Below are 56160 nucleotides of genomic sequence, written 5' to 3'. Positions count from 1 at the left end.
CCGCCCCGCCCCTCACGGGCCGGGAGCCGCGGGGTCCGACCCGCCCACCGCCGCGGCCCGCGGCTTCCTCGGCCCCATCACCGAGAGCAGGAGGCCCACGGTCTGCTGCACGAGCGGGCGTGCCAGCAGCAGGATCGCGACGCCGTAGGTGGCGAGCCCGATCGCGATCGCGGAGGCGAGGAACGGGACCGGGTGGTGCGGCTGCGGGGCGAGCTGCCGCCAGGCCAGCACCGCCGCCGCCATGAGCGCGGTCGCGACCAGGATCGGGCAGGAGCGCGCGAGCGCCGGCCGCACGTCGACACCCGAGGCGCGCTGCACGAGCCAGAGCCGCAGCGGGAACACGAGGAAGAGGCGGCCGACGAAGGCGGTCGAGATCGCCATCAGGCTGCCGGGCCCGAGCAGCAGCAGCAGCAGGAGGAACAGCACGGCCGAGCCGACCGAGAGCAGCATCTGCAGCCCGGTCCGGCCGATGCCGTACATGAGCGAGGCGGTGACCTGCGTCATCGGCATGAGGAGACCCAAAAGGGCCAGCACCTGCACGACCGGCACGGTCTCCGCCCATTGCGGCCCGAACACGAGCGGAACGAGCTCGGGTGCCACGAGTGCCAGGCCGACATGCGCCGGGAACGCGACCAGGTTCGCGACCGCCGAGCCGAAGCTCAAGAGCTCGCGCATCCCGGCGGCATCCCCTCTGATCCCGGCAAAGCTCGGCAGCGCCACCCGGCTGATCGGGCGGATCAGGAGCTGCGAGAGCAGCTCTTGGATCTTGCGCGCCGTGGTGAAGTGGCCGAGCGGGGCGGCACCCAGCGCGTAGCCGACCACGAAGCGCGGGATCAGGAAGTCCAGCACGTTCATGACCCGATCGCCCAGGGCACCTCCGACATAGCGGACGATGCCGCTCAAGGCCGGCCGCGAGAAGCACCGGCCCGGCCGCCAGGGATGGGCGTGCCAGATCACGAGCGTCTCGGCCACGGGCTGGGCGAGCTGGTAGGCGACGAGGCTCCACACGCCGAAGCCCGTGAACGCCATCGGGATCGCGACCGCACCGGCGGCGAGGGTGGCGAGCTGCGAGCGCGCGGCCAGCGGGGCGAAGCGCAGCTCGCGGCGCAGGAGCGCTTCCGGTACCACGGGCAGGCTCGAGAGCGGCAGCATCGGCGCCAGGGCCATCAGCACGCCCACGAGCTCGGGCTGGCCGAAGAGCCGCGCCATCGGCACGGCCAGGGCCGCGACCAGGACCGCGAGCAGCGTGGAGCTAAGGAGAAGGAACCAGAACGTCGTGTCGAGATGGCGCTGGTCGAGGTCGCGCTCGTGGATCAGCGCGTCGCCCCAGCCGCCGTTCGTGATCGCCACGTCGCCGAGCGCGATGACGATGATCGCCATGCCGAGCAGGCCATAAGTTTCGGGCCCCAGAAGGCGGGTCAAGATCACGAACAGGAGCAGCTGGATGAGCTGCGTGCCCCAGGTCTCGACCGATACCCAGAGCGCTCCGGCGACGGCGCGCCGCTTGAAGTTCATGCGATGCTGCCTCAGGTCGTTGCACGCCGCTCGCGGAGCGCGGGCCTTTCGGGTCGGGTATAGCGCACCCGCAACCGCCCGCGCGACAAATCCATCGAAGAAGCCGCGGCGAAGAGGTCGAACTTTCCGGTCAGCCTATGCCAAAGCCTTGTGCTAGGATGCAAGCACAATATTGTTCGGCGAATGCGAGTCTTGTTCTTTCCACGAAAGATTGATGGACTCCTGTTTCACCGCACGACGAAACGACGAGGGACGATGAACGAGCACGCAGTCCATCCCGCCGTGCAGGCGAGCCCGACGGCAGCGACGCCCATGGCCGGAGGCCGCGCCGGCTCCCGCACGGTCCTCCTGGTCGGCAACTACCGCCCGTCGGTCTCGGTCGTGCGCTCGCTCGGCCGGGCCGGCTACCGGGTGATCGTCGGCCGCGACGAGTTCAGCTCGGCCGCGGAATATTCGCGCTGGGCCGCCGAGACCTGGACGCACCCCTCGCTGCGGCAGGACGGGGAAGGCTTCGTGCGCGCGATCGCCGACTTCCTCCGCCGGCGGCCGGACGTGGGCTTCCTCTTCCCGGTCCTGGGCCTCGCCATCATCCGCGTGTGCGAGCATCGGCATCTTCTGCCCGAGGACGTGGTGGTCGTGACCCCCGACCCCGCCCTCGTCGCCATGTGCGACCACAAGACCCGGCTCCTCGAACTCGCGGCCGAGCTCGGCGTGCCGCAGCCCGGCCGCGCCGTGGTCCGGGATCTGCCGGCGCTCGAGGCGGCGGTGCGGCAGACGGGTTATCCCTGCATCGTCAAGCCCGCCGTGGCGGAGCTGCGCCTCTACGGCGAGAAAGGGGTGATCTGCCGCAGCGCGCAGGAGTTCCGCGGGCGCTTCCCGACCTGGCCGGAAGGGCACGAATCGCTTCTGGTCCAGCGCTACGTCAAGGGCTTGCGGCACAATCTCCACTTCGCCGCGAAGGACGGCCGGCTCCTGCGCTGCCTCGACGCGGTGAGCCTCAGGACCATGCGCCCGGACGGGACCGGGCTCACGGTCGAAGGGATCTCGGTCGAGCTGCCTTTGGACATGCGCCGCTACTGCGAGCGCATGATCGCCGCCATGCGCTACACCGGCATCGGCTGCCTGCAGTTCCTGCGCGACGAGGCGAGCGGCGAGGCCGTGTTCCTCGAGGTCAATCCGCGCCTCGCCGCCGGCTACGCCATCAGCCAGCATTGCGGCCTCGATCTGCCGCAGCTCGCCCTTGACCTCGCGCGCGGCGCGCCGGTTCCCGAGCTCGCCGGCCCCTTCACCTACCCCGCGGGCCAGCGTTTCGCCTGGTTCGCGGGCGACCTCGAAGGCCTCAAGGAGGCGCTCTTGCACCGGGAGATCGGCCTCGGCGCCGCGGCCCGCTGGCTCGGAACGGCGGTCCGCTCGGCCCTGCGCGCCGACATGCACCTCACCTGGAGCCGCGAGGACCCGCGGCCGGCGCTGGTCCTCTACGGCCGGATGCTGCGCCGGTCACGCCGCCGGTAGGCGGCGGCCGCGCGCTTCGCTCTCCTGCGGCTGCGCCACCGGCAGCGGCAGCTCGCGGCCGGTGCTGCCGACGGCACGACGGAACAGGGCCTCGTACTGGCGCAGGATGCGCTCGGGCGCGAACCGCGCCGCCTGCTGCAGGCTCTTGCGGCCGAACAGGGCCATCGTCTCCTCGTCGGCGAGGAGCCGTGCGAGCGCGCGGCGCAGGCCCGCGACGTCGCCGGGCTCGACGAGCAGCGCCGCATCGCCCGCGACCTCGGCGCAGCCCGGCACGGTCGAGGTGACGACGGCGCAGCCGGCGCTCATCGCCTCGAGCAGCACCATCGGAAAGTTCTCCTGCATCGAGGGGAACACGAAGATCTTGGCCGAGCGGTAGAGGGCGGGGAGCTGGTCGCGGCCGACGAAGCCGAGGAAGGTCGCGGGCACCCCGAGATCCTGCGCCATCTGCCGGACCGTGGGCAGATAGGGCCCGTCGCCGGCGATGCACAGCTCGAAGCGGGTCTCGAGCCCCGCCATGGCCTGGATCAGATGCTGCACGCCCTTGCGCTCGACCATCCGGGTCACGACCAGGATCCGGTCGCGGCGCGGCAGATCGGGGGCGGGCGGCGCCTCGAAGCTGTTCGGGATCACGTCCACCGGCACGTCGATCTTGCGGCCGATCAGCTCCTGCAGGAAGCGCGAGGGCGCGGTGATCGCCGCGCTCGCCTCGATGATCCGCCGCCAGAACGGGGCGAGGAAATGGTGCATGAGCTCGAAGCGCTCGGGGTTGTAGCCCGGCACGTCCGAGCCGTGCGCCGTCAGCACGTAAGGCAGGCCCGTGCGCCGGTGCAGGAGCCAGGCCACCACACCGGACGGAATGACGAAATGGCAGTGGATCAGGTCGAAGGGCTCGCGGCGGGCGAGGGCGAGCGCCTTCTGATAGGAGGGCAGGATCTGGGTCGCGAGCTCGGCCGCGGTCGCATGGAAGCGGACCCGGCGCACGCAGGGAACCCGGTGGATCTTGACGCCCCTGTCCTCGGCGCAGGCCGGCAGATCGCGCATGCCCGAGGTGACCACGTGCACTTCGTGGCCGGCGCCGACGAGCGCCTGCGCCACGCCCTGACAGACCACGCCGCCGCCACCACCCACCGGCGGGTACTCGTAGCAGATCGTGAGGATCCTCATGACGCTTGACCCGTCGTTACAGGGGCGCGGGCGGTCGGCCCGCACCTTTGCGTTTCCGCGTTGGTCGATGTGGTGCTCACGGCAGGGAACATCGCTGCCCCAGCCTCGCGTTCCCTGCCGCCCCCCGGCCAGCCGCACGGACGGGGAGGCTCATCGGGCGAGCTCCCCGAACAGCGCGCGGTTGAGCGAGCGGATCGGCGCCGTCAGCGTCTCGATCCGCTCCCGCGGGGGGCCGGACCGCTCGCGCAAGGCACCGTCGAGCAGGGCCGAAAGCTCCTCCGCCCTGTCCTCGCGGACGAACCGGCCGACGTCGAGCACCCGGTCGGCAGCGCCGAGAAGCTCGAAGAAGCCCATGAACTTGGGATTGTAGGCGAGGCCCACCACCGGCGTGCCCATGGCGGCGGCGAGGATGGTGGGATGCATCCGCCCGCCCAGGAGCACGGCGAGCTCGCCCGCGACCGCCTTGTAGAGGGCGGCGTCGTCGAGGCGGAGCATGGCGCGTGCGCCGGCCGGTGCCGTCATCCTGGCCGCGACCGCCTCGCACACGCGATCGTCGCCCTCGTGGGCATAGGTGTAGGTCGGAAGGAACAGCACGAAGGCGCCGTGCTCGCGCACGAGCGCATCGAGCGCCCTGGCCAGGCCCGCCGTGAGCGCCTCGGCCTCGGGCTCGGGCGGCCGCTCGCGGCGCCAGGGCAGGCGATGCGCGATCTTGTTCGGGACGATGCGCGGCTTTGCCGGGAACCAGCGGCGCAGCGCCACGCCCACGAGCGGCCGGCCGTCGAGCGGAACACCGTGCCGCCGCAGCAGGTCCCGCGCGGCTTCCGGGTCGGCCGGCGGCAGGAGGAGTGCCGGGTCCGGAACCAGCCCCACCCTCTTTCCGGTCAAGGGCTGCGCCACCTCGAGCGCCTCGGGATCGCGCACCGTCACCTGCTCCATGCAGGCGAAGGCGAGCCGCGCCGCGAGCCGGCTGATGCCGGCGCGCAGCGGCCCGACCCCGAGCGCGTAGCCCACGACCCGGCGGCAGAACAGCCGCATCAACGCCACGCGCAGCGCCCAGTAGGGCATCTTCACGAGGCTGTCGTCGTCCTGGAACAGGCCGCCGCCGCCGATGAGGACGAGATCGCTCCGCGCCGCCGCCGCGCACAACGACAGAAAGCCGCGCGGGCCGGGTGCGATCGCGCGCGCGCCGTAGTCGCGGCTCGCCCGCGCCCCGTCGCCCGAGACCACCGCCACGGCAGCTTCCGGGGCCAGCTCCTGGATCTGACGGCACGTGGCCTGAAGAATGGCGCGATCGCCGAGATTGCCGTCGGCGTCGCCACCGAGCACGAGAATCCGCGGCCGGCTCCGCCGTCCGGCGCGAACCAGCGATTGATCGACGTATGGCACAGACAACGTGTGGTCCAAACCCGTTGAGGCGAATGCCATGGTGCCGCGCCCGCCAGCGCGGCCTTTACAGTTTAAAATACTAGGCTCTCCCTCTCCGACCGAACAACAAAAATCTGACGTACGACGCTATCCCTTAAAGGAATTTCAGGTTGTCCGGAATTGGCACATTAGAACTTCTGCTCCATCTATCTTTCGTATTAATACTTTGGATATTGAATTGACACTCTTATCGGTGGATGGAAGGGCCGCTATGATCATATTTCTGGACAAGAGGTCGTCACGGCTCGGCTCCGTGGCGGCGCGGCGCGGCCGGGAGCCGGCCGGGCGCGCGGCACCTTTGCGACTCCTGCAACCGGATGGCACGACCCTGAGCGAGAAACGAGGCGACCGGGCCGGCCTGATCGGCCCCCTGATCGAGCACCTGCCGCCGAGCGTCGATCCCTGGCTGCGCGCGGGCCAACGTTATCTCCTGCCGCTCCTGCGCCGGCGCGTGCCTTTGCTGCGGGCGCGCGGCCCGGTCCTCGCCGACGGCACGCCGGGAACGCTGCTGCTTGCCGGCGATTCCGCCACGGCGCGCTATCTCGCGAAGCGGTTCTTCGCCGAGGCGCCCGTGTTCGAGCGCATCGGCACGGCGAGCCCGTTCCGCCTGCCCGCCATGCTGCCGGCGCTGGCCGAGGGCGTGGACCTCGTGGTGGCGACCGTGCCGCGCTGGCTCGCCAGGCGCTCGGGCGACCGGCTCTGGCTGCGCGTGCCGGAATCGGTGGGCGCACGGCTCGAGGCCAAGGCGGACGGCTCGACCTTCGCCGGTGCCAGCAAGACGGCGCGGCGCAACATCGAGCTCGTGCGCAAGAGCGGGCTGACCTGGACCACCTCGCACGACCCCGCCGACTTCGAGCGCTTCTACGACGAGATGTACGTGCCGTTCGCCAAGGCGCGCTACGGCGAGCTCGCCTTCGTGCGCGACCGGCACGCGCTGCGGCGCCGCTTCCGCCAGGGCGGCCTGTTCTGGATCCGCCGCGACGGCGAGATCGTGGCCGGCCAGCTCTTCCAGATCGAAGGAGCGAGCCTCCACGTGCTGGGCCCCGGCACGCCGGGCGGCAGCAGCGAGCCCGTGAAGCTGGGCGCCCTCAGCGCCCTTTATCTCGCCGCCGCGGCGCACGCCGAGCGGAACGGCATCCGCTGGCTCGACATGGGCGGCAGCTCGCCCTCGCTGCGCGACGGCGTGCTCCTCCACAAGCGCGGCTGGGGTGCCATGCTCGCCGACCGGCCGGAAAGCCATGCCGACCTCCTCGTTCGCTGGCGCAGCATCACGCCGCCCGTGGCGCATTTCCTGGCCGAGACGCCGCTCGTCGTCCGCGACGGCGACGGTTTCGCGGCCGTCACCGTCTGGGACGGCCAGGGCGGCATCGCCGGCTCCGCCGCAGCGCTCCGGGACAAGCTCGCCATGCCGGGCCTGCGCCGGCTCCACGTCCTCGCCACCGGCGGCGGCGAGACCGGACGGTTGCCGCCGGCAGCGGGGCAGGACACCGAGCTTCTGGTGTCACCGCCCGGACCGCCCGAGAGCCTCGGCATGAGGCCGGAGGCTCCGGCCGGTCACACGCCTGACACCGTGGGCTCCTATTCGTAGCCGGGCAAGGTTCCGAACGGACGGGAAAAAACGCTCGATGACGAGAAGATCGATGCTGGCCGCGACGACGGCCATCGTGGGCACGCTCGGGCTCGTCGCCGCAGCCGGCGCGGAGCAGGCGGCACCGGAGCAGCCGCCGGCACCCTTGAAGGTGAAGCTGGTCGAGTTCACGCCGACGCCGGCACCCGCGAACGAGCTCGAGATGGCGAGCGCCTACACGCGCTCGTCGGCGGTGCTCACCCTCGCCGACGGCAGCACGCGCACCTTCCCCTTGAGCTACGTGATCCTCCACCGCTCCGGCGACTATGTCGGCGGCTGGTACTCCGGCCTCATCGTCGACAAGGACGGCAAACCGATCCAGCGCACCGCCCCCGACAAGGACGGCAACGTCGCGATCGGCCCCTTCATGTCGGCGGGCCAGGACGGCACCTCGCTCCTGAACGTCCCGGACGCCAGGGTCGAGGGCGTGAAGGGCCGGCCGCTCTTCCTCGTCAACCACCTCGAATACTCGACCGAAGCGCCCAACGCCGACCCCACGAAGCCGCCCGTCGAGCTCTACGGCCAGCTTCCGATGGCGATGAACGTCACCGTGCTGGACCAGGATCCCGCCACCGGCCGGCTCACGCCGGTCCGGCTCTCGACCGTCGACTTCGGCAAGGTCGAGGGCTTGTGGATTCCCTGCAACGGCTCGACCACGCCCTGGATGACCCATCTCGGCAGCGAGGAGTACGAGCCCGACGCGCGCGTCTACGAGAAGCAGCCGCTCGAGCCCATGAACCTCTACCGCGGCACGGTCGGCAAGACCTGGGACCAGGGCGGCGCCAACCCCTACATGTACGGCCACATCGTCGAGGTGACGGTGAAGCCCGACGGCTCCAGCGAGGCCGTGAAGCACCACGCCATGGGCCGGCTCGCCTTCGAGCTCGGCGACGTCATGGGCGACCGCAAGACCGTCTATTTCGGCGACGACGGCGACGACGTGATCCGCGCCATGTTCGTCGCCGATCGCCCGGGCGATCTCTCCGCCGGCACGCTCTATGCCGCGAAGTGGCGGCAGGAGACGGGCGAGGGCTTCGGCCGGGCCAGGCTCGAGTGGATCCGCCTCGGCCACGCCACCGACGCCGAGGTCGAGGCGATGATCCAGAGCGGCGTCAAATTCAGCGACATCTGGGACTACGCCACCGCCGGGCAGGTGAAGGCCGAGCCCGCGAAGTACCAGGGCTTCAAGCCGCTCTACGTCTATACCGGCACGGGCAGCAAGACGCAGCTCGAGTATTACCGCCTCAAGCCCGGCCGGGAGAAGGAGGCGGCGTTCCTCGAGACCCGCCGCTACGCCGCCTGGCTCGGTGCCACGACCGAGTTCACGAAGCTCGAAGGTGTCGCCCACGACAACCGCGACAAGAAGCTCTGGATCGTGGCGAGCACGATCCGCGCCGGCATGGGCAAGGTGAAGGACGATCCCCGGCCGCAGGACGACATCCGGCTCGACGCCGACGCCAAGGATCTCAACTGCGGCGCCGTCTACGAGAGCAACCTGAAGGGCGGGCAGAAGGACACGTCCGGCCGGCCCATCGACAGCGAGTGGGTGGCGGTCGACGCCTATGCGCCCGTCCATGGTGCCAGGCAGCCGGAAGGGGCTTCGGTCGGCAAGTACGACGCCTGCAGCACCGATCTGGTCGCGAACCCCGACAATCTCCGCTTCTCGGCGGCCATGCGCACCCTGTTCATCGGCGAGGATTCCGGCAACCACCTCAACAATTTCGTCTGGGCCTGGAACGTCGACACCAAGAGCCTGACGCGGATCTTCACCGCCCCTGCCGGGGCCGAGGACACCGGCCTCAACGTGTTCGACGACTATAACGGCCACGCCTACATCACCGCCAACGTGCAGCATCCGGGTGCCGCGGAGGACCTCGCCAGGTATCCCGACGCGATCAGGCTCGACCTGCGCCGCCGGATCGACCCGCGCGGCTATGTCGGCTACATCGCCGGCCTGCCGGCGCTGACGCGCAGCGAGTGACCCCCTCGGGAGCGGCGCCGTTCCGGCCCGCTCCCCTTGCCCGACGGCCCGAACGGCGCTTCAGCCCGCCGGCCGGCCCGCCAGGGTGCGACGCACGCCCCGGGCGAGCAGCCGGTCGAGCGCCGTCTCCACGGCCGCGCGAAAGCGCGGATCGCGGGGCAGATCCTCGCCGAACAGCTCGCGCACCCCGATCAGGACCGGCACGAGACGCGCGGCGACCGGCCCCGCCGCGGCGGCGAGGGCTCGCAGCCGCGGGGCGAGCGGGTCGTCGAGCACCACCGCCTGATGCGCACGATGGAAGGCGCCGCCGCCGAGATGGACGATGCCCGTGCGCACGGCGGCGCGATCGAAGGCCGGCCGCCGGATCCGTGCGGGCAGCATCGGCAGGGTGCTCGTCGAAAGGCGCATCGTCGGGGGCTCCCGCTCGAGCGATGGAACGCCGCTCCCGGCTTGCCACGAAACGCGCTCTCGCGAAAGCGGTGGTTGACGGAGGGGTGCCGGTTTTGCCATGCACGGGCTCCCACCGCCGCATCCGACCGAAAGAGGGAGGCAGAGACATGCGAAGACGCGACGGATTGGCCCTGGCGGCCGCCCTGGGCCTTGCGCTTCTGACCGGGCAGGCCGTGGCCGCCCCGACCAACCTGAAATGGGCCCACGTCTACGAGACCTCGGAACCGTTCCACACCGAATCGGTCTGGGCGGCGCAGGAGATCGAGAAGCGCACCGACGGACGCTACCACATCGACGTCTACCCCGCCTCGCAGCTCGGCAAGGAGAGCGACATCAACCAGGGCCTGTCGCTCGGCACGGTCGACATCATCATCTCGGGCCTGAGCTTCGCCGCGCGCAGCTATCCGCCGATCGGCATCGGCTACTTCCCCTACACCTTCCGCGGCCCGGAGCATCTCCTGGCCTTCGCGAAGAGCGACGTCTTCAAGGAGCTGGTCAAGGGCTACGAGGACAAGACCGGGCACCATATCGTGGCGCTCAGCTACTACGGCACGCGGCAGACGACCTCGAACAAGCCGATCAAGGGCTGCGCCGACATGAAAGGCCTCAAGATCCGCGTGCCCGACGCGCCGGCCTATCTCGCCATGCCGCGCGCCTGCGGCGCCAACACCACGCCCATCGCCTTCGCCGAGGTCTATCTGGCGCTCCAGAACGGTACGGTGGACGCGCAGGAGAACCCGCTCACCACGATCGAGGCCAAGAAGTTCTACGAGGTGCAGAAGCACATCGTGCTCACCGGCCACATCGTCGACCACCTCGCCACGATCGTCTCGAAGAGCCTCTGGGCCAGGCTGTCGGAGGAGGACCGGAAGGTCTTCGCCGACGTGGCGCAGGCAGCCGCGGCGCGCATCACGCAGAAGATCCAGGCGCGGGAAGCCGAGCTCATCCCGTTCTTCCAGTCGAAGGGGCTCACCGTCACCGAGGTGAGCAAGGACGAGTTCAAGGAAGCGGTGATGAAGAACGTGACCTTCGAGCAGTTCGGCTATCGCAAGGCCGACTGGGAGCGCATCCAAGCGCTCCAGTGATCCCGGCGACGCTTCGCCCCACCCGACGCTCCTCCCTCCCGGCCCACGGGGGGGAGCCCAGCCCTTCAAGCCCGGATGCCGCGCCCGTGCCCAAGGAGATCCATACCCCCGTCACCGGCGAGGAGCTCGCCCATGCCTTCGAGGAGGAGGCCGCACCCGTCGATCTCGGACGCTACGCCTTCGAGGACTGGGTGACGCTTCTCGTGTTCTGGCTGATGGCGGGCGCCGTCTTCCTCCAGTTCTTCACCCGCTACGTGCTCAACGACAGCTTCGCCTGGACCGAGGAGATCGCGATCTACTGCCTGATCGGAGTCGTGTTCCTGGGCTCGGCCATGTGCGTCCGGCTCTCGCGGCACATCCACGTCGATTTCCTCTACCGCTACCTGCCGCGGCGCCCAGCGCGGGTGCTGGCAACCCTGGTCGACCTCCTGCGCATCGCCTTCTTCGCCTACGGTGCCGTGCTGGTCTGGCGCTATGCCGCGATGATCCCCGACGAGAAGATGACCACCATCGACCTGCCGAAATCGATCGTCTTCCATGCCGTCATCCTGGGCTTCGTGCTCATGACGCTCCGCGCGGTCCAGGTCGCGATCACGGACTTCCGCCGCGGCTGGTCGACGCTCGAGCGGCCCGGTGCCTTCGACGGCTCGGAGGCCTGAGTCCATGTTGCTCCTGATCGGCGCCTTCCTCGGCCTCATGGTGCTGGGCGTCCCGGTCGCGGTCGCCATGGCCGTGGCCTCGATCGCCTATCTCCTCGCCTACGACGTGGCGCCCGACGTGATCGTCGCCCAGCGCATGATCGCCGGGGTCGAAAGCTTCCCGCTGCTTGCCGTGCCGTTCTTCATCCTCGCCGGCAACCTCATGAACATCGCCGGGGTCACGGGCCGGATCTACAGCTTCGCCGTGGCGCTCGTCGGTTGGATGAAGGGGGGCTTGGCACAGGTGAACATCGTGGGCTCGGTGATCTTCTCGGGCATGTCCGGCACCGCGATCGCCGATGCGGCCGGGATCGGCACGATCGAGATCAAGGCCATGAAGGACCACGGCTACTCGACCGAGGTGGCGGTGGGTGTGACGGCGGCCTCGGCGACGCTCGGGCCCATCATCCCGCCGTCCCTGCCCTTCGTCATCTACGGCATGATGGCCAACACCTCGATCGGCGCCCTGTTCTTGGGCGGCGTCGTTCCCGGTGCGGTGATGACGCTGTTCATGATGGCGACGGTGGCCGTGTTCGCCTACCGCCGCGGCTGGGGCTCGGACACGCCGTTCGATGCGCGCAAGCTGCTCGCGGCCGCGCTCGAGGTCGTGGTGGTGCTGGCCTTTCCGGTCGCGGCCTATGCCCTGGTCTGGGCCGGGCTCTCGCAGAACCTCGCCATCGCCATCGCCCTCGCGGCCCTCCTGGCGCTCGACTGGTGGCTCGACTTCTCGGCCGTCATGGCGCTGATGACGCCGGTGATCCTGATCGGCGGCATGACCCTGGGCTGGTTCACGCCGACCGAGGCGGCGGTCGCGGCCGTCTTGTGGTCGCTCTTCCTCGGCCTCGTCCGCTACCGCTCGATGACGCTCGCGACCCTCGCCAAAGCCACCTTCGACACGATCGAGACCACGGCCGCGGTGCTGTTCATCGTCACCGCCGCCTCGGTCTTCGCCTGGCTCCTGACGGTGAGCCAGGCCGCGCAGCTCCTCTCGGATGCGATCCTCAGTATCACGCAGAACAAGTGGGTGTTCCTGATCCTCGTCAATCTCCTCGTCCTCTTCGTCGGCTGCTTCCTCGACACCATCGCCGCGATCACGATCCTGGTGCCGATCCTCCTGCCCATCGTCCTGAAGCTCGGGATCGACCCGATCCATTTCGGGCTGGTCCTCACCTTGAACCTGATGATCGGGCTCCTGCACCCGCCCCTGGGCATGGTGCTGTTCGTGCTCTCGCGTGTGGCCGGGCTTTCGGTCGAGCGCACGACCATGGCGATCCTGCCCTGGCTCGTGCCCCTGTTCCTCGCCCTCATCGCGATCACCTTCGTCCCCGAGCTGACGCTCTGGCTGCCGCGGGCGGCGGGCATCGCGCGCTGAAGGCACGAGCCGCGGACCGCCGTTGACGCGGATCAAGGCGGACGGAGCGCGGCGCGGGCAGACTGCGCTCGGCAACCATCGTGCAGGGCCATGCCGCCATGAGCAGAACCGCGTTCGGCCGGGCGCTCACCCCGGACCGCCTGCTTCTCGCCGCGACGCTCGCGGCCCTCGCGGGCGGCGCTGCGACGTGGGTGCTGGGCGCTCCCGAGCCGGCCGGGTCGATCTGGGCCGCCGGCACGGCGCTCGTCCTCCTCGCCCTGCTCGTCGCGATCGCCCGCGATCTCTGGCACGGCCGCACCGGCGTCGATCTGCTGGCGGCGTTCTCGATGGCGGGCGCGCTCCTTCTGGGCGAGCACCTCGCCGGCATCATCATCGCTCTCATGTACGCAGGCGGCACCGCGCTCGAGGCCTTCGCCGAACGGCGCGCCGGCGCCGAGCTCGCGGCCCTGCTCGGCCGGGCGCCGCGCGAGGCGCACCGCGAGCGTGACGGTGTGCTCGAGGACGTGGACGTCGGGCAGGTGGCCGTGGGCGACCGGCTCCTGGTCAAGACCGGCGAGACGGTGCCCGTGGACGGAATCGTCCTCGAGAACCCCGCGATCCTCGACGAATCGGCGCTCACCGGCGAATCCCTGCCGGTCGAGCGCGGCACCGGCGAGCGCGTGCGCAGCGGCGCCCTCAATGCCGGCCAGCCCTTCTCCATACGCGCCACCGCCACGGCCGAGGCCAGCACCTATGCCGGGATCGTGCGGCTGGTCGAGGCGGCGCGCGAGCAGAAAGCGCCCTTCGTCCGGCTCGCCGACCGCTATTCCCTCCTCTTCCTGCCGGCGACCCTCCTGATCGCGGGCCTCGCCTGGCTCGCGACGGGCGATCCGACGCGAGCACTCGCCGTCCTCGTCGTCGCGACCCCCTGCCCTTTGATCCTCGCCGCCCCGGTGGCGATGGTGGCCGGGATCTCGGCCGCCGCAAGGCGCGGCGTGCTCGTCAAGGGCGGAGGTGCCCTCGAGACCTTGGCCGGGGCCGAGATCCTCGTCCTCGACAAGACCGGCACGCTCACCACCGGCATTCCGCACGTGGCCGCGATCGAGGCACGGGACGGGATCGACGAGGACGGCCTGTTACGGCTCGCGGCAGCGCTCGACCAGGTCTCGACCCATCCGCTCGCGGAAGCGCTCCTCGCCGCCGCCCGCACGCGCGGCCTCGCCCTGCCGATGCCGGAAGCCGTGTGCGAGACGCCCGGTGCCGGGATCGAGGGCCGGGTCGAAGGCCGCGAGGTCCGCCTCGGCCGGATCGGCTTCGTCCTCGGCGGAACCGCGCGCGACCCCTGGATCGGCGCCCTCGCCCAGCGCGCCGCGCGCGACGGCGCCACGACCGTCCTCGTCGCCGTGGACGGCAGGCCCATGGGCGCCATCCTGCTCGCCGACGAGATCCGCCGCGAGACGCCGCGCGCGCTGCGCGCGCTCCATCGGGCGGGCATCCGCCGCACCGTGCTCCTGAGCGGCGACCGGCTGGATGCCGCCGAGGCGGTGGCGACGGCACTCGGCATCGACGCCGTGCTCGCCGAGCGCACGCCCGAGGACAAGGTGGACGCGGTCCGCGCCGAGCGGCAGACCGGCATCACCGCCATGATCGGCGACGGCATCAACGACGCCCCCGCCCTGGCCGCCGCCGACATCGGCATCGCCATGGGTGCGCGTGGTGCGGCGGCGGCGAGCGAGGCGGCGGACGCCGTGCTCCTGGTCGACCGGCTCGACCGGCTGGCCGAGGCGATTCTGCTCGCGCGCCGCACCCGGCGGATCGCGCTCGAGAGCGTCCTTGCCGGCATGGCGCTCTCGGGCCTCGGCATGGTGGCGGCCGCCTTCGGCTTCCTGCCGCCGGTGGCGGGAGCGCTCGTGCAGGAGGCGATCGACGTCGCCGTGATCCTGAACGCGCTTCGCGCCCTCGCCCCGGCAGACGGCCGCTCGCGCGAGGCGCTGCCGCTCCCGGAGCTGCGCCGCCTGCACGAGGGGCACGCGACACTGGGTCCGATCCTCGACCGGCTGCGTACGCTCGCCGACCGGCTCGATCTCGGCGACGGTGCAGCGCTCCGCGCCGAGCTTCTGGCCGTCGACCGGCTGCTGCAGGAGGAGGTGCTGCCGCACGAGCGCGCCGACGAGGCCGACCTCCATCCGCGCATCGCCCGGCTGCTGGGCGGACAGGACCCGATGGCCTCGATCAGCCGCACGCACCGCGAGATCGCCTACCTCGCCCGCCGCCTGCACCGGCTGGTGGCGACCCTGCCGCCCACGGGCCCTTCGCACGAGGAGCTGATCGAGCTGCGCCGCATCCTCTACGGCCTCGAGGCGATCTTGCGCCTGCACTTCGCGCAGGAGGACGAGATCTACGACAGCGTGGCCGGCGACGTGCCGCCGGCGGCGCGGCCGAAAGCAAGGACCGTGGCCGAGGTTTCCTGAACGGAGCCACAGGCTCGGACTGGACCCGAACCGTCCGCTCGGACGTTCTGGCAGGCGATGCCGCGCCCGTACGAAAGGAGGCCTGCCGTCGATGGTGCGAGCGATCTTTCTCCTGACCCTGACCGCGACCTTCCTGGCGCCGCCGGTCCCGGCACGAGCGGCCTTCCTCACCGGCGCCGAGCTGCTCGGCGCCTGCACCGATCAGGACCCGAACGGCTACGGCCAGATCTATTGCCTCGCCTACGTCACCGGTATCGCCGACGTCCTCGAGCAGAACGCCGTCAACGGCCTTCGCGCCTGCATCCCCGAGGAGGCGACGGTGGCGACCCTCGCCGGGATCGTGCGCGAGAGCCTGGCCCGCCATCCGGAGCGCGGCGGCTACGGTGCCGCCGGTCTCGTCGCCGACGCGCTCGGCAGCACCTTTCCCTGCCGCTGACCGGAGCGGCGCGGGCTCATACCGAAATACTGCTGCCGCCCCGCCCCCGGCCGCGGAACACGGCTCCGGGTGTCGTGTTCCTTGCGCGGATGACGAGGCGTCCAGGGAGCGGTCATGTCCGGGTCGGTCGGCCGAGACGAGGATTCCGCGCAAGAGATCGGCCGGCCGGGACGGCAGCGCCGCACCGGCCAAGGCCATCTGCGCCGCGCGCACGCCATGCCGTTCGGCGCCGCCGTCCTGGCCGACGGCCGGGTCCGCTTCAACCTGTGGGCGCCGCTCCAGGAGCGGGTGACGCTGGAGCTGGACGGGAAGCTGGTGTCGATGCAGCCGCGCGAAGGCGGCTGGCACACGCTCGTGACCGACAGGGCCGGCCCCGGCAGCCGCTACCGCTTCGTCCTCGCCGACGGCGAGACCCGCGTGCCCGACCCCGCCTCGCGCTTCCAGCCCGAGGACGTGCACGGGGCGAGCGAGGTGATCGACCCCGGCGCTCACGTCTGGTCCGATGCGGGCTGGCGGGGCCGGCCCTGGCACGAGACTGTGCTCTACGAGCTCCATGTCGGCACCTTCACGCCCGAGGGCACGTTCCGGGCCGCGATCCAGAAGCTCGATCATCTGGCCGGGCTCGGCGTCACCGCGATCGAGCTCCTGCCGGTCGGCGACTTCGCCGGCAGGCGCAACTGGGGCTATGACGGGGTCTATCTCTACGCCCCCGATTCGGCCTATGGCCGGCCCGAGGACCTGAAGGCGCTGGTCGATGCCGCTCACGCGCGCGGGCTCATGGTGTTCCTCGACGTCGTCTACAACCATTTCGGACCCGAGGGGAACTACATGGGCACCTTGTGCCCGCTCTACACCGCGCGGCACAGGACGCCCTGGGGCGCTGCCGTCAACTACGACGGGACCGGCTCGCGCGAGGTGCGCGCGTTCGTCGTCCACAACGCGCTCTACTGGCTCGAGGAGTTCCACATCGACGGGCTGCGCCTCGATGCCGTCCACGCCATCGTCGACGACAGCGAGCCGCATCTCCTCGAGGAGCTGGCCGAGCGGGTGCGTGCCCACTTCCCGCAGGATCGCCACATCCACCTCGTCCTCGAGAACGAGCACAACGCCGCGAGCCGCCTCGCGCGCGCTCCCGACGGCCGGGCGCTCTGGTACGACGCGCAGTGGGCCGACGACGTGCACCACGGACTGCACGTGGCCGTGACCGGCGAGGCCGAGAGCTACTACGAGCCGTTCCACGGCGATCCCGCGAAGCTGGCCAGAGCACTCGCCGAGGGCTTTTCCTTCCAGGGCGAGCCCATGGCCGGCAAGCCGCGCGGCGAGCCCAGCGCGCACCTGCCGCCCACGGCCTTCGTCACCTTCCTCCAGAACCACGACCAGGTCGGCAACCGCGCCATGGGCGACCGGATCACGGCCCTGGCCCCGGAGCCGGCCGTCCGCGCCGCGGCCGCGGTCTATCTTCTCGCCCCCGAGATCCCGCTCCTGTTCATGGGCGAGGAATGGGGTACGAGGCAGCCCTTCGCCTTCTTCTGCGACTTCGGCCCCGAGCTCGCCGAGGCGGTGCGGCAGGGCCGGCGCGAGGAGTTCGCGAAGTTCTCGGCCTTCACGAGCGAGGCGGCGCGCGAGCGGATCCCGGACCCCACCGCCCCGAGCACGTTCGAGCGCTCGAAGCTGCCCTGGGACGAGACGAAGCGCCAGCCCCACGCCGGCTGGCTCGACTGGTACCGCCGGGTCTTGCGCACGCGCTTTGATCGCATCGTGCCGCTGCTCCCCGCGATCCGGGGCCATGCCGGCAGCTACGAGGTGCTCGGCGCCTTCGCGGTGCGGGTCGCGTGGCGGCTCGGCGAGGAGCGCGAGCTCGTGCTTCTCGCCAACCTCGCGGCCGAGCCGGTCGCGGGCGTGGAGCGGCCGCGGGGCGATCCGCTCTGGCACGAGAACGCGAGCGGCGCCGCCGACCGGCTCGGGCCCTGGGAGGTCGTGTGGACCATCGCCGGGCGCAGCGCCCTCGACCGGCTGGCCGAGCGGATGGGAATCGAGCCCGCCTACGGCAGTGCCACGGACGGCACGGTCCGGACCTCGCCCGCGACCAAGCGGGCGCTTCTCGCCGCCATGGGCCTCGACGCTGCGGACGAGGCGGCGGCGAGCGCCCGGCTCGCGGAGCTCGCGGCCCGCGACCGCGCCCGCCCGCTACCGCCCGTCCTCGTCGTCCGCGCGAGCCGGGGACCGGCGACCGTGACACTCACTCTCCCCGCCGGCACCGGCAGCGTGCGCTGGCGGATCGCGCTCGAGGACGGCGGCACCCGCGAGGGAACCGCCGGCTTCGCCGATCTCCCCCTCGTCCGCCGCTGGGAGGACGCGGCACCCGCGGTCGAGACCCGCGCCCTCCCGCTGCCCGAGGACATGGCACCGGGCTACCACCGGCTCGAGATCGAAGCCGGAGCCGCGGCCGCGATGCAGCTGATCGTGGCACCCGCGCGCTGCTGGCTGCCCGAGCCGATCGCGAGCGGCGGGCGGATCTGGGGCGTCGCGACCCAGCTCTACACGCTGCGCTCCGCCCCCGACTGGGGGATGGGCGACTTCGGCGATCTCCAGAACCTCGCCGCCCTCGCCGCCAGCCGCGGCGCCGGCGTGATCGGACTCAACCCGCTGCACGCTTCGTTCCTCGACCGGCCGGAGCACGCGAGCCCCTATTCCCCGGCGAGCCGGCTCTTCCTCAACGTGCTCTACATCGACGTCACCGCCGTCCCCGAGCTCATGGACTGCAAGGAAGCGCTGGCACGGCTGGCCTCCAAGGAATTCAAGGACGAGATCGAGCGCCTGCGCGCCGAGCCTCTCGTCGACTACCCGGCCGTGGCCGCCCTGAAGCTGCCGCTCCTCGAGACGATCCATGCCGCGTTCCAAGCGGGCGCCTCGCCCGAACGCCGGGCGGCCTTCGCCGCCTTCCGCCGCGAGCTCGGCGAGCCGCTCGAGCGGTTCTGCCTGTTCCAGGCCCTGCGCGAGCATTGCGCGCAGCAGGACCCGGCCATGGCCGACTGGCGGCGCTGGCCCGAGGATCACCGCCATCTCACGGCCGAGAGCCTGAAGCGGCTCCTGGCCGGGCATCGCGAGCGGGTCGAGTTCCTGACCTGGCTGCAATGGATCGCCGACACGCAGCTCGCGGCCGCGGCAGCGACGGCGGCCGAGCGCGGCATGGCCGTCGGCCTCTACCGCGATCTCGCCGTCGGCGCCGATGCTTCGGGCGCCGAGGCCTGGGCCAACCCCGAGGTCGTGATCGACACGGCCCGGGTCGGCGCCCCGCCCGACATCTTCAACCCGGCCGGCCAGGATTGGGGCCTGCCGCCCTTCCACCCCGAGCGCCTGCGCGAGGAGGGCTATCGCAGCTTCGTCGAGCTGCTGCGCGCCAACATGCGCCATGCCGGGGGCTTACGCATCGACCACGTCATGATGCTCCAGCATCTCTACTGGATCCCGGCGGGGAAGAGCCCGAGCGAGGGGGCCTACGTCGCCTACCCGCTCGAGGATCTTCTGGGCATCCTCGCCCTCGAGAGCCAGCGCCAGCGCTGCCTCGTCGTCGGCGAGGATCTCGGCACCGTGCCGCCGGGCTTTCGCGAGCGCATGGCCGAGAACGGCATCCTCGGCTACCGCGTCCTGTTCTTCGAGTGGGACGAGGCGGGCGGCTTCAAGGGCCCGGACGCCTACCCGCACCTGGCACTCGCCACGATCGGCAGCCACGACCTCGCGACCTTGCGCGGCTGGTGGGAGGGCCGGGACATCGACCTCAAGGAGCGGTGCGGGCTCTATCCCGATGCGGCAGAGGCGAGGGCGCAGCGCGAGCGCCGCCGCCGCGAGCGGCGCCGCTTCGTGGAAGCCCTGCGCGCCGCCGGCTTCTCGCTGCCGACGAGCTTCGATGCCGACCAGCCCTGGAACGCCGCCGTCGAGAGCGCCGCGCACGGCTTTCTCGCCCGCACGCGCTCGGCGATCGCCATGCTCCAGCTCGACGACCTCGCCGGCAACCCCGACCAGGTCAATCTGCCGGGCACGACCGACCAGTACCCGAACTGGCGCCGCAAGCTCGCCACGACACTGGAGGAGCTGGCCGACGACATCCGCGCCTGTGCCCTCATGAGCATCATGTCGGCCGCCCGCGGCTTCACACCGAGGAGCGCCCCGGCGGCCGGCAGCGGCGCTGCGGAGCCACACGTACCGCCCGCGGATGCGGCGGCCGCGCTCGCCGCGACCGGCTCCGGCGAGGGCCCCTCTCCTGCCACCGGATGAGGTCTCGGGCTCCGGCCGGCCGATCGCACGGCACGGGCGGCGCGCCCCTGCCATCTGCCCGCGCCCGCCGGAACCGGGCTCCTCCCGCTGCCGTTTCCTTCTCGACCCGTCTGTCGCGGGGGGTCGGAGGTCATCGATGCAGAACGCAGCAGCAGGATCCGGCTCGGGAACGAGCGAGAGCAGCCATCGCCTGATCGCCTCCAACAGGGTCGAGGGCACCGCCGTCTACAACCGCCAAGGCGAGCGGCTCGGCACCCTCAGCCACTTCATGGTCGACAAGCTCACGGGCCAGGTGGCCTACGCGGTGATGTCGTTCGGCGGCCTGCCCGGCAGCGGCGAGAAATGCCATCCCTTGCCCTGGCACGTGCTGACCTACGATACCGACAAGAACGGCTACGTGGTCGACCTCGACAAGGAGCGGCTCGAGAACGCACCCAGCTACGACCAGGGCGAGATCCCGAACTGGAGCGACCAGGGCTGGAGCAGTCGCATCGACGCCTACTATGCCGACCGCCCCGACCATCCGCGCGACGAGGCGGCGGTCGACGAGACGGTCGACGAGAGTTTCCCGGCGAGCGACCCGCCGTCCTGGGTCAGCTCCACCGGCGCCGGTCCCCCGCCGAAGGGCTGAGGCGCTTGCCGGGCGGAGAAAACGGCCAACGAACGTCCGTGGTACCAGGGCCTATCGACGAATCCCGACGGCGGCCGCGACGCGTCTGCGCACCCGCCAGCCAGAGCCGGCGATCGAACGCGAACGGACGCTGGCTGCGGATCGCCGTCCTGCCGGACGGCAGGTGATCCGGCCAGCTGCCGCTCGCGGATCGTCGCTTCATGGCCCCCGGCCTTGGGGGCATCCATGCGAATTCGGCCCGTCTGCTCGCCCCTGACTCCGTCCGGGCGGGCACGGCGCCTGCAGGGGCGAACGCCACGAAAAGGGTCGCTTCCTCATGGCGGCCCCGAAAGCTCGCGAGTTCCCGACACCACGCCGACAGGATGCCGCAGATTTTATCAATCAATAGTTGTATAGAAATGAACATCAATTCATTGGCACAACATGCATGGCGAATGTGTCGATTCGAAATGATGCCGCAAACCTCTCGGTCGCTCGATATGTGCATTGACCAAGGCAAGTCATGCATGTTACGATCCTTATTTATTTAGAATTTTATTGCAGACGGCACTGACGAGAAGATTCGGTCCCGCACGCTGCGGACATCGGAACTGAAAGATATACGCTCCGCACATAGAAGACATCATCACGGCAATGGATTGACCAGCCGAACGAATCTGCAGTCGAAGCCGTTCGATGGCCTCGGCCGGCACTCTGGCCGAGATCCGATCCGATTCAGGAGGTCCTATGAAGAAGCTCACCCTGGCATCTGCCGTTCTCCTCGCATTCACACTGCCGCCCACCATGTCCGACGCTGCCGGCAATGGTCCCAACACGCCGAAAGTGAATGGCAAGCCCATCAGGGAGGCGGCGACACGCGCCACCAACAACCAGACCGCCGTCGCCTGCAGCATCTGCTTCACCTGCGGCGGCGACTGGCCGGTATTTGCGGGCTCGATCCGCTCCGTGGGCGACTTTCCGACCGAGCGCGGTGCTGCGTGCGACGGCACCCTCCCGTCCTCCCCGCAGGGCCGCTCGGACGGCAGCCCGTTCCTCTGCTGCCGGTAGCATCCGACGCTCGCTGAACGGCTCGCGCGCATCCGCCCGATGCCCCGAGCCGTTCATCCTTCGACGGACCACCTTCTCGCCGCGACCATGATCCGGCCGCTCGGCTCCGCCCAATCCTCGAACAGCGTCGCCACCTCCAGCGCGAGGCCCGGAGGTTCCAGTGTCAGCGTGCCCGATCCGAGAATACGGGTCTCGATGCCGCCGTCCCGGCGCTCGTGGTGGGTCACGCAGCGCGCCTTCGTGTCGACGACGAGGTAGTCCCATGCTGGCGCGCGCGCACCTCAGCCCAGGACACCCGGCAACCCGCACGCCCTGGCATAAGCCGCGGCGACCTCGCGGACGCGGTGGCGGATCAGCGCGCGCGGCTCGTTCGCGAGCCGGCCGTCGCGGATCGCGGCGAAGGCCGTGGGCAGGTATTGGCTCACGAGCGGCAGCGGGATCGGCCGGGCGGCGAGGTTCGCGAGCAGCCGGTCGAGCGCGGCCTGGACCTCCGGCACCGGCCAGTAATAGCGGCTGCGGTCGCTGAGGCTGTAGGCGCGTGCCAGGCGCTGCTCGGCCTCGCTGCCGGGATAGTATTTCTGCCAGTGAACGGGGTTCGCGAGCATCGCCCGCTCGAGGGCGTCGCGCACCCCCGCCCGCTCCCCGGCCGGCAGCAGCTCCGCCTCGATGGCATCGAGCGCGAAGATCGCCTCCCGCAGGGCGAAGGTGAGGCCGGGACCGACCTTCAGGATCGCGAAGTGACCCTGTACCAAAGCGCGCAGGTTCGCCTCGGTCTGGTAGTCGGTCGAATGCGCCTCGTAGACGAGGCCGGGAAAGTGCCGGATCGCGGCCGAGAGCGCTGCCGCCTTCTCGGGCGCGAAGTCGACGATCTCGGCATGGCCGAACTCGACGCCGGGCTGGACCACGACCGCGATCACCCGCGCCCAGGCGGCTGCCAGGCCGGCGGCGGCGAAGGCGCGCGCGTGGACCGCGATCGTGCGCTCGAGATCGACGACGCGCGTGACGGCGAGATGATCCAGCGCTTCTTGCGCCCCACCCGGTATCGGCACCTCGGTGCCGATGACGTAGACCGGCGGGCGGTCCGCGGGCGCCGCCCGCTCGGCGGCGGCGCACAAGCGCGCGGCGCGCGCGGCGACGACCTCGGCGGCGAGCGACACGGGATCGCCGGCGCAGGCCATGCTGGCATCGAGATGGATCTTGCCGAAGCCGGCGGCGGCATAGGCCGCGACCATGGCCTCGGCCTTTGGCATCGCCTCGGTGGCGGGCGCGTGCTGCCAGGGATTGGGCCCGAGATGATCGCCGCCCAGGATGATCCGCTCGGGCGGAAAGCCCACAGCGGCGGCGATGGCGTGCACCTCGTCCCGGAACCCGGCCGGGGTCCTGCCGGTATAGCCGCCGTCCTGGTTGACCTGGTTCGAGGTCGCCTCGATCAGAAGCGGCGCGTCGTCGGCCAGCGCCTGCCGGAAGCAGGCCTCCAGCACCAAAGGATTCGCCGAGCAGACGGCGTAGATGCCCCGCCCCGCCCCGGCCCGGTTCGCATCCAGGATCGCGCGCAAGCCATCGGTATCGGTCATGGAACCTCCTGCCGCCGGGGCGGGTCGGTGGCGAGGAACGCTTCCAGCTCGGCCAGAGTCGCGTTGCCTTCCATCGGACCCTTCTTGCGGACGGCGAGCGCCCCCGCCGCGTTGGCGAGCTCGAGCGCGCGCGGGAGCGGAATGCCCAGCGCCAGGGAGGCCACGAACGTGCCGCCGAAGCAGTCGCCGGCCCCGGTGGGATCGACCTCCTCGGAAAGGAAGGCAGGTGTCCCGATCCGCTGCTCCCGGTCGTAATAGACGCTGCCGAGTGCACCGCGCTTCAGCAGCAGGCATTCGCGGCCGGCGGCGAGAAGGCTGCGGGCGGCCGTATCGGCATCCTGGCCGGGGCACAAATATTCGAGATCGGCGTCGCTCGGCAGCAGGATGTCGGTTTGGCCGAGGATCGCCCGGATCGTCGCCTCGACCTCGGGCAGCTTCAGGAGCTCCTTTCGGATGTTCGGGTCGAACGAGATCCTGGCCCCGGCCGCGCGCGCGAGTTCCACCCCGCACCGCGCGGCCTGCGCGAGCCCCGGGTTGATCAGCGACGAGCCCATGACGTGGAAGAAGCGGCAGCCCGCGAACAGATCGGGCGCAAGATCCGTCGCATCGAGCAGCCCCGCCGCCGAATGCGCGATGTTGAAGACGAAGTCGCGGCTGCCGTCCGCGCGGTAGGTGACGAAAGCGCTGCCGGTGGCGGCACCCGCCACGCGCCGGACGAAGCGCGTGTCCACCCCGCTCCGCCGCAGGCGCTCGATGTTGAGCGTCGCGAATTCGTCGTCGCCGACACAGGCCGCGATCGCGGCACCGGCCCCCATCCGCCCGGCCTGATCGATGAAGATCGCCGGCGCGCCGCTGGGGTAAGGTCCCATGAACAGGCCGGGCTCGGTGAAGCTCTGCCCGATCCGGGTCGCCATGATCTCGACCAGGATCTCGCCGATCGTGACGATCTGCGCCATCTGTTCCGTCGTCCGCTCGCTGCTTCGGGCACGCCGCGAAGGCCGCCTCCCTTGCCGCGCGCATTGAAGACGATTCCCTTGTGGCTGGCAATTGTTTATCGTCTGAGCATTCGCCCGACCACCAGCGCCAGGGAACGATAAGGTGGAGATGCACCGGTCACGGAGGCAGGACAGGAAGCTCGATCTCGCCGCGCGCGCCGCCTGGCTCTACTACGTCGCCGGCAACACCCAGGACCAGATCGCGGAGAAGCTGAACGTCTCGCGCCAAGCCGCCCAGCGCCTGATCTCGACCGCGGTCAGCAGCAAGCTCATCAAGTTCCGGCTCGATCATCCGCTCGCCGCGGGCATGGCGCTGGCCGAGGCGTTGCGCGCACGCTTCGACCTCTTCTACTGCGACGTGGTGCCGACCGATTCCGCCGCGGCCGACCCCACCCCCGCCATCGCCATCGCCGCGGCCGAGCTGCTCGAGCGGCTGCTGCTCCAGGAAGCGCCCACCGTGCTCGCCTTCTCGACCGGCCGCACGCTCCGCGCCATGGCGGGTGAGCTGCCACAGGTCGCAGCACCGCAGCACAAGCTCGCCTCGCTCATCGGCGCCATCACCCGCGACGGGCGCGCCGGCGGGTTCGAGGTGGTGATGCGCCTCGCCGAGCGCACCGGCGCGCAGTGCTTCCCGATGCCGACCCCCGTCGTGGCGAGCAGCCCGGCCGAGCGCGAGCTCTTGCAGATGCAGCACTCCTTCCAGGTGATCCTGGAACTGGCGCAGACCGCGCAGGCCGCCTTCCTGGGTATCGGCGAGATCGCCTGGAACGCCCCCATCCACCGCGACGGGTTCGTGACCGACCAGGAGATCACCGATCTCGTCGACCGCGGTGCCGTGGGCGAGCTCGCCGGCTGGGCGTTCGACAGCCACGGCCGGCTGATCGAGGGCGGCACCAACGCGCTCGTCGCCGGCATCCCGCTCTCGAAGCTCAAGGCCGAGCGGGCGATCGCGGTCGGCGGCGGCCCGCGCAAGGTGACGGCGATCCGCGCCGCCCTGCGCGGCCGGCTCGTCGCCGGCCTCATCACCGACGAGGCGACGGCGCGCGCCGTGCTCGCGGGCGGGTGACCCCGTCTCGTCCGCGAGCGTCGGCCAGGATGGTATTCCAGGTCCGGCCATGGGCTGGCCGCACGGCGGGAATCGCGCGCCTCGAACGCGAAATTGCCCGAACGCATGCGAGAAAGACAACGGATTCAACGACCAACATGTTCGGTGTCGGCCAGGACCCGGCCAACCGGCATGCCTGCCGCTCCCAGCGACGCCGGCGAGCTGCCTCGCGCCGTGCGGCCTCTTCGCCTGACACCTCCAGTGGGCGAGCACCGAGCCGCTTGACAGGACGTCACCGTTTGCTGCTAATTGCTCATGAGCCGAGCATATGCTCAGCAACGATCGGGGAGATCTCACCGTCATGAAGATGTCGCGGCTCGCGGCAGCGCTCACCGCCGCCCTCTTGGGCGCCACCGCCATGGCGCACGCGGAGACCTTGACCATCGCCACGGTCAACAACTCCGACATGATCATCATGCAGAAGCTGGCGCCGAAGTGGGAGCAGGCCACCGGCAACAAGCTGAACTGGGTGGTGCTCGAGGAGAACGTGCTGCGCCAGCGCGTGACCACCGACATCGCCACCAAGGGCGGCCAGTTCGACATCATCACCATCGGCTCCTACGAGGCGCCGATCTGGGGCAAGCAAGGCTGGCTCGACAGCCTGGACGATCTCGGCGAGGACTACGACTACGCCGACATGATCAAGACGGTGAAGGACGGGCTTTCCGCCAACGGCAAGCTCTACGCCGTGCCGTTCTACGCCGAGAGCTCGTTCACCTTCTACCGCAAGGATCTGTTCGACGCTGCCGGCATCCAGATGCCGGAGAAGCCGACCTACACCCAGCTCGCCGAGTTCGCAGCGAAGCTCACCGACAAGTCGAAGGAGCAGTACGGCTTCTGCCAGCGCGGCAAGCCCGGCTGGGGCGAGAACATGGCCTTCGTCGGACCGATGGTGAACGCGTTCGGCGGCCGCTGGTTCGACGAGAAATGGCAGCCGCAGCTCACCAGCGAGCCGTGGAAGAAGGCGATCACCTACTACGTCAAGACCATGCAGGCCTACGGGCCGCCGGGGGCCACCGCCAACGGCCACAACGAGAACCGGGCGCTGTTCGCCACCGGCCACTGCGCGCTCTGGGTCGACGCCACCTCGGCCGCGGGCTACATCTACAACCCCAAGGAAAGCAAGGTCGCCGACAAGACCGCCTTCGCCCCGGCCCCGGTCGAGGTCACGAGCAACGGCAGCGGTTGGTTCTGGGCCTGGGCGCTCGGCATCCCCTCGTCCTCGAAGAAGGTCGAGGCCGCGAAGTCGTTCGTGAAGTGGGCGACCTCCAAGGACTACGTGAAGCTCGTCGGCGAGACCGAAGGCTGGGTCTCGGCACCTCCGGGTACGCGGAAATCGACCTACGATAACCCCGAGTACCAGAAGGCAGCACCCTTCGCAAAGGTGGTCTACGAGTCGATCGCCAACGCCGACATCACGCACCCGACCAAGGACCCGGTGCCCTATGTCGGCATCCAGTATGTCGCCATTCCCGAGTTCCAGGGCATCGGCACCACGGTCGGCCAGCAGATCGCCGCGGCCCTCGCAGGTCAGGTCACGGTCGACCAGGCGCTCGAGACCGCGCAGCGCGCCACCGAGCGCACCATGAAGCAGGCCGGCTACATCAAGTAGGCCTCTGCCCCGTCGCCGGCAGGCGGGCATCCCCCACCGCCCGCCGGCGACCCTTACCCGAAGGAGAGCCGGGAGGCCCCTCCATGGCGAGCAGCACCACCGTCACCGCCCCTGCCGCCGCTCCGGCCGGCGGGCGCAGCCGTCGCAGCGTCAACACGCTGCCTTTGCTGGCCCCTTCGGTCGGTCTCCTGTTCTTGTGGATGATCGTGCCGCTGGCGATGACCTTATGGTTCTCGTTCCAGTACTACAACCTCCTGAACCCGATGCTCTCCGGGTTCGCCGGGCTCGACAACTACCGCTACCTCCTCACCGACCCGTCCTTGTGGACGGCGATGCTGAACACCCTCTACCTCGTGTTCTGGGTGCTCGTGATCACGGTGGGGCTCGGCACGCTGCTCGCCGTGCTGTTCGATCAGGAGTTCTGGGGCCGCGGCGTGGCGCGCCTGCTCGCCATCGCTCCGTTCTTCGTCATGCCGACGGTGAGCGCCCTCATCTGGAAGAACATGCTGATGCACCCGGTGAACGGCCTGTTCGCCTTCGTCGCGCGCTCGCTCGGGTTCCCGCCGGTCGATTTCTTCGGCAACCTGCCGCTCACCTCGGTGATCATCATCGTCGCCTGGCAGTGGCTGCCCTTCGCCCTTCTGATCCTGCTCACCGCCATCCAGTCGCTCGACAACGAGCAGAAAGAGGCGGCGCGCATGGACGGTGCGGGACCGTTCGCGATGTTCTTCTTCATCATCCTGCCGCACCTCGCCCGCGCCATCAGCGTCGTCATCATGATCGAGACCATCTTCCTGCTCTCGGTCTTCGCCGAGATCCTGGTCACGACCTCGGGCGGTCCCGGCCTCGCTTCCACCAACCTCGCCTTTCTGGTCTACCAGCGGGCGCTCCTCGAATTCGACGTCGGCATGGCGTCCGCCGGCGGCATGATCGCCGTCGTGCTCGCCAACATCGTCGCGGCCTTCCTGGTCCGCGCGATTGCCAAGAACGTCGCCGAGTGAGGAGACGGCCATGCAGCGCAAGACCCGCGACAAACTGATCCTCACCATCGTCGGCTGGCTCGCCGCCTTCTTGATCTTCTTTCCGATCTTCTGGATGGTCCTGACCAGCTTCAAGACCGAGATCGAGGCGATCAAGACGCCGCCCGACCTGTTCTTCACGCCGACGATCGAGAACTACATCACCGTGCGCGAGCGCGCCGACTACGTCCATTTCGCGCTCAACAGCATCGTCGTCTCGTTCGCGGCCACCGCGCTTGCCATCCTGATCGCCGTGCCCGCCTCCTACGCCATGGCGTTCTTCCCCGGCAAGCGCACCAAGGACCTGCTCCTTTGGATGCTCTCGACCAAGATGATGCCGGCCGTGGGGGTGCTGGTGCCGATCTACCTTCTGTTCAAGAACACCGGTGCGATCGACACGCGCTGGGGGCTCGTCGTCGTCTACACGCTGATGAACCTGCCGATCGTGGTCTGGATGCTCTACACCTTCTTCAAGGAGGTGCCCAAGGACATCCTGGAGGCCGGCCGGATGGACGGGGCCAGGCCCAAGCAGGAGGTCTGGCTGCTGCTCATGCCGCTGTCCCTTCCCGGCATCGCCTCCACGGCGCTGCTTTCGATCATCCTGTGCTGGAACGAGGCCTTCTGGAGCCTCAACCTCACCGCCTCGAACGCCGCACCGCTCACCACCTTCATCGCCTCCTTCTCCGCCCCCGAGGGTCTGTTCTGGGCGAAACTCTCGGCCGCCTCCACGGTCGCCATCGCCCCGATCCTGGTCTTCGGCTGGATGAGCCAGCGCCAGCTCGTGCGCGGCCTCACCTTCGGCGCCGTCAAGTAGGAAGGCAGGAGCAAGCCCATGGCCACCGTCACGCTCAAGGACATCAGGAAGAGCTACGGCGACGTCGAGGTCATCAAAGGTGTCGACCTCAAGATCGAGGACCGCGAGTTCTGCGTTTTCGTCGGTCCCTCGGGCTGCGGCAAGTCCACGCTCTTGCGCATGATCGCCGGCCTCGAGGAGATCACCGCGGGCGATCTTCTGATCGACGGGCAGCGCGTCAACGACGTGCCACCCTCCGAGCGCGGGCTCGCCATGGTCTTCCAGACCTATGCGCTCTACCCGCACATGACCGTGGCCGACAACATGGGCTTCTCCCTGCGGCTCGCGGGAGTCCCCAAAGAGCAACGCCGCGTCAAGGTCGCCGAGGCCGCGCGCATCCTGCAGCTCGAGAAGCTGCTCGACAGGAAGCCCAAGGAGCTCTCGGGCGGGCAGCGCCAGCGGGTGGCGATCGGCCGCGCCATCGTCCGCCAGCCCAAGGTGTTCCTGTTCGACGAGCCGCTCTCGAACCTCGATGCGGCCCTTCGCGTCCAGATGCGGATCGAGCTCGCCCGCCTGCACGACCAGCTCAACGCCACCATGATCTACGTCACCCACGACCAGGTCGAGGCCATGACCATGGCCGACAAGATCGTCGTGCTCCAGGGCGGTGTGGTCGAGCAGGTGGGCTCGCCGCTCGAGCTCTACCACCACCCGCGCAACCTGTTCGTCGCGGGCTTCATCGGCAGCCCGAAGATGAACTTTCTGCCCGTCACCGTGACCGCGATCGAGCGCGGCGGCGCCACCGTGCAGCTCCCCGGCGGCGGCACCGTCACCGTGCCGGTGCTGCCGGGCCGGCTGCAGCCGGGCGATCCCGTCATGCTGGGTGTCAGGCCCGAGCATCTGCGGCCCGCCGAGGCCGGGGAGCTCGCGGGCGAGGTGATGGTGGTCGAGCGCCTGGGCGGCGAGACCTTCCTCTACACCCAGATCCAGGGCGGCGACATGATCGTCATCCAGGCCGACGGCGAGATCCCGACCCGCGTGCACGAGCGGATTGCCGTCCGGCTCAACCCGCTGCACTGCCATTTGTTCGATGCCGACGGCCTCGCGGTCGAGCGCGCCGAGCGCCATCCCTTGGCCGACATGAAGCGCCCGACCGCGCGCAAGGCGAGCTGAAGGGAACCAGCGACGATGTATCTCGAGAAATACGACCTCAAGGGTCGTGTCGCCGTCGTCACCGGCGCCGGCCAGGGCATCGGCTTGGCTTGCGCGCAAGCGCTCGGCGAGGCCGGGGCCACGGTGGTCGTGACCGATCTCCTGGGCGAGCGCGCCGAGGCCGCGGCGCAGGAGCTGAAGGGGCTGGGCCTTCGGGCCGTGCCGATGGTGCTCGACGTGACGAAGTCGGCGCAGGTGGACGAGATCGCGGCCCGCGTCGGACGTGAGCTCGGCCCCGCCGACGTCCTGGTCAACAACGCCGGGGTCGCCAAGAGCAACGTCAGGGCCGAGGACACCAGCGACGAGCACTGGCGCTTCCACATGGACGTCAATCTCGATGGCGTCTTCTGGTGCTGCCGTGCCTTCGGCCGGCAGATGCTGGCGAAGGGCAAGGGCTCGATCGTCAACATCGGCTCGATGTCGGGCTTCATCGTCAACAAGCCGCAGCCGCAGTCGTTCTACAACGCCTCCAAGGCCGCCGTGCACCACCTCACGAAATCGCTCGCCTGCGAATGGGCGCAGCGCGGTGTGCGCGTCAACGCGGTGGCCCCCACCTACATCGAGACCCCGCTCACCCGGTTCGGGATGGAGGACCAGTCCATGTACCCGACCTGGATCGAGATGACGCCCATGGGCCGGGTCGGCCAGCCGGACGAGATCGCCTCCACCGTGCTGTTCCTGGCCTCGGATGCGTCGAGCCTGCTCACCGGCAGCATCGTGCTCGCCGATGGCGGCTACACCTGCTGGTAAGGCGATTCGGATGAAGCTCGAGAACAAGGTAGCGCTGATCACCGGCGGGGCGCGCGGCATCGGTGCCGCCATCGCCCGCCGCTATGCCGACGAGGGCGCGCGCGTGGTCGTGGCCGACCTCCTCGCAGACGAGGCCGAGGCCCTCGCGAACGAGATCGGCCGCGGCGCCTTCGCCGTGCGGCTGGATGTGACCAGGAGGGATTCCATCGACGCCGCGATCGAAACGGTCGTCGAGAAGGCAGGCTCGCTCGACATCCTGGTGAACAATGCCGGGATCTTCGACATGGCGCCGATCCTCGAGATCACCGAGGAGAGCTTCGACAAGCAGTTCGCCGTCAACGTGAAGGGCCTGCTCTTCACGCTGCAGGCGGCGGCGGCGCAAATGGTGAAGCAGGGCCGCGGCGGCAAGATCATCAACTTCTCGAGCCAGGCCGGCCGGCGCGGCGAGGCCCTGGTCGCGGTCTACTGCGCCACCAAGGCCGCCGTGATCAGCATCACCCAGAGTGCCGGCCTCGACCTCATCAAGTATAAGATCAACGTCAACGGCATCGCTCCCGGCGTGGTCGACACGCCGATGTGGGACCATGTCGACGCCCTGTTCGCGAAATACGAAAACCTGCCCATCGGCGAAAAGAAGCGCCGGGTCGGCGCAGCCGTGCCCTATGGCCGGATGGGCCGGCCCGAGGACATGGTGGGTGCCGCCGTGTTCCTCGCCTCGGCCGATGCCGACTACATCGTCGCCCAGACACTCAACGTCGACGGCGGCAACTGGATGAGCTGAGGCGTCCCGGTGGCCGGCCGCGCCGTCGATCTCGTCGTCTTCGACATGGACGGGGTGCTGGTCGACAGCGAGCCGATCAGTTGCCGCATCACCGCCGAGAGCCTGACCCGGGCCGGCTACCCGATCTCGGCCGAGGAGGTGCGCAACCGATTCCTCGGCATCAGCACGCCCGACATGATGCGCGCGGTGGAGGCGGCGCTGGCAAGGCCTCTGCCCCCGCACTTTCGCGAGCGCTTGCGCGACTCGCTCCTCGCGGCGTTCGAGCGCGAGCTCGCGCCGATGCCGGGGATCGCGGCCCTTCTCGACTGGCTGCCGGCAAGGTACTGCGTCGCCTCCTCCAGCCATCCCGAGCGCATCCGCCGCTCGCTCGAGATCACGGGCCTCTACGACCGCTTCGCCCCGCACCTCTTCAGCTCGAGCATGGTCGCCCGCGGCAAGCCGGCACCCGACCTCTTCCTCCACGCCGCTGTCGTCATGGACACGGCACCGGCCCGGACCGTCGTGGTCGAGGACAGCGAAGCCGGCGTGCGCGCCGGCAGGGCCGCCGGCATGACCGTGATCGGCTTCACCGGCGGCGGGCACGTCGACACCGCCGACCACGCGCCGCGGCTTCTGGCCTGCGGCGCCGACCACGTCGCCCGCGACATGGCGGCGCTGCGAGCGATCCTGGAGACGCTGCTGACGGGCTGAGCGCGCCGGCGCTCTCGGTGCGGTCGCCGTTGCGGGCCGGCTCGCGGCAGGGCATCTCTGCCGATGGCGGAGGGCTCGGGCGCGCTGGTCCAGGCGCTGAACACGGGCGATCTCCGGCGCGACGATGCTTTCGTCCGCGCCGTCGTCGACTACTTCCAGCGCTTCGCCGCGGGCTGCACCTTGCCCCGCCCGATCGAAGGCTATCTGGCCGGCGGCCTCGGCGTCCGCTGCTATGCCGGAGCACGGGCGACCGGCGACATGTTCTTCCCCGGCGCACGGGTGCTGATCCCACCCGACACCGTCCTCCTCGTTCGGAACGACGGTCGCGAGCATGCCCCGATCTTCGATCATCAGTACACGCCGGACTTCGGGCTGCTCCATCCCGATTACGCGAAACGCGCCGTCGATCTCGCCCAGCATCTCCGCGGCCAGACCGAAGCCGAGGCCGTGGAGCTGGCCGGGCTCCGCGCCGGTCCCGGCGGGCTTGCCGCCGAGACCTTCTGGCCGGGCGAGTGGCCCCTGCCGCCGGGGACCGATCCGGTCGCCGAGCGCTGGGGCTACACGCGCGGTATCGACACCGCACGGCTCGCGCGGGCGCTGCGTCAGGAGCCCCTGGACCTCCTGCCCGAGCGCACCTGAGGCGGGCGGCCCTACGGCACGGCGACCGTGAGATAGGGCGCTGCCGGCTTCTCCGACGGGCCGGCGATCGGCGGCACTTCGTTGCGGACCGGCTCGAGGCTCTTGAGATAGGCGGCGAGCGCTGCCGCATCCGCGTCGCTGAGCGCGGCGTAGGAGCGCCAGGGCATCGCCGGCGCCAGCTCGCGGCCGTCCGGGCGCTGGCCGGTGCGCACGGCGCGCACGATGTCGACCTCGCTCCAGGCGCCCAGGCCCGTCTCCGGGTCGGGCGTGAGGTTGCGTGGGTAGAACACGCCGAGCCCCGGAATGCCGAAGCCGATATCCGAACCGGCGAGGTGCCGCTTCGGATCGGGTTGCCCGATCAGAGCGCCCTGGGTATGGCAACCGGCGCAATCCATGATCCTGGCGAGATAGGCGCCGCGGCGCAGCGTGGCCTCGTCCGCGGCACGTGCCGCGCCGGTCGGTATCGGCAGCATGGCCGCAAGGCCGAGCGTCAGGATCAGGGTCTTCGATCGCATCGATAGCCTCCGAGCTTCTTCATGGGATGGCCCGGTCTCTACGATGCGTCGCGGCCCCGCTCCGTGACAGCCGTCACACCCGCCCAGGCGCATCCGGGAGCGACGCCCGCGACCCGTGGGCTCCCTCTTCGTCCCGGTCGCCGGACGGGAAGCTGCCGACGTAGCGGGGCCGTTCGGGGAGAAAGCCGGGCTCTCCCCGCTCGCCCGGGGATTCCGGTGCAGGCCACGAGCCGTCATGTCCCGAGCGAGGTCGTGCCGCGCCTGCCCCGGGCCGGCCTCCCCATCGTCTCGCGTCCGCCCGGGACGGCGTCGCGTCGGGTCGATCGGCTGGCAAGGAAGTGCCGCAAACCTCCGGCGCGATCGCGACTTCGATCGGCCACACGCCGTCGTCCGGGCAGGCCCGGCCAGATTTCGATGCGAACTGTGAAGTGGTTCACAGCAATGCCTCCCGAGATCGAATACATCGGGCAAGCAGCCGATCCGAACATCCCGCTCGAGACTACGCCACGGCGTGATGGAGCGGTGGAAATCGAGCGGTGTCGGTCAGGAAAGACAGAGATACAGTGTCAGGGGTATCCATGAACAGAACATCCATGCTTCGTGCAGCCAACAAAACGCTGCTCGCCTCGGCCGTCGTGACCTGCATTCTCGCGACGGGAAGCTTCGCGCAAGCGGACCAGCAGCGGCGGCAGAAGTCGGTCGATACGCCACTGGCCAATTTGCATTTCGCCGATGGCAGCTCGGTCGAGTTTCACGAGCTGGCGCCGGGCGAGCTCATCATCCTTGCCAAGCATCGAGCAAGAAACCAGGAAGGGCACAGTGTGGATGCCATCAATGGGGTCAAGATCGAGAACCTGGCGCGTCTCGATGCCGTGGAAAAATACCGGGCGTTGACCGGCGGTCGGCCGGCCCCCGCCAGGCTGATCGACGCACAGAACCGCTCCGAGCAGGTGAAACGGAGGGAGCTGGAAGGCAACCCGAGGCGGGAAGCCGTCCTCCTTCCGGCCAACGACACCGTCGGCATGACCGCTCGACGCGGCGGCAGGACCGCATGGAAGATGCTGTCTTGCGATACGAGATGGACGAGCTTCGATTATTGTTGGACGAACCGGACGGGTGACGGAACCGTCGTGGAGGAAAGTGAGAACATGGACTCCACGGCCTCCCCCTATCGGGGGGACATCACGCACACCGTGGAGTATGAAACCTGCTTCCTGTTCATCTGCAATTGGAATGTCAGCAGGACGCAGACGCTGCCCCAGGGATGGGAAGGCCATATCTGGGCCTCCGGGCCGAACCGAGCCCGGCGCGCCACGATCCGCAATGCCGATGGTGACGGTTGGAACTGGCACGTCGGCGGCGGCGAGGAGCTTGGCGTGATAACGATCGTGAATTGACCGAGACCGATCCGCCACGGGAAGGCGGACCCGCATCGCCGGGAGGCCGCAGGGCCGTTCGCACCGGCGTTGCCCGGCAGTTCCCCCGTCCCGTTCGCGGGACTGAAAGCAGCGCCTGAAAGGAAGAAACGTCCCGATCCGCGTTCCGTTGTTCGTGACGGATTCGTTGCCGGACCGGGACAGACCAGCACGATGCTCGCCGGCATTCCCGCTCCTCGCCTCCGACAAGATACTGTCGGCGGCCGCCGACGATGGTCACGGGACGAAACACGCCCGATCCGGGCTCACGGCAGGTCGAGCCGGTGCTGGCGCTGGTCCGCAAACCGTTGCTGCTGCCGCTCCAGGCGGCGCTGGCGCTGGAGATAGATCACCGAGCGCGGCGGTCCCGGCGGCGCGCTCGGACGCAAAAGCAGGCCGCGCTCCTCGACGTCGAGCTCGGCCTGCGGATAGACCAGAAGAGCTGCCTCGAGCGACTCCTTGAACTTGAGCCGGAAGTCGCGTTCGCGGCCGTAATTGGGGCCGAAGGCCGAATGCAGCGCCCGCCAGGAGACGAGGGTGGGCTTGTGCAGCGCGTGCAGCCGGTAGGCGAGCCAGACATAGATATCGAGCGCCAGGCTCTTGCCGGCGAGGTGACGGATCGCGGGCTCGAACAGGACGGCCGGATGGCGCAAAAGCGCATCGTAAAAGCTCTCGGACAGCTCCACGAGCTGCGGGAACTGGTCGCTCTCGCGATCGTGGCAGAGATTGAAGCTGCCGCGGATGATCGTGTCCTGCCAGCGCTCCTTGCCGTTGAGGCCGGTATAGCTCACCGAGACCAGCGAGCGCTCGATGCGCAGCGCCTGCTCCTTCGCCGCCTTGTAGCCCTTGCCCGAGCTGTCGCAGCCCATCGCCCTGAGCCAGGCGTGCATCGAGCGGCCGAGCTCGACGCGGCGCGAGCGGTTCCGGTAGGCCTCGTTCTGCAGGTAGATCATCATCAGCCGGCCGGTCGAGCCGTAGGGCACGCCGTAGCAGCGTCCCTCCTCGTCGCGGGTCGGCTGGATCATCAAGGTCGCCCCGTCGCCGTTGGAGCGCTGCCAGATCTCCTCGGGATCGGTGCGCCGGTGCGGCAGATAGATCGTGCACAGGATCGAGTGCAGGTAGGCCATGGCCTGCGGGTTCTCGACCTCCTGCACGAGGATGTCGGCCGCGATCCTGAGATTGGCACGCACCCTCGCATCGTTCGTGCGCGCGAGCGCCGCTTCGAGACCATCGCGCAGGATCAGGTCGTGCTCGCTAGCCATCGCCGGTTCGTCAGCCTCGCCCGGAGCGGAACGTTGCCGAATGTACGTTGGACGCGAGCGCGCGTCGATTCGGGATCTGGTCGCGCCGAGGTCGGGGGCGCCGCGGTATTATTTTGATTCGAATCTTTTGCTTATAAAGAGGTGCGGCGCGACCAGATCCCGAAGGTCGCCGCGACCAAGTCCCGAATCCGCGGCCGGGCGCGACCAGATCCCGAACCCGTTTCGGTGGATAACTCGGCGCTCGCGCGACCAGATCCCGGAGGATAACCGGGCCGGCGCGACCAGATCCCGGTGGACAAGTCGTCCGTGCCGCCTGCCCGGCAGCCAGGGATGAGACGCAGGCGAACGCCGGGCGAAAGCGGAACGAAAGAGGCCGCGCTCACGCCGTGAGCGCCGGCCGGAAAGGCGGCGCGTCCCCCGCGAAGCGCGACAAATTCCCGAAGAATTTTATCCTTTATCCGGACGCAGAACGGTGGTCCGGCGGCTGTGCCGCGCGCTGCCTGCGTCTATCCGAAGCCGCCGGCACGACGAGGGCCGGAGCCCGATCCGGGCGGAGGCGGGAGCGATGCTCGCTGCCGCGGACCGGCGCCGGCGCTCGCAGCGGTCGGGTCGAGAGCGCGCCCGCGCGAGCCTCGTCGGCGATGCCTGCCGGCCCGGCCGGGCAGCCGGCCTCAGCGTCGCGGCTGCAGCTCGTCGAGCAGCTCCGGCAGGCGGCGGACGAGAGCGCGGACCACCGCCTCGTCGAGGTCGGGCTGGAAGCGCAGCACGAGCTGGCCGCCGGCGCGGGTGAGCCGCGCCAGCCTGCGGCCGTCGCGCGCCCGGATCAGCTCGCTCGTCCCCTCCCCTTCCTCCCGACCGGCGGCCACGAGGCCACGCGTCAGGAGCTGCGCCCGCTTGGCGGCACCCCCGCCCGCGGCACGCACGCGCTCGGCGAGCGCCGGCGGCAGGCGGCGGCCGGCGGCCTCGAAGGCGGCGAGCAGCCGCCGGCCGGCGTTGATGCCGAGCTCGCGCCAGTCACCGACCAGCTCGAGCAGCTCGTCCGGCAGCCCGGCCAGCACCACGACGTTGCTGATCTGCTGCGGTGTGACCTGCAGCGTCGCCCCCAGCTCCTGACGGGTGAACAGGCCCGAGGCCAGAAGGCGCTGCCAGGCCTTCGCCTTCTCGATCGGCGAGAGGTCGCGGCGGACCGCGTTCTCGATCAGCATCCGGCGCACCAGCGCCTTGTCGTCGCCCTCGAGCACCACCGCGCGCACCTTCCGGCCGAGCGTGCGGCAGGCGCGGACCCGGCGGTGGCCGAACACGGTCTCGTAGCCACCCTGCGGCAGGCGCCGCAGCGCCACGGGAGCGATCTGGCCCTCGTCGCGGATCGAGGCGACGAGCTCGAGGAAGGCGGCATCGCCGAAGGCGCGCTCGTCGCGGTCGCGGTGCGCGCTGTCCGTGATCTCGGCAGGTTCCACCTCGATCACGAGCCGCCCTTCGGCGGCGGCGCGCTCCATCTCGGCCTTGAGGTCCTCGTAGGCCTCGCCGGTGGCGCGCGCGACCTCGCGCACCTGCTCGGAGATGGGAACGATCCCGCGGCGCGGGCGGGGCGGGGGCGAGCCTTGCGCGGCGCTGCGGCCGAGATCGGCGATGGCGGCGTCGAGCTCTTCCAGCGTGGCCTTGTCGCGCGGCATGCTCAGGCGGCCTCCTGCCCGGCCCGGCGGCGCTGCCACTGTGCCTGGATCAGCGCCTCGATCTCGGCGTTGACCCGGTCCATGAAGTCGACGCCGCGCTCCTGCGCCTTGCGACCCGAGCCGGGCTCGAGCTCGTAGAGGGTGCGCTTGACGTTGCCGGCCTGGTCGAGTGCCGTCGTGTGCGCCATGCGCGCATCGAGCAGCCGGTCGCCGAAGGTCGCGGTCATCCAAGCGGCGATGCGCTGCTGGTTCTTGTCGGTGGTGTGCACCTTGGTGAGCAGGATGCGCACGAAGTCGAGCCGCTTGGGCGGGCCGCCCTCGAACGCCTCGATGTCGGCGAGCGTGTCGGCCATCATGCGGAAGAACCGGCCCGTCGAGGCGAAGTCGAGCATGGAGGGCGGGGCCGGCACGATCAGGCCGGTAGCGGCGTAGAGCGCGTTGATGGTGAGATAGCCCAAGGACGGCGGACAGTCGCACACCACGACGTCGTAGCGCTCGTCCAGGCTCGGGATCGCATCGGCCAGGAGGCGCCAGAAGCGGAAGTTGGTCTCCTTCATCTGCCGCACCGGCAGCTCGAACTCGACCCGGTAGAGGCCGAGATTGGCCGGGATCAGGTCGAGGCCGGGGATATAGGTGGGACGCGCGAGCCCGGCGAGCGGGCGGCCTTTGGGGCGCATGAAGCCGTAGAGCGTGTCCTCCTCGGCGAGGTCCTCGTCGGGATGAAAGCCGAAGATGCCGGTGGCGGAAGCCTGGCTGTCGAGGTCGATGAGCAGGACCCGGTAGCCGCGCAGCGCCAGGTACTGGCTCAGATGCACGGCCGTCGTGGTCTTGGCGGCACCGCCCTTGAAGTTGCACAAGGTGAGGACCTGAAGCCGGTCGCCGGCGGCGGGGTCGCGGCCGGCCCGGTAGCGGGGATCGCCGGTGCGGGCGAGGAGCTGGCGGCGGATCAGGTTGACGTCCTCGAGACGGAAGCCGCGCCGGTTGGGGCCGAGCGCCTCGCCCTGCGGCAGCTCGCCGTCCTCGAGCACGAGGCGGCGCAGATAGCTGTCGGAGATGCCCAAAAGCTCGGCCGCCTCGCGCGTGGGAAACAGGCGGAGCTTCTTCTTCTGCTCGGGCTTGTTGTCGATCTCGATGATCCGCCGCTGCACGGCTTCGGCGAGCGCGGCATACTCCTCGAACAGGGCGACCAGGTTCTGAGGCTCGGCCATGGACACACGGATCCCCGGTGTTGATGCTCGACCATGCTGATACACGCGAAATGGCGTGATCGGGGCAAAAACGCGTTTTCGACCCTGGCGGAAAACGCGTTTTCCCGGGCAGTGTAGCCGGGGTGGAACAGTGGCCGGGTGCTCCTGCCCGCCGGGCGAGAGCCCGCTTCGGGGGCAGCCGCGCGATGCCGGTACGGGACCATGGCGCTCGTGCAGATGAGCGAGCCGCTGCCGCGACGACATCTCAACGCCCGACGACGGCGGGTGTCACGGGCAGCGTCAGGCTCGCCATGCCGGGCAGGATGATGCAGCGGAATTCCGGCCGACCGCGCGGGTTGCTCCAGCACGCATGGGCGCCGCCGTCGGGTGTGGAGAGGTTCAGGACCTTGTCGTACTCGACCGGCCACCAGCTCCCGTTCGCCTCGATCTCCTCCTTTCCGGTCGAGGCGTCGACGCGATAGGGCACCGGCCGGCAGTCGGTGTTGCCGCAGCACACCACCCCATGCGGCGAGACCAGCCCCTGGTACCAGTCGTGCGCACCGGCCGTTCCGGGCAGGGCCACGGTGGCGAGAGCAATGCTCAGAGCATGGAAGGGCAGACGCATGCGGGCCTCCCGCGATCGTGCGTTCCAGAGGGGGAGAGTACCTTTGCCGCGTGTGGAATGTCAGCGGCTTTCAAGGTGGCTCACCGGAAAGCGTTCGCTCGCCGGACGGGTGCCGGCCACGTTCCGGCCGCGGATGCGGCCCGGAGCATCGGGCAGCGCCCTGCCCGTCTTCCCCTGCCCGAACGAAGGATCCCGGCCGCTTCCCGTATGGCGTCGCTTCGGGCGGAGCAGGGCCGACCCGGCGCGGGTGAAAATGCATTTTCGGCGGCGTCGGACCGGTGCGTGGTGGTCCGGCCCGCAAGCCACCGCGCACCGGCGGAGGATCATCCGTGCCGGAAGAGCACGAGCTGCGCCGTGCCTTGCAGACGGGTGATGCCGTACAGATCGGCCTGACCCTGCCGGAAGCTCGGGATCACGGAGAAGCGATGCATGGTCGTGATGCCGATCGTGTCGATCCTGGCACTGGTGCTCGTCTCGAGGTTCACGTGCGGCAGGAGAAGCGTGAACGTCGTCGAGCCCGTGTCCACCGTCAGCCGGAGCGTCACCGTCACGAGCTGGCCGAGCTCCGTATCCTGGACCCGGATCTGGTTGCCCGTGAACCGGAGGGTGCGCGTGCCGTCCCGGTAGGTGAGCGACGGTCGGCCGGCGATGCCGGTGGTCGCGTAGGTGACGTGGAGCCGGCCGCCGGCGAGCCGATACAGATCCGGCCCCGGCCGTGTCGGCGGCGCCGGCGCGGTTCGGGGAGCATCGGCGGCCAGCGCCGGTCCCGGCACCGCTTGCGCCCATCCCGGCACGAGCGGTGACACCGCCAGCAACATCGTCACGATCGGGCGCCGCATCGGTGTTCCTCCCTTCGCGCGGAAGCTCGCGGCGAGCCTCCTGTCCTGCCAGCTTCCGCCCGATCGCGCCGGCGGGCAAGCGGCTCAGCTCGGAAAGCGCGTGCGGGTCAAAAAGTCGGCAAAGCCGAGGCCGAACAGGAGGACGAGCCAGAACAGGCCGGCGACGGCAGCGAGCCGCACCAGAGCTGCCGCACGGCGGAGCTCCATGAAGAACCAGGCGACGAGTCCGGCCTTGAGCGCGGCGATGCCGAGATTGACCACCGCGTTCCAGACGCCGAGGTCGACGAAGGAGGCAGCCGTGGTGGCAGCGAGCAGCACGAGCAGCGCCAGGTAGACGGCGACGAAGGTGAAGGTCTCGCTGCGGGTCAAGGGCGCTCACCTCGCGACCAGATAGAGGACCGGGAACAGGAAGATCCAGACGATGTCGATCAGGTGCCAGAAGATGCCGATGACGGCGACCGTCACCGCCCGGTCCGGCAGGAGTGCCCGGTCCACGAGCAGGCGCAGCGCCAGCCCGCCGACGAGCACGATGCCGACGGCGAGATGCAGGGCGTGAAGGCCGGTGCCCAGATAATAGAGGTCGAAGAACAGCTCCGTGCCGCGCTCTTGCAGCGGGAAGCCGGGACCGGCGAACGGCATCAGACCCTGCGTGTACTCGTCGTGGTACTCGTAGGCCTTGATGCCGAGAAAGGCGAGGCCGAGCGCTGCGGTGGCGAGCAGCAGCAGCACGCAGCGACCCTGCCGGTCGGCGCGGGCCGCGAGCACAGCGAGCGCCATGGTGAGGCTGCTCGTCAGCAGCACGGCCGTGTTGGCGGCACCGATCCACTTCAGAAGATGCCGGCTCGCCTCGGCCGTGGCGGCGGGCCAGGTGACGCGGTAGAGGGCGAGACCCAGGAACAGGGCGCCGAACATCATGATCTCGGTCGCCATGTAGAGCCAGATGCCGAGCTCGTCGGCGGTCCGCTGCTGACGCCGGTCGGCGAACGGCTCGGCGAGCGGCGGCAGGGCCTCAGTCGCCACGGGCGGCCTCCGGCTTTGGCATATCCTGATACGGGTAAGCCTCCCAGGTCACGACCGGCCGGGCAGCGAAGTTCCAGCGCGGCGGCGGGGAGGTGGTGCGCCATTCGAGGCCGGCCGCACCCCAGGGATTGTCGCCGGCGGGGGCTCCCCAGCGCAGCGACCACAGGAGGTAGAGGAAGGGGAGGAGATAGGCGAGGCCCAGGACGCCGGCTCCGCCCGAGGAGATCATGTGGAGAACCTGGAACTCGGGTGGGTAGGCGTGGTAGCGGCGCGGCATCCCCGCGTAGCCCAGGATGAACTGCGGGAAGAAGGTGACGAGGAAGCCGAAGAAGGCGAGAAGGGCCGCCGCCTTGGCCCAGCCTTCGGGGTACAGGCGGCCGATCATTTTCGGCCACCAGAAGTGCAGCGCGCCGAAATAGGCGTGGACGGTGGCCCCCACCATGATGAAGTGGAAGTGCGCCACGACGAAGTAGGTGTCGTGGACGTGGACGTCGACGGCGAGGCTCGCGAGGAACAGGCCCGTCAGCCCGCCGATCACGAAGAGGCCGATGAAGCCGAGCGCGTAGAGGAGCGGCGCATCGAGCGAGACCCGGCCTTTGTAGAGGGTGGCGGTCCAGTTGTAGACCTTGATCGCCGACGGCACGGCGACGGCGAAGCTCATGAACGAGAAGACGAGGCCGGCATAGAGCGACATGCCGGCCACGAACATGTGGTGTGCCCACACGAGAAAGCCGATGAAGGCGATGGCGATGCTCGCGAACGCCACCCACGCGTAGCTGAAGACGCGCTTCTTCGCGAACGCGGTGACGAGCTCGGTGACGACCCCCATCCCCGGCAGGATCATGATGTAGACCGCGGGATGGCTGTAGAACCAGAAGAGATGCTGGAACAGGAGGGGATCGCCGCCCTTGTTCGGATCGAAGATGCCCAAGCCCAGCACGCGCTCGGCGACGACGAGCAGCAGCGTCATGGCGAGCACGGGCGTGGCGAGGACCAGGATCACCGAGGTCGCGTAGTGCGACCAGCAGAAGATCGGCAGCCGGAACCAGGTCATGCCGGGTGCCCGCAATGTGTGGATCGTGACGATGAAGTTGAGCCCGGTCAGGATCGAGGAGAAGCCGACGACGACGATGCCGCAGGCGGCGGCGACGACGTGGGTGTTCGAGAACAGCGAGCTGAAGGGGGTGTAGAAGGTCCAGCCCGTGTCGACCCCGCCTGCCAGCAGCACGTAGGCCGTGAACAGGCCGCCGAGGACGTAGATGTACCAGGAGAGGAGATTGAGGCGCGGGAAGGCGAGGTCCGTCGCCCCGATCATGAGCGGGATCAGGAAGTTGCCGAACGTCGCCGGGATCGAGGGGATCAGGAAGAACCAGACCATGATGACCCCGTGCAGCGTGAACAACTTGTCGTAGGTGTCGTCGCTGACGAGGTCGCCCGCCGGCGTGATCAGCTCGAGGCGGATCAGGGCGGCGGCAATGGCTCCCAGGAAGAAGAAGCCCGTGACCGAGACGAGATAGAGCACGGCGACGCGCTTGTGGTCGGTGCTCAAGAGCCACGAGCGCAAGGAGTGACCGGCGGAGAGATAGCTGGGCTGCTGCTCCCCGGCAGGAGCGAAGGCGAGATCGGCGCTGGCGATGCTCATCGCGGTGGCTCCACGGCGGCACCGGGTGGTGCGGCCTCGGCTGAGGCGTCGGCGAGCGACTTCACGTAGGCCACGAGGCGGACGAGGTCCTCCTCGCCGATCTGGCCCTCGAAGCTCGGCATGATCGGGGCGAACCCGGCGACGACCTGGCGCTTGGGCTGGAGGATGCTGTCGCGCACATACTGCTCGTCGGCGATGACGATCGAGCCGTCCGCGAGCGGCTGCGGCTTGCCGGAGATGCCGGCGAGGCTGGGGGCGCGGGCGACCGACCGGGCCCCGTGGCAGCCGCTGCAGCCCAGGCGCCGGAACAGGGCCTCGCCTTCCTGGGCGAGCGTGCGGTCGACCGAGAAGGTGGCGAGCCAGGCGGCATAGTCCTTGGGCGAGAGGACGACGAACCGCCCGCCCATGGCCGAGTGCTCGCTGCCGCAATATTCGGCGCAGCGCAGAGCATAGGTGCCGGGCGTGTCGGCCTCGAACCAGAGCGTGGTGTAGCGGCCGGGCAGCACGTCCTGCTTCAGCCGGAGTGCCGGCAGGTAGAAGCTGTGGATCACGTCCTGCGAGGTCATGACGAGGCGCACGGGCCGGCCGGCCGGGACGTGCAGTTCGTCGATCTCGCGCTGGCCGCCGGGATGCTCGGCCTTGAACATCCACTGCTCGGCGACGATCGCGATGTCGAGCGTGTCCTTGGGCGGCACCCACTGGCGGGAGTAGAGGTCGGCCGCCCAGAAATAGAAGACGAGCGTGGCGAGGAAGGGCAGGCCGGTCCAGGCGAGCTCGAGCCGGAGCCCGTGGACCGGCGGGTTGCTGCGGTCGGCGTCCGAGCCGCGGCGGTAGCGGATCGCGAACACGACGAGGCAGGCGATGATCGGCACGGCGAGGAACAGGATCAGGCCGGTATAGGACCAGATCAGCCTGTCGATCTCGCGGGCGTAAGCCGAGGCGGAGGCCGGCCAGAGCTCGACGGGTGCGAGCGCCATCAGCCGTCTCCGCGCTCGCGGCCGGAACGGCGCCGCTCGCGCAGGAAAGCGCCGCCGAGCGTGCCCGCGAGCAGAAGTGCCGTGCCGGCGCCGAGCCCGCGCACGAGGCTCATCACTGCTCCCGTGTAGCGGCCGGTCAAAGGATCGAAGTGCGAGCAGAGCAGGAGCAGACGGTCGCCGAGCGTGCCGATCCGGCCCTCTCCCGCCTCGACGAGCGCGAGGCGGAGATCCTGCGGCTCAAAGCCGATGCCGGGCAGCCAGCGCGCGAGGCGGCCGTCGGGGGCGAGCACCGCGGCGCCGGCGGCATGGGTGAACGGGTCGATGGCGTCGTCGCGGCGGTAGCGGTAGCCGATCGCCCGCATCAGGTCCGCGACCGGAGCCGCATCGCCGGTGAGGAAGCGGACCGCGGCTCTGGCCTCGGGGAACTGCGTCAGCGCCTTCTCTTCCGCGACGGCGGCATCCTTCGGCCCCTCGGCCGGGTCGATGCTGACCGCGACCACGCGGTAGTCCCGGCCGGGGGCGAGCGGCGTGTCGCGTAAGCCCGCGAGCAGGGCGGCGAGCGTCACGCCGCAGAGATTGGGGCAGGTGTAGTAGACCGGGGCCAGGATCACCGGCACGGCGCCGAGCAGGGCGGCGAGCCGGACGGAGCGGCCGGTCTCGTCGCGGAAGGGGAGGGCGGTCGGCACCTGCGCGCCCAGGGGCGGATCGACCGCGGCCCGGTCCTGCAGCGTCTGTGGGCGCGCCGGGGCGGCGAGAAGAAGGGCCGCGAGCAGCGGCACGGCGAGCCGCAGGGGCCTCATGGCGGCGGCTCCGGCGTCTGCGGCCAGCCGTGCGCGGCCAGGAGCCGCATCGCATCCTCGATCGGGATCCGGGCGCGGCCCGCCTGCCGGTCGACCCAGCCGAGCCTGTGGAGCTCCGCCTCCTCGTGGGCGCGGAACGCGGCGAGGTCCGAGGCCGGCGAGACCTGGAGCCGCGGCGGCGGGGGCGCGATCGTTGCGGTCTCGATCGGGGTCGCCGGCGGCTGCCCCGCCGCGTGCCAGCGCTGCAAGCGGGTCGCGAGCAGCCACAAGCCCGCGCCGATCAGGACGATCAGGGCCAGCACCGCGAGCCCGCCGAAGAAGATGGCGCGCGCATGGGCCTCGCTGCCTTCCTGCACGGCGCTGGCCGCCCGGGCTTCAGGCATGGCGCACCTCCGAGGATGCCGGCAGGGACACGGGCTCGTCGCGCCGGAGCCGCAGGAACAGGAGCAGCCAGGCCCCGCCGAGGCCGATCACGAGTGCCAGGGCGAGGAGAAGCGTCCCCCAGCCCGCGTCCGGGAACGCCGGCAGCGTCAGCCAGAGCGCGTCCGCGAGCCGGCCCAGAAGGATCAGGGCGCACAAGACCAGCATCGCCCGCCGGCTGCCGCGCACGCTGCCGAGGAGAAGGGCGAGGAAGGGGACGATGCCCTGCAGCCAGGTGGCGGCCCACAGCAGCCAGAGCCAGGGTTCTCGGGCCCGCTTCACATACCAGTCGGCCTCGCGCGGGATGTCGCCGGACCAGATCACGAGATACTGCATGAAGGCGACATAGGCCCAAAGGAGAACGACGCCGACGAGGACGGCGGCGAGAATGCGGCGCTGCCGCTCGCTCGGGAAAGGCGGGGCGAGCAGCACCATCAGGATCGCGAACGCGAGCGCCTCGAGCCCGCACTCCATGAGGAAGAGAAGACCATAGGCCGAGGAGGCGAAGCCGGGCTCGAGCGACAGGCGCCAGTCGACGGCGGCGAGGCTGCCGGTGACGACGAGGACGACGAGGCCGATTCCGCCCAGCGCCCAGGTCCCGCCGCGCGGCCGGCGCAGGAGGGCGAAGGCGAGGAGCGACCAGATCCCGAAATGGAGCACGGTGCGGAGCACGAGGAACCAGGGGGTCAGCCAGAACGCCTTGTCGGCGAAGCGGGCCGCCGTCGCCGGGGCGGCCCAGGGATAGAGCAGCGGCAGGGCCAGGAGGATCGGGAGGAAGGCGATCCCCGTCGCGGGCAGGGTGCGGCAGGCGCCGGCGAGCGTCTCGTGGATCGGCCGGCCCCAGTCGCCGGGGGTGACGTGCTCGCACATCACCCAGCCGAGCGCCCCGATCGGCAGCGCCGCCCAGAACAGCAGGGCCGCGAGATAGGCCTGCAGCAGGGCGCGCGGGGCGAGCAGGAAGCCCGAGATGGCCGCGAGCGCGCCAATGCCGCAGGCGATCAGCAGCCGGCGCTCGGCGCCGTTCATTTCTGCGCCTCCAGCGTGGCGCGGAGCGGCTCCGGCAGCGCGGCCACGGGCGCGTCGCGGCTGAGCTGGAGGGCGCGGATATAGGCCACGATCGCCCAGCGGTCGGCCGGCGGCACGCGGGCGGCGTAGCCGTACATGGCACCAAAGCCGTTGGTGATGACGTCGACGAAGTGGCGGTCCGGGGCCTGGCGCAGGCGCTGGTCGTGGTAGCTCGGTGGGCGCGGGAAGCCGCGCTGGACGATCATGCCGCTGCCGTCGCCGAGCCGGCCGTGGCAGGGCGAGCAGTAGATCCCGAACCGCTCGCGGCCGCGTTCGAGCAGCGCCATGGTCATGGGCGGGCGGGTAGCGAGCGCCTGCCGGTAGGCGGCCTCGTCGCGCGCCACCGTGCCTTCCGGCGGCGGCTGCAGGGTCATGTGCTTGGGCAGGCCCGCCGCCTCCTTGTAGGCCTTGTCCTTCGCCTGGTTGACCATGCGCTGGTCGCAGGCGGCGAGAACGCCGAGGAGCAGGACGAGGGGCAGGTGCTGCTTCAGCATGCCGGCACCTCGTGGACGTGCTTGGCACCCTGGTGTTCGAGGAAGGCCCGCGTGTCCTTGCGGTCGAAGCGTGGGTCGTCGGCACGGATGCACAAGAAAAAGCGGTCCTCGCTCGCGAGCCGGAAGCGGTCGACCGCGAACACCGGATGGTGCAGGCGCGGCAGCCGGTTCGCGATCAGCATCCCGGAGACGGCGAAGCCCACCGCACCCAGCACGCCGAGCTCGAACGCGGGCAGAACGAAAGCGGGCCAGGAAGCGAGCGGGCGGCCGCCGATGTTGATCGTGTAGTCGATGACGTCGGCGTACCACTGCATGAACAGGCCGCCCGCGGCACCCAGCGCGCCGCCGATGAAGGTCAGGACCGGCAGCCGGCTGCCGGGATCGCCCAGGAGCGGCCCCAGATCCCCGACCGGGATCGGGGTGTAGGCGTCGAGCGCCCGGTAGCCTTCCTCGCGCGCGGCCTCGGCCGCGGCCACGAGCCCGGTCGGGTGGTCGAACTCGGCCATGAGGCCGTAGAGCTCAGGTGTCATGCTCTTCCTCCCAGACCGCTTCCTTGATCTCGAACATCGAGACCGCCGGCAGGAAGCGCACGAACAGGAAGAAGAAGAACAGGAAGAAGCCGATGAGGCCGAAGAAGATGCCCCAGTCCCAGAACGTCGGCACGTAGCCGCCCCAGGACGACGGCAGGAAATCGCGGAACAGGCCCGAGATCACGAGCATGTAGCGCTCGAACCACATGCCGACCGTGACGAGGAACGCGATCACGAACAGCACGAACGACGAGCGGCGCGGCCGCGGGAACCACAAGGCCTGCAGCGGCACGAAGTTGCAGATCACGGCCCCCCAGTAGATCGGCCAGAACGGGCCGGCCAGCCGGTCGAGAAGGGTGCCGCGCTCGAAGCTGTCGCCCGAGTACCAGGCCATGAAGGCATCGGCGAGGTAGCCGTAGGCCGTCATCCAGCCCGTGGCGAGGAGCCACAAGCCCAGAAGCTCGAGATGGCGCCGGGTGACGAGATCGTAGAGCCTGAAGGCATGCCGCAGCGTGATCGCGATCATGATGACGACCGCGAAGCCCGAGAACACGGCACCCAGCACGAAGTAGGGCGGAAAAACGGTGGTGTGCCAGCCGGGGATCTGGCCCACGGCGAACAGGAGCGACACGCCGCTGTGCACCGAGACCACGAGCGGCAGTGCCACGACCGCGACGAGAAGATAGGCGCGGCGCCAGCGCTCCCAGTGGACGGCCGAGCCGCGCCAGCCGAGGGCGAAGATGCCGAACAGCACCTGCGGCAGGCGGCGTGTCGCCCGGTCGCGCACGGCGGCGAGATCGGGAACGAGACCGATGTACCAGAAGATGAGCGAGACCGTGATGTAGGTCGCGAACGCGAAGAAGTCCCAGACCAAGGGGCTCCGGAACTGCGGCCAGAGCGCCATCGTGTTGGGGTAGGGCACGACCCAGTAGAAGAAGAACGGCCGGCCGAGATGGAACAAGGGATAGGAGGCGGCGCAGGTGGCGGCGAGCAGCGTCATGGCTTCCGCGAAGCGGTTGAGCGAGTTGCGCCAGTGCTGCTGGGTGAGGAGAAGGAGGGCCGAGATGAAGGTGCCGGCGTGGCCGATGCCGATGAACCAGACCGTGTTGCTGATGGCGATGCCCCAGTTCACCGGGATGGTGTTGCCCCAGACGCCGATGCCCTCGCTGAAGAGATAGGCCGCCGAGACGATCAGAAGGCCCAAGAGCAGCGAGCTGCCGATGAAGCCGAGCCACCAGCGCAAGCGCTGCGGGTAATGGAGCGGGATCGCCGCCACCTGCTCGGTGACGGTGCGGAACTCGTGCCCTTCGGGCAGGCGGTAGATGCGGCGCTGCCGGGGCGGGGAGGCGGCCGCCATCGCGTCTCAGCCCTCCCCCTTCTCGCCCTGGTCCGCGATGCGGGCGAGGTAGGTCGTGCGCGGGCGCACCCCCAGCTCCTCGAGCAGCCCGTAATGGCGCGGGCTCTTTTGCGCTCTTGCGACCTCGCTCGCCCCGTCGTTGCGGTCGCCGAAGCGGATGGCGGTCGTGGGGCACACGGCAGCGCAGGCCGTGATCACGTCCGAGCCTTTCAGCGGCCGGTCTTCGAGGGCGGCGTCGATCCGCGCCCGGGCGATGCGCTGGATGCAGTAGGTGCACTTCTCCATGACACCGCGGGCGCGCACCGTGACCTCGGGGTTGTAGTGCGCCGCCACGATCGGCTCCGCGGGCTTCGCGTACTCGAACCAGTTGAAGCGGCGCACCTTGTAGGGACAGTAGCTCGAGCAGGTGCGGGTACCCACGCAGCGATTGTAGACCTGCGCGTTGAGCCCGTCGGGGGTATGGACGGCGGCGTTCACGGGACAGCCGACCTCGCACGGCGCCTTCTCGCAGTGCATGCAGGGGACGGGCTGGAAGTAGAAGCTCGGGTCCAAAGGATCGCCGTCGTGGTAGGCGTCGACCCGAAGCCAGTGCATCTCGCGGCCCATCCCGATCTCGTGCTTGCCGACCGAGGGCACGTTGTTCTCGGCCTGGCAGGCGAGCACGCAGGCGTTGCAGCCGATGCACAAGTCCAGATCGATCACCATGGCCCAGGCGATCTCGGGATAGTCCCAGTCCGGGTAGAGGCTCGCCTGGTTCTCCTCCTCGGGCCTCGCCTCCAGCGCCTTGCCGGGGGCCACGAGCCGCACCGGCCGGTACTCGTCCATCCGGTGGTGCGGCTGGGTGGTGGCGAGCTCGTGCCGGTCGCCCGTCGCGGCGATCTCGGCACCCGTGCCGAGCCAGGGCTTGGTGGAAGCGCGGAACGCGTAAGCGTCGTAGCCGATGCCCTGCCCGACCCGGCCGATGCGCTTCCGGCCATAGCCGAGATGGGCCGTCACCGTATGCGCCGCCTGACCGGGCTGGACCCAAACCGGGCCGCGCAGCTCGCGGTCGCCCAGCGTGATCCGCGCCACGTCGCCGGTTGCAAGCCCACGCTCGGCCGCGAGCGCCGGGCTTACGAGCAGCACGTTGTCCCAGGTCAGCTTGGTGAGCGGCTTCGGCAGCTCCTGCAGCCAGGCGCAGTTGGCGAAGCGCCCGTCCCAGATCGAGGGGTCCGGCCGGATCACGACCTCGAGCCCCCGATCCCCGCCCGCCGGCGGCAGGCCGATCGGGGCAGGAGAGGGGGCGAGATCGCCGACGGGAGCCGCCGCGGTACCGGGAACGAAGCCCTGCCGCAGCGCCGCGCGCCAGGCGTCGTCGTCGAGGCGATCGCGCCAGGTCGCGCGCACGATCTCGCGGTCACGCGCCCAGGGGTCGCCCGCGAGCAGGGCCACGACCTCGTGCACGGAGCGGCCGCCGAACAGCGGGCGCACGGTCGGCTGCAGGATCGTGGCCGTGCCGTCCACCGTGCGGGCGTCGCTCCAGGATTCGAGCGGATGAGCGAGCGGCAGGTGCCAGTGGCAGAAGCCCGCCGTCTCGTCACGATGCAGCCCGGCATGGAGCCGCCAGGGCACCTTCTGCAGGGCGGCCGTGAAATCGAGATCGCCGGGGGCCGTGTAGGCCGGGTTGGCGCCGAGCACGACGAGAGCCTGGACGCGGCCCGCCGCCATGTCGGCCACGAGCTCCTGGAGCGTACCGGCCGCCTCGGCGCCGGGCCAGACCACGGGCTCGCTCGCCAGCAGCGTGCGGCCGAGCTGGCCGAGCTGCGCGTTCACGCGCAAGGCCAGGGCCTGGACCTCCGGCGGCTGGTGCGCGCCCACGGCGAGGAGCGCTTCGCCGCGATGAGCGCGGAGCTCGCTCGCCCAGGACGAAACGAACCCACGTTCATCGGCCGAAAGCTCGGGGGCGGCCGGCGCGCCGTCGCGGCCGAGCGCTGCCGCCAGTACCGCCACGAGCGCCGGGATGCGGGCGGACGGCACGATCCGGCGCGTGTCGGCCATGGCACCGGTGAGCGTGGGCGTGCTCTCGGCGACGTGGAGCCGGATCGCCTCGGCCCCGGCGTCGTGGCCGCCGCGCCGGCGCGCCGACCAGCCGAGCGCATGGTCCACCTGCGCCGGTCCCGGCCCCAAGAGATCGTCCTCGAGCGAGACCACGACCGCGGCGTGCTCGAGCGCGTAGCGCAGGGCGAGCGGCCGGCCGAAGGCGAGCCGGGCCGCCGCCTCGCGCCGCTCCTTGCCGACGGGCTCGAAGGCGTGGAGACGAAGCTGCGGGAGCTGCTGCCGCAGAGCTTCGATCTGGCGGCGGAAGGTCGGCGAGGTCGTGGGCTCGACGAGGAGCCTGACACCCTCGCCGCCGTTCCGCAGCCAGTCCCGGCGTGCGGTTACCATCGCCTGCACCGCCTGGTCCCAGCCGCTTTCCTTGCCGAGCAGGGTCGGGCTCTGCGAGCGGTCGGGGTCGTAGAGCTCGAGCACGGCGGCCTGGGTGAAGGCATCGGTGGCACCCCGGCTCGCCGGGTGGTCGGGGTTGCCCTCGAGCTTGACCGGCCGGCCGGCATAGGTCGTGGCGAGGACGGGCCGGGCGAAGCCCTCGAACGTCACGGCGGTGGCATACTGCCGCGGCCGGTCGGGTGGGGGATCGTCGGCGGGATCCGCGACGCGCGGCAGCACCGCGTCGGGCGGTCCCTTGCCGCAACCCGGGAGGCCCGCGAGCAGAATCGAGGCCGCCATGGCGCGGAGCACGTCGCGCCGGCCCGCCTCGGGCAGGGCGAAACCGCCGAACTCGGCACCGAGCACGCGCGCGAAGGCAGGGCTTTCCGCGATCTCCTCGAGGCTGCGCCACAGCCGGGGTCCGCGCTCGCCCTGGAGCTGCGCGCGCAAGGCCGCGATCTCGCGCTCGGGCCGGCCCGTCATCGCGCGTCTCAGCGGTGGCAGGTGTAGCAGTTCTGGAGCCGTGCCGGCTCGATGCCGAGACGGGCCATGCGTGCCTCCCCTTTCTGGCGCTGGTCGGGACCGGGCTGCCAGTCCATGGCGAACAGGTCCGCCGGGTCGCGAAGATGAGGAGCAGGGTCGCGGTGGCAGCTCAGGCACCAGCCCATGGTGAGCGGTGCGGCTTGCGCCGTGATCGGCATCCGGTCGACCCGGCCGTGGCAGGTCGAGCAGCCCACACCCCCTTTGAGGTGGATGGCATGGTCGAAGTAGACGAAGTCGGGCAGGTCGTAGACCTTCTGCCAGCGGATCGGCTCGTCGTGCGCGAGGCTGGCGCGCACGGGTGCGAGCACCGGCGCGCCGGTCCAGATCTGCGAATGGCAGGACATGCAGGTATAGGTCGGGGGATAGCCGGCGGTGGCGGTGCGCTCGACCTGATCGTGGCAGTAGCGGCAGTCGATCCCGAGCCCGGCGACATGGTGCTGGTGGCTGAACGGCACGGGCTGGGCCGGATGGTCGCCGCGGCCGGTGAACCAGTCGGAGCCGAAGAACCGGTCGCCCGCAACGAACAGAAGGACGAGCCCTCCACCGAGCGCCACCATCGCGAGCCGCAGCCGCGTGTCGGCACCGGGGTGGAAGATCTGCGCCATGGACGAGCTTACCGGAACTTCATTAACATATTAACATTCAAGCCTTTTCGAGGCCTCGAACGTGGCCGAAACGTCGTCCTCCGAGCAAAGTTCCCGCTGCACCGTGCAAGGCGGGTAGGGCGAAAGCGGCGCAGCATGGAGAGGATGCGGAGTCCGAACCCGACCGGTGAGGGAAGATGCAGACCGCGCCCGTGAGGAAGGAGCTGGTGCTCGTGGGCGGCGGCCATGCCCATGTCGCCGTCCTGAAAAGCTTCGGGATGCGGCCGCTGCCGGGCGTGCGGCTGACGCTGATCGCGCGCGACGTCGCCACACCCTATTCCGGGATGCTGCCGGGCTTCGTCGCCGGCCATTACCGCTTCGAGGAATGCCACATCGACCTCGCACCGCTCGCCCGGTTCGCCGGTGCGCGGCTGATCGCCGACGAGGCGGTAGGACTCGATCGCGCGGCGCGCCGCCTCCACTGCCGCCGTCATCTGCCGCTCCGCTACGACGTGCTCTCGCTCGACATCGGCGCCTCGCCGAAACCCTGGACGGTGCCGGGTGCCGCCCGGCACACCATCCCGGTGAAGCCGATCGACCGCTTCGCCCGGCGCTGGGAGACGCTCCTGGACCGGCTCCGCGCCAGCCGGTCGCCGCAGGACGTGGTCGTGGTCGGCGGCGGAGCGGCGGGGGTGGAGCTGGTACTCGCCATGCAGCACCGCACCCGCGGCCTCCTCGTGCGCTTCGCCCTCGTCACGGCCGAAGAACTCCTGCCGCGGCACCATGCGAGCGCCCGGCGCCGGCTCATGCGCATCCTTCACGAACGCGCGATCGCGGTCCATACCGGGGCCGAGGTGGTCGAGGTGGCGGACGGCGAGCTCGTGTGCGCCGACGGCCGGTGCATCCGCTTCGATGCCGCCTTGTGGGCGACCGAGGCCGGGGCGGCGCCCTGGCTCGCCGAGACCGGCCTGCCGCTCGATCGCGACGGCTTCGTCGCCGTGGACGCCACCTTGCGCTCCATCGGCGACCCGCACGTGTTCGCGGCCGGCGACGTCGCGTCCGTGCTGCCCCATCCGCGCGAGAAGGCCGGGGTGTTCGCCGTCCGGCAGGGGCCGCCCTTGGCCGCGAACCTGCGCCGGGCGCTCTCGGGTCAGCCGCTGCGGCCGTTCGTGCCGCAGCGCCGGTTCCTCACCCTCATCGGCACGGGCGACCGCTATGCCGTTGCCGCGCGCGGGTCGTGGTCGCTCGAAGGCAGATGGGCGTGGCGGCTCAAGCAGTGGATCGACCGGCGCTGGATGCGGCAGTACCAGGACCTGCCGGCGATGCCGGGCGGGCCATGACGCGCGTACGCGAGGCCGAGCTGGGCTCGGGCGACGATGCCGCCGTGCCGCGCCCGCCGCGCGAAGCGCTTCTGGTCCAGACCGCCGACTTCTTCCGCGCCTTCGTGAGCGATCCCCGTCTCTTCGGCCGGATCGCCGCCAACCATGCCTTGGACGATGTCTGCGCGATGGGGGCAAAGCCCAGAACGGCTCTCGCCATCGCCCCCCTCCCGCCGGCCGGCGATACGATCCTCGGGGAGGACCTCTGCCAGATGCCGAAAGGCGGGCTCGAGGCGGTGGGGGTGAGGCCCGTCGGCGGGCACGGCGCCGCATGTCCGATTGGCGAGCCGGCCGATCCGAAGCTGCTCGCCGGATCGAGTTGACAACCCGGCCGGGCAAGAGGAGGATGTACGGTTGGCAATGAAGCGATGTGCCAGGCAGGCGCCATCGAAAGGAGGACGGAGGCCCGAGATCGCCTCCGCAGGCAGCCGCGAGGAGCGCCGCAGCAGACGTTCGGGCTTCGGCACAGCGGCTCCCTGCGAACGCCGGTCGGAAACGCCCTCGGGGCGGCGGGACGGGTGTCGTGGCCGTCGCCGGGTTTTTCGGCCGTCTCGATCGTCGAACCAGCAAGGCGCTGCCGGCCGGTGATGCCGAGCCGTGATCGGCCCGGCCATATGCACTGCATCAAGGAGAGGATCCGATGATGTCTGCTCACCGCCTACGTCGCGCGGCACCCTTCGTCTTCGCGTCGGCCGCGGCTTTCCTGCCGGCCGGAACGGTGGCCGGAGCCGGGCCGGACGAGCAGGCGTTGATCGAGGACGCGCTGAGCGCGGCACCGCCGGCGATCCGCGAGACCGCCAAGGTGATGGACGAGAACGGCACCGTGCTCCGGGAAGGCAGCGGCCCTTACGTCTGCATGCCCACACCCGCCTCGTTGCGCTCCCTGGGCAAGGAAGCCATGTGCGCCGACGCGGTCTGGATGGCGTGGAACGAGGCCTACATGGCCAGGAAGCCGTTCAAGACCGACCGGATCGGCATCGCCTACATGCTCTCGGGCGATACCGGAGCGAGCAATGTCGATCCTTACGCCACGGGTCCGACGGCGGACAACCAGTTCGTGGTCGAGGGACCGCACGTCATGATCCTCGTGCCCGACCCGGCGCAGCTCGAAGCCATTCCCGCCACGCCGCAGACCGCCGGTCCTTACGTGATGTGGAAGGGAACGCCCTACGCGCACATCATGGTCCCGGTAGGCAAGCGTCCGGCCCAGCGGACGGCCGGGCAGTAGACTCGACCGAGAGAGGCGCCGGCCCCGACGCCGGGCTACTGTTGGACGGGCGCCGCTCGTCCCGCGGGCGTCACCGGCAGGCGGTGGCGCCCAGCGCCTGCGAGATCGCCGCCCGCAGGTCGCTCGCCGAGACCGGCTTGGGCAGGCAGGCGGTGAAGCCGAGCTTCAGCAGGCTGCTCCGGTCGTCCGGCGTGGCGGTGAGTGCCAGGATCGGCACGGTGACGCCGGCCGCGCGCAGCCGCCTCGTCGCCTCGCTCCCGTCCATCACCGGCATGACGATGTCCATGAGCACGAGATCGTAGCTGCGGTCGTGCAGGATGCTCATCGCCTCGGCGCCATCGTGGGCGACGTCGACCTCGCAGCCCAGATGCTCCAGGAGCGCCCTGCCGAGCGCCTGGTTGACCCGGTGATCCTCGACCAGAAGCACCAGAGGCTTGCGCCCGTCTCTGGTGAGGAGCCGTTTCGGATCGGCCATGGCTGGGGCCCGTCCGGCAAGGGCGCTCATGAGCATTCAGGTCCCGCTGAATAGTTGGAGGTAGGCCATCCATTTACAGAACAGGCTCATCATGTATCGCTTCATGGTTTTATGGTATGCGGCACGATGGCCGCTTCGAGGCGAAGCGAATCAGCGCATCAGTACATAGAGAAGAATCGCGGCGACGACGACGGCGATCAGAATGGTCACGAGCACGGTGGTAGAGGCAGCGCGGGGTGCCCGCCCGGCGCGCGGCTCGGCCGAGCCGGCCTCGGGGCGGATGTCCCGTGGCGGCGACGTCGCGGCCCGTGCCGGCGAGGGCGCGGCAGGCGGCATCGGCGCCGGCTCGGAGTCGACCGGCAGGAGGCGGGACGGAGAAGCGACCTCCTCCCGGGTGGAGGAGCGGGGACGCAGCAGATCCTCGTCGAGCTGCACCTCCACGCCGGCATCCTCGAGCTGCATCGCCACCCGGCCGAGCTCCTCGGGCGTCATCGTGTCGATCGGCAGGACGCTCTTGACCTGGTCCAGCGTCACGTGCCCCTGCCGCTGGCCCAGCTCCTTCAGCCGGCGGATCGCCAGATCGTGCTGCATCCTCGCTGCTCCTCGGGACCCGAGGCGGGCTCCGGCCTCCGCCGCACGGAGCAGGCCGCTCGCGGTCGTCACGAGGGAGTAAGCAGCGAGGTCGGGGCAGGTTCCTGCCGCAGCGGAAGCGGCGGACTCAGCGCAGCGCCTCGGCGCCCGCGGCGAGCTCGACGATGTCGCTCGTGATCTCCTCCTGCCGGAGGCGCTGCTGCTCGGCCGCGAGCCGGGCCAGGGTCTCGTCGACATG

Annotated in this window: 51 protein-coding genes and 1 pseudogene (1 of these 52 only partly in view); 24 read left to right on the top strand and 28 right to left on the bottom strand. The window is 70.2% G+C overall.

The window, feature by feature from the left end:
• Nucleotides 1-12: 12 nt before the first annotated feature.
• Nucleotides 13-1515 carry a lipopolysaccharide biosynthesis protein gene (locus U1T56_RS12660; RefSeq protein ID WP_418159844.1) on the bottom strand — a complete coding sequence of 501 codons (1503 nt, stop codon included), beginning with the start codon at nucleotides 1513-1515 and terminating at the stop codon, nucleotides 13-15.
• A gap of 255 nt (nucleotides 1516-1770) precedes the next feature.
• Between U1T56_RS12660 and U1T56_RS12655 the strand changes: the two genes are divergently transcribed.
• A complete protein-coding gene (locus U1T56_RS12655) occupies nucleotides 1771-3027 on the top strand; it encodes an ATP-binding protein (protein ID WP_418159843.1) in 1257 nt (418 codons plus the stop codon).
• On the opposite strand, the gene U1T56_RS12650 is transcribed toward U1T56_RS12655, so the two are convergent.
• Both U1T56_RS12650 and U1T56_RS12645 read right to left on the bottom strand, forming a co-directional pair.
• Nucleotides 3013-4191 carry a glycosyltransferase family 4 protein gene (locus U1T56_RS12650; protein WP_418159842.1) on the bottom strand — a complete coding sequence of 393 codons (1179 nt, stop codon included), beginning with the start codon at nucleotides 4189-4191 and terminating at the stop codon, nucleotides 3013-3015. The genes U1T56_RS12655 and U1T56_RS12650 overlap by 15 nt on opposite strands.
• A 150-nt stretch (nucleotides 4192-4341) precedes the next feature.
• Nucleotides 4342-5517, bottom strand: a complete 1176-nt coding sequence (locus U1T56_RS12645; RefSeq protein WP_418159841.1) for a polysaccharide pyruvyl transferase family protein — start codon at nucleotides 5515-5517, stop codon at nucleotides 4342-4344.
• A 310-nt stretch (nucleotides 5518-5827) separates the two neighbouring features.
• Here U1T56_RS12645 and U1T56_RS12640 point away from each other — a divergent pair, with 310 nt between their 5' ends.
• Together U1T56_RS12640 and U1T56_RS12635 are read left to right on the top strand one after the other, a co-directional pair.
• Nucleotides 5828-7204: a GNAT family N-acetyltransferase gene (locus U1T56_RS12640; protein ID WP_418159840.1), complete on the top strand. Its 1377-nt coding sequence runs from the start codon at nucleotides 5828-5830 to the stop codon at nucleotides 7202-7204.
• 37 nt (nucleotides 7205-7241) lie between these two features.
• A complete protein-coding gene (locus tag U1T56_RS12635) occupies nucleotides 7242-9224 on the top strand; it encodes a PhoX family protein (protein ID WP_418159839.1) in 1983 nt (660 codons plus the stop codon).
• A gap of 255 nt (nucleotides 9225-9479) precedes the next feature.
• Here the strand turns inward: U1T56_RS12635 and U1T56_RS12630 are convergent.
• Nucleotides 9480-9632 (bottom strand): annotated as a pseudogene (locus tag U1T56_RS12630) (mannitol dehydrogenase family protein); the annotation flags it as partial.
• A 149-nt stretch (nucleotides 9633-9781) separates the two neighbouring features.
• Here U1T56_RS12630 and U1T56_RS12625 point away from each other — a divergent pair.
• From U1T56_RS12625 to U1T56_RS12590, 8 genes are all read left to right on the top strand, one after another.
• Nucleotides 9782-10759, top strand: coding sequence for a sialic acid TRAP transporter substrate-binding protein SiaP (locus U1T56_RS12625; RefSeq protein ID WP_418159838.1), 978 nt, complete (start codon nucleotides 9782-9784; stop codon nucleotides 10757-10759).
• A gap of 86 nt (nucleotides 10760-10845) precedes the next feature.
• Entirely contained in the window at nucleotides 10846-11418 is a 573-nt protein-coding gene (locus U1T56_RS12620; RefSeq protein ID WP_418159837.1) for a TRAP transporter small permease, read from the top strand.
• A 4-nt stretch (nucleotides 11419-11422) separates the two neighbouring features.
• Nucleotides 11423-12829, top strand: coding sequence for a TRAP transporter large permease (locus U1T56_RS12615; protein WP_418159836.1), 1407 nt, complete (start codon nucleotides 11423-11425; stop codon nucleotides 12827-12829).
• Between the two features lie 98 nt (nucleotides 12830-12927).
• Nucleotides 12928-15279, top strand: a complete 2352-nt coding sequence (locus tag U1T56_RS12610) for a heavy metal translocating P-type ATPase (RefSeq protein ID WP_418159835.1) — start codon at nucleotides 12928-12930, stop codon at nucleotides 15277-15279.
• Between the two features lie 91 nt (nucleotides 15280-15370).
• On the top strand, nucleotides 15371-15715 hold the full coding sequence (locus tag U1T56_RS12605) for a Rap1a/Tai family immunity protein (RefSeq protein WP_418159834.1): 345 nt from the start codon (nucleotides 15371-15373) through the stop codon (nucleotides 15713-15715).
• A gap of 216 nt (nucleotides 15716-15931) precedes the next feature.
• Nucleotides 15932-19990 carry a malto-oligosyltrehalose trehalohydrolase gene (gene treZ / locus U1T56_RS12600; RefSeq protein ID WP_418159882.1) on the top strand — a complete coding sequence of 1353 codons (4059 nt, stop codon included), beginning with the start codon at nucleotides 15932-15934 and terminating at the stop codon, nucleotides 19988-19990.
• A gap of 136 nt (nucleotides 19991-20126) precedes the next feature.
• The gene (locus tag U1T56_RS12595) at nucleotides 20127-20621 is read left to right on the top strand and encodes a PRC-barrel domain-containing protein (RefSeq protein WP_418159833.1); all 495 of its coding nucleotides are present in this window, start codon (nucleotides 20127-20129) and stop codon (nucleotides 20619-20621) included.
• 726 nt (nucleotides 20622-21347) lie between these two features.
• Nucleotides 21348-21668, top strand: coding sequence for a hypothetical protein (locus U1T56_RS12590; protein ID WP_418159832.1), 321 nt, complete (start codon nucleotides 21348-21350; stop codon nucleotides 21666-21668).
• Between the two features lie 53 nt (nucleotides 21669-21721).
• On the opposite strand, the gene U1T56_RS12585 is transcribed toward U1T56_RS12590, so the two are convergent.
• Genes U1T56_RS12585 through U1T56_RS12575 form a run of 3 tightly spaced genes read right to left on the bottom strand, consistent with a single transcriptional unit; the run spans nucleotide 21722 to nucleotide 24198 of the window.
• Nucleotides 21722-21895: a hypothetical protein gene (locus tag U1T56_RS12585; protein WP_418159831.1), complete on the bottom strand. Its 174-nt coding sequence runs from the start codon at nucleotides 21893-21895 to the stop codon at nucleotides 21722-21724.
• A 54-nt stretch (nucleotides 21896-21949) separates the two neighbouring features.
• Complete coding sequence (locus U1T56_RS12580) at nucleotides 21950-23242, bottom strand: D-tagatose-bisphosphate aldolase, class II, non-catalytic subunit (protein WP_418159830.1); 1293 nt, start codon at nucleotides 23240-23242, stop codon at nucleotides 21950-21952.
• On the bottom strand, nucleotides 23239-24198 hold the full coding sequence (locus U1T56_RS12575; RefSeq protein WP_418159829.1) for a sugar kinase: 960 nt from the start codon (nucleotides 24196-24198) through the stop codon (nucleotides 23239-23241). Before U1T56_RS12575 ends, U1T56_RS12580 begins: the two co-directional genes overlap by 4 nt.
• Nucleotides 24199-24346: 148 nt before the next feature.
• Here U1T56_RS12575 and U1T56_RS12570 point away from each other — a divergent pair, with 148 nt between their 5' ends.
• The 9 genes from U1T56_RS12570 (at nucleotide 24347) to U1T56_RS12530 (ending at nucleotide 32838) form a co-directional block, all read left to right on the top strand.
• Entirely contained in the window at nucleotides 24347-25303 is a 957-nt protein-coding gene (locus U1T56_RS12570; protein ID WP_418159828.1) for a sugar-binding transcriptional regulator, read from the top strand.
• Nucleotides 25304-25643: 340 nt separating this feature from the next.
• The gene (locus U1T56_RS12565) at nucleotides 25644-26954 is read left to right on the top strand and encodes an ABC transporter substrate-binding protein (protein ID WP_418159827.1); all 1311 of its coding nucleotides are present in this window, start codon (nucleotides 25644-25646) and stop codon (nucleotides 26952-26954) included.
• Nucleotides 26955-27037: 83 nt separating this feature from the next.
• On the top strand, nucleotides 27038-27955 hold the full coding sequence (locus U1T56_RS12560; RefSeq protein ID WP_418159826.1) for a carbohydrate ABC transporter permease: 918 nt from the start codon (nucleotides 27038-27040) through the stop codon (nucleotides 27953-27955).
• A gap of 10 nt (nucleotides 27956-27965) precedes the next feature.
• Complete coding sequence (locus U1T56_RS12555; RefSeq protein WP_418159825.1) at nucleotides 27966-28787, top strand: carbohydrate ABC transporter permease; 822 nt, start codon at nucleotides 27966-27968, stop codon at nucleotides 28785-28787.
• Nucleotides 28788-28805: 18 nt separating this feature from the next.
• Complete coding sequence (locus U1T56_RS12550) at nucleotides 28806-29939, top strand: ABC transporter ATP-binding protein (RefSeq protein ID WP_418159824.1); 1134 nt, start codon at nucleotides 28806-28808, stop codon at nucleotides 29937-29939.
• Nucleotides 29940-29954: 15 nt separating this feature from the next.
• Nucleotides 29955-30728, top strand: a complete 774-nt coding sequence (locus tag U1T56_RS12545; protein ID WP_418159823.1) for an SDR family NAD(P)-dependent oxidoreductase — start codon at nucleotides 29955-29957, stop codon at nucleotides 30726-30728.
• Between the two features lie 10 nt (nucleotides 30729-30738).
• Nucleotides 30739-31509: an L-iditol 2-dehydrogenase gene (locus U1T56_RS12540; RefSeq protein ID WP_418159822.1), complete on the top strand. Its 771-nt coding sequence runs from the start codon at nucleotides 30739-30741 to the stop codon at nucleotides 31507-31509.
• A gap of 9 nt (nucleotides 31510-31518) precedes the next feature.
• Nucleotides 31519-32199, top strand: a complete 681-nt coding sequence (locus tag U1T56_RS12535; protein ID WP_418159821.1) for an HAD family hydrolase — start codon at nucleotides 31519-31521, stop codon at nucleotides 32197-32199.
• Between the two features lie 63 nt (nucleotides 32200-32262).
• Nucleotides 32263-32838: a hypothetical protein gene (locus U1T56_RS12530; protein ID WP_418159820.1), complete on the top strand. Its 576-nt coding sequence runs from the start codon at nucleotides 32263-32265 to the stop codon at nucleotides 32836-32838.
• Nucleotides 32839-32849: 11 nt separating this feature from the next.
• Here the strand turns inward: U1T56_RS12530 and U1T56_RS12525 are convergent, their stop codons facing one another.
• On the bottom strand, nucleotides 32850-33353 hold the full coding sequence (locus U1T56_RS12525) for a c-type cytochrome (protein ID WP_418159819.1): 504 nt from the start codon (nucleotides 33351-33353) through the stop codon (nucleotides 32850-32852).
• Nucleotides 33354-33931: 578 nt separating this feature from the next.
• On the opposite strand from U1T56_RS12525, the gene U1T56_RS12520 reads away from it, so the two are divergent.
• Nucleotides 33932-34750 carry a hypothetical protein gene (locus U1T56_RS12520; RefSeq protein ID WP_418159818.1) on the top strand — a complete coding sequence of 273 codons (819 nt, stop codon included), beginning with the start codon at nucleotides 33932-33934 and terminating at the stop codon, nucleotides 34748-34750.
• A 284-nt stretch (nucleotides 34751-35034) separates the two neighbouring features.
• Here the strand turns inward: U1T56_RS12520 and U1T56_RS12515 are convergent, their stop codons facing one another.
• From U1T56_RS12515 to U1T56_RS12435, 17 genes are all read right to left on the bottom strand, one after another.
• Nucleotides 35035-36030, bottom strand: coding sequence for a replication protein RepA (locus tag U1T56_RS12515; RefSeq protein WP_418159817.1), 996 nt, complete (start codon nucleotides 36028-36030; stop codon nucleotides 35035-35037).
• A 671-nt stretch (nucleotides 36031-36701) separates the two neighbouring features.
• Entirely contained in the window at nucleotides 36702-37703 is a 1002-nt protein-coding gene (locus tag U1T56_RS12510; protein WP_418159816.1) for a ParB/RepB/Spo0J family partition protein, read from the bottom strand.
• Nucleotides 37704-37705: 2 nt separating this feature from the next.
• Nucleotides 37706-38911, bottom strand: coding sequence for a plasmid partitioning protein RepA (repA, locus tag U1T56_RS12505; protein WP_418159815.1), 1206 nt, complete (start codon nucleotides 38909-38911; stop codon nucleotides 37706-37708).
• 244 nt (nucleotides 38912-39155) lie between these two features.
• Entirely contained in the window at nucleotides 39156-39515 is a 360-nt protein-coding gene (locus U1T56_RS12500; protein ID WP_418159814.1) for a hypothetical protein, read from the bottom strand.
• 323 nt (nucleotides 39516-39838) lie between these two features.
• Nucleotides 39839-40354: a hypothetical protein gene (locus U1T56_RS12495; protein ID WP_418159813.1), complete on the bottom strand. Its 516-nt coding sequence runs from the start codon at nucleotides 40352-40354 to the stop codon at nucleotides 39839-39841.
• A gap of 84 nt (nucleotides 40355-40438) precedes the next feature.
• On the bottom strand, nucleotides 40439-40723 hold the full coding sequence (locus U1T56_RS12490) for a cytochrome C oxidase subunit IV family protein (RefSeq protein ID WP_418159812.1): 285 nt from the start codon (nucleotides 40721-40723) through the stop codon (nucleotides 40439-40441).
• A gap of 6 nt (nucleotides 40724-40729) precedes the next feature.
• The gene (locus tag U1T56_RS12485; RefSeq protein ID WP_418159811.1) at nucleotides 40730-41374 is read right to left on the bottom strand and encodes a cytochrome c oxidase subunit 3; all 645 of its coding nucleotides are present in this window, start codon (nucleotides 41372-41374) and stop codon (nucleotides 40730-40732) included.
• Complete coding sequence (locus tag U1T56_RS12480) at nucleotides 41364-43016, bottom strand: cytochrome c oxidase subunit I (RefSeq protein WP_418159810.1); 1653 nt, start codon at nucleotides 43014-43016, stop codon at nucleotides 41364-41366. The genes U1T56_RS12485 and U1T56_RS12480 overlap by 11 nt, the downstream gene beginning before the upstream one ends.
• Nucleotides 43013-43993: a cytochrome c oxidase subunit II gene (coxB, locus tag U1T56_RS12475; RefSeq protein ID WP_418159809.1), complete on the bottom strand. Its 981-nt coding sequence runs from the start codon at nucleotides 43991-43993 to the stop codon at nucleotides 43013-43015. Before coxB ends, U1T56_RS12480 begins: the two co-directional genes overlap by 4 nt.
• Nucleotides 43993-44793: an SCO family protein gene (locus U1T56_RS12470; protein WP_418159808.1), complete on the bottom strand. Its 801-nt coding sequence runs from the start codon at nucleotides 44791-44793 to the stop codon at nucleotides 43993-43995. Before U1T56_RS12470 ends, coxB begins: the two co-directional genes overlap by 1 nt.
• Complete coding sequence (locus U1T56_RS12465) at nucleotides 44790-45176, bottom strand: hypothetical protein (RefSeq protein WP_418159807.1); 387 nt, start codon at nucleotides 45174-45176, stop codon at nucleotides 44790-44792. The genes U1T56_RS12470 and U1T56_RS12465 overlap by 4 nt, the downstream gene beginning before the upstream one ends.
• A complete protein-coding gene (locus U1T56_RS12460; protein ID WP_418159806.1) occupies nucleotides 45169-46239 on the bottom strand; it encodes a hypothetical protein in 1071 nt (356 codons plus the stop codon). Before U1T56_RS12460 ends, U1T56_RS12465 begins: the two co-directional genes overlap by 8 nt.
• Nucleotides 46236-46772 (bottom strand): c-type cytochrome, encoded by a 537-nt coding sequence (locus tag U1T56_RS12455; RefSeq protein WP_418159805.1) that lies wholly within the window; start codon nucleotides 46770-46772, stop codon nucleotides 46236-46238. The genes U1T56_RS12460 and U1T56_RS12455 overlap by 4 nt, the downstream gene beginning before the upstream one ends.
• The gene (locus U1T56_RS12450; protein ID WP_418159804.1) at nucleotides 46766-47302 is read right to left on the bottom strand and encodes a DUF3341 domain-containing protein; all 537 of its coding nucleotides are present in this window, start codon (nucleotides 47300-47302) and stop codon (nucleotides 46766-46768) included. Before U1T56_RS12450 ends, U1T56_RS12455 begins: the two co-directional genes overlap by 7 nt.
• Nucleotides 47292-48659: an NrfD/PsrC family molybdoenzyme membrane anchor subunit gene (gene nrfD, locus U1T56_RS12445; protein WP_418159803.1), complete on the bottom strand. Its 1368-nt coding sequence runs from the start codon at nucleotides 48657-48659 to the stop codon at nucleotides 47292-47294. Before nrfD ends, U1T56_RS12450 begins: the two co-directional genes overlap by 11 nt.
• A gap of 6 nt (nucleotides 48660-48665) precedes the next feature.
• Nucleotides 48666-51605, bottom strand: coding sequence for a TAT-variant-translocated molybdopterin oxidoreductase (locus U1T56_RS12440; protein ID WP_418159802.1), 2940 nt, complete (start codon nucleotides 51603-51605; stop codon nucleotides 48666-48668).
• A gap of 8 nt (nucleotides 51606-51613) precedes the next feature.
• Complete coding sequence (locus tag U1T56_RS12435; protein ID WP_418159801.1) at nucleotides 51614-52270, bottom strand: cytochrome c3 family protein; 657 nt, start codon at nucleotides 52268-52270, stop codon at nucleotides 51614-51616.
• A 176-nt stretch (nucleotides 52271-52446) separates the two neighbouring features.
• On the opposite strand from U1T56_RS12435, the gene U1T56_RS12430 reads away from it, so the two are divergent.
• From U1T56_RS12430 to U1T56_RS12420, 3 genes are all read left to right on the top strand, one after another.
• The gene (locus U1T56_RS12430) at nucleotides 52447-53589 is read left to right on the top strand and encodes an FAD-dependent oxidoreductase (protein WP_418159800.1); all 1143 of its coding nucleotides are present in this window, start codon (nucleotides 52447-52449) and stop codon (nucleotides 53587-53589) included.
• On the top strand, nucleotides 53586-53951 hold the full coding sequence (locus U1T56_RS12425; protein WP_418159799.1) for an AIR synthase related protein: 366 nt from the start codon (nucleotides 53586-53588) through the stop codon (nucleotides 53949-53951). The genes U1T56_RS12430 and U1T56_RS12425 overlap by 4 nt, the downstream gene beginning before the upstream one ends.
• Nucleotides 53952-54268: 317 nt before the next feature.
• Complete coding sequence (locus U1T56_RS12420; RefSeq protein WP_418159798.1) at nucleotides 54269-54856, top strand: hypothetical protein; 588 nt, start codon at nucleotides 54269-54271, stop codon at nucleotides 54854-54856.
• 70 nt (nucleotides 54857-54926) lie between these two features.
• Here U1T56_RS12420 and U1T56_RS12415 read toward each other — a convergent pair whose 3' ends face one another.
• From U1T56_RS12415 to U1T56_RS12405, 3 genes are all read right to left on the bottom strand, one after another.
• Complete coding sequence (locus U1T56_RS12415) at nucleotides 54927-55331, bottom strand: response regulator (protein WP_418159797.1); 405 nt, start codon at nucleotides 55329-55331, stop codon at nucleotides 54927-54929.
• A gap of 150 nt (nucleotides 55332-55481) precedes the next feature.
• On the bottom strand, nucleotides 55482-55922 hold the full coding sequence (locus U1T56_RS12410; protein WP_418159796.1) for an RNA polymerase sigma factor region1.1 domain-containing protein: 441 nt from the start codon (nucleotides 55920-55922) through the stop codon (nucleotides 55482-55484).
• 127 nt (nucleotides 55923-56049) lie between these two features.
• Nucleotides 56050-56160, bottom strand: the final stretch of a protein-coding gene (locus U1T56_RS12405; protein ID WP_418159795.1) for a F0F1 ATP synthase subunit gamma. It continues 735 nt past the right edge of the window; 111 of the gene's 846 nt are visible here — the last part of the coding sequence; the start codon falls outside the window, past its right edge; the stop codon is at nucleotides 56050-56052.

Origin of the sequence: Benzoatithermus flavus (assembly GCF_037908215.1) — a bacterium.
GTDB lineage: Bacteria > Pseudomonadota > Alphaproteobacteria > Geminicoccales > Geminicoccaceae > Benzoatithermus > Benzoatithermus flavus.
Note: the sequence above shows the minus strand (reverse complement) of the source record. Positions and strands in the feature narration are given on the sequence as shown.

Bases quoted from the DNA above. Each gene is read 5' to 3' on its own strand.
- U1T56_RS12660 (WP_418159844.1), bottom strand. From the start codon at position 1,515: ATGAACTTCAAGCGGCGCGCCGTCGCCGGAGCGCTCTGGGTATCGGTC.
- U1T56_RS12655 (WP_418159843.1), top strand. From the start codon at position 1,771: ATGAACGAGCACGCAGTCCATCCCGCCGTGCAGGCGAGCCCGACGGCA.
- U1T56_RS12650 (WP_418159842.1), bottom strand. From the start codon at position 4,191: ATGAGGATCCTCACGATCTGCTACGAGTACCCGCCGGTGGGTGGTGGC.
- U1T56_RS12640 (WP_418159840.1), top strand. From the start codon at position 5,828: ATGATCATATTTCTGGACAAGAGGTCGTCACGGCTCGGCTCCGTGGCG.
- U1T56_RS12635 (WP_418159839.1), top strand. From the start codon at position 7,242: ATGACGAGAAGATCGATGCTGGCCGCGACGACGGCCATCGTGGGCACG.
- U1T56_RS12625 (WP_418159838.1), top strand. From the start codon at position 9,782: ATGCGAAGACGCGACGGATTGGCCCTGGCGGCCGCCCTGGGCCTTGCG.
- U1T56_RS12615 (WP_418159836.1), top strand. From the start codon at position 11,423: ATGTTGCTCCTGATCGGCGCCTTCCTCGGCCTCATGGTGCTGGGCGTC.
- U1T56_RS12610 (WP_418159835.1), top strand. From the start codon at position 12,928: ATGAGCAGAACCGCGTTCGGCCGGGCGCTCACCCCGGACCGCCTGCTT.
- U1T56_RS12605 (WP_418159834.1), top strand. From the start codon at position 15,371: ATGGTGCGAGCGATCTTTCTCCTGACCCTGACCGCGACCTTCCTGGCG.
- treZ (WP_418159882.1), top strand. From the start codon at position 15,932: ATGCCGTTCGGCGCCGCCGTCCTGGCCGACGGCCGGGTCCGCTTCAAC.
- U1T56_RS12595 (WP_418159833.1), top strand. From the start codon at position 20,127: ATGCAGAACGCAGCAGCAGGATCCGGCTCGGGAACGAGCGAGAGCAGC.
- U1T56_RS12590 (WP_418159832.1), top strand. From the start codon at position 21,348: ATGAAGAAGCTCACCCTGGCATCTGCCGTTCTCCTCGCATTCACACTG.
- U1T56_RS12580 (WP_418159830.1), bottom strand. From the start codon at position 23,242: ATGACCGATACCGATGGCTTGCGCGCGATCCTGGATGCGAACCGGGCC.
- U1T56_RS12575 (WP_418159829.1), bottom strand. From the start codon at position 24,198: ATGGCGCAGATCGTCACGATCGGCGAGATCCTGGTCGAGATCATGGCG.
- U1T56_RS12570 (WP_418159828.1), top strand. From the start codon at position 24,347: ATGCACCGGTCACGGAGGCAGGACAGGAAGCTCGATCTCGCCGCGCGC.
- U1T56_RS12565 (WP_418159827.1), top strand. From the start codon at position 25,644: ATGAAGATGTCGCGGCTCGCGGCAGCGCTCACCGCCGCCCTCTTGGGC.
- U1T56_RS12560 (WP_418159826.1), top strand. From the start codon at position 27,038: ATGGCGAGCAGCACCACCGTCACCGCCCCTGCCGCCGCTCCGGCCGGC.
- U1T56_RS12555 (WP_418159825.1), top strand. From the start codon at position 27,966: ATGCAGCGCAAGACCCGCGACAAACTGATCCTCACCATCGTCGGCTGG.
- U1T56_RS12550 (WP_418159824.1), top strand. From the start codon at position 28,806: ATGGCCACCGTCACGCTCAAGGACATCAGGAAGAGCTACGGCGACGTC.
- U1T56_RS12545 (WP_418159823.1), top strand. From the start codon at position 29,955: ATGTATCTCGAGAAATACGACCTCAAGGGTCGTGTCGCCGTCGTCACC.
- U1T56_RS12540 (WP_418159822.1), top strand. From the start codon at position 30,739: ATGAAGCTCGAGAACAAGGTAGCGCTGATCACCGGCGGGGCGCGCGGC.
- U1T56_RS12530 (WP_418159820.1), top strand. From the start codon at position 32,263: ATGGCGGAGGGCTCGGGCGCGCTGGTCCAGGCGCTGAACACGGGCGAT.
- U1T56_RS12525 (WP_418159819.1), bottom strand. From the start codon at position 33,353: ATGCGATCGAAGACCCTGATCCTGACGCTCGGCCTTGCGGCCATGCTG.
- U1T56_RS12520 (WP_418159818.1), top strand. From the start codon at position 33,932: ATGAACAGAACATCCATGCTTCGTGCAGCCAACAAAACGCTGCTCGCC.
- U1T56_RS12515 (WP_418159817.1), bottom strand. From the start codon at position 36,030: ATGGCTAGCGAGCACGACCTGATCCTGCGCGATGGTCTCGAAGCGGCG.
- U1T56_RS12510 (WP_418159816.1), bottom strand. From the start codon at position 37,703: ATGCCGCGCGACAAGGCCACGCTGGAAGAGCTCGACGCCGCCATCGCC.
- repA (WP_418159815.1), bottom strand. From the start codon at position 38,911: ATGGCCGAGCCTCAGAACCTGGTCGCCCTGTTCGAGGAGTATGCCGCG.
- U1T56_RS12500 (WP_418159814.1), bottom strand. From the start codon at position 39,515: ATGCGTCTGCCCTTCCATGCTCTGAGCATTGCTCTCGCCACCGTGGCC.
- U1T56_RS12495 (WP_418159813.1), bottom strand. From the start codon at position 40,354: ATGCGGCGCCCGATCGTGACGATGTTGCTGGCGGTGTCACCGCTCGTG.
- U1T56_RS12480 (WP_418159810.1), bottom strand. From the start codon at position 43,016: ATGAGCATCGCCAGCGCCGATCTCGCCTTCGCTCCTGCCGGGGAGCAG.
- coxB (WP_418159809.1), bottom strand. From the start codon at position 43,993: ATGGCGCTCGCACCCGTCGAGCTCTGGCCGGCCTCCGCCTCGGCTTAC.
- U1T56_RS12470 (WP_418159808.1), bottom strand. From the start codon at position 44,793: ATGAGGCCCCTGCGGCTCGCCGTGCCGCTGCTCGCGGCCCTTCTTCTC.
- U1T56_RS12465 (WP_418159807.1), bottom strand. From the start codon at position 45,176: ATGCCTGAAGCCCGGGCGGCCAGCGCCGTGCAGGAAGGCAGCGAGGCC.
- U1T56_RS12460 (WP_418159806.1), bottom strand. From the start codon at position 46,239: ATGAACGGCGCCGAGCGCCGGCTGCTGATCGCCTGCGGCATTGGCGCG.
- U1T56_RS12455 (WP_418159805.1), bottom strand. From the start codon at position 46,772: ATGCTGAAGCAGCACCTGCCCCTCGTCCTGCTCCTCGGCGTTCTCGCC.
- U1T56_RS12450 (WP_418159804.1), bottom strand. From the start codon at position 47,302: ATGACACCTGAGCTCTACGGCCTCATGGCCGAGTTCGACCACCCGACC.
- nrfD (WP_418159803.1), bottom strand. From the start codon at position 48,659: ATGGCGGCCGCCTCCCCGCCCCGGCAGCGCCGCATCTACCGCCTGCCC.
- U1T56_RS12440 (WP_418159802.1), bottom strand. From the start codon at position 51,605: ATGACGGGCCGGCCCGAGCGCGAGATCGCGGCCTTGCGCGCGCAGCTC.
- U1T56_RS12435 (WP_418159801.1), bottom strand. From the start codon at position 52,270: ATGGCGCAGATCTTCCACCCCGGTGCCGACACGCGGCTGCGGCTCGCG.
- U1T56_RS12430 (WP_418159800.1), top strand. From the start codon at position 52,447: ATGCAGACCGCGCCCGTGAGGAAGGAGCTGGTGCTCGTGGGCGGCGGC.
- U1T56_RS12425 (WP_418159799.1), top strand. From the start codon at position 53,586: ATGACGCGCGTACGCGAGGCCGAGCTGGGCTCGGGCGACGATGCCGCC.
- U1T56_RS12420 (WP_418159798.1), top strand. From the start codon at position 54,269: ATGATGTCTGCTCACCGCCTACGTCGCGCGGCACCCTTCGTCTTCGCG.
- U1T56_RS12415 (WP_418159797.1), bottom strand. From the start codon at position 55,331: ATGGCCGATCCGAAACGGCTCCTCACCAGAGACGGGCGCAAGCCTCTG.
- U1T56_RS12410 (WP_418159796.1), bottom strand. From the start codon at position 55,922: ATGCAGCACGATCTGGCGATCCGCCGGCTGAAGGAGCTGGGCCAGCGG.